At 45.3% G+C, this 56546-nt stretch carries 61 protein-coding genes, 11 tRNA genes and 2 pseudogenes (2 of these 74 cut by a window edge); 14 read left to right on the plus strand and 60 right to left on the minus strand.

Features of this window, described 5'->3' with window-relative positions; translation table 11 throughout:
• The 5 genes from ACH19P_RS06555 to ACH19P_RS06575 form a co-directional block, all read right to left on the minus strand.
• Nucleotides 1-1597, minus strand: partial view of a DEAD/DEAH box helicase gene (locus tag ACH19P_RS06555; protein ID WP_462157731.1) — the 5' portion only. It extends 230 nt beyond the left edge of the window; the window shows 1597 of its 1827 coding nt (coding positions 1-1597); its start codon is at nt 1595-1597; its stop codon lies beyond the left edge, outside the window.
• 233 nt (nt 1598-1830) lie between these two features.
• The gene (locus tag ACH19P_RS06560; protein WP_347391015.1) at nt 1831-2097 is read right to left on the minus strand and encodes a GrxA family glutaredoxin; all 267 of its coding nucleotides are present in this window, start codon (nt 2095-2097) and stop codon (nt 1831-1833) included.
• A 101-nt stretch (nt 2098-2198) separates the two neighbouring features.
• Nucleotides 2199-2477, minus strand: coding sequence for a peptidylprolyl isomerase (locus ACH19P_RS06565; RefSeq protein WP_347391014.1), 279 nt, complete (start codon nt 2475-2477; stop codon nt 2199-2201).
• A gap of 10 nt (nt 2478-2487) precedes the next feature.
• Entirely contained in the window at nt 2488-3546 is a 1059-nt protein-coding gene (locus ACH19P_RS06570; protein ID WP_462157732.1) for a Kelch repeat-containing protein, read from the minus strand.
• Nucleotides 3527-4048, minus strand: a complete 522-nt coding sequence (locus ACH19P_RS06575) for a TlpA family protein disulfide reductase (protein WP_462157733.1) — start codon at nt 4046-4048, stop codon at nt 3527-3529. The genes ACH19P_RS06570 and ACH19P_RS06575 overlap by 20 nt, the downstream gene beginning before the upstream one ends.
• Before the next feature lie 201 nt (nt 4049-4249).
• On the opposite strand from ACH19P_RS06575, the gene ACH19P_RS06580 reads away from it, so the two are divergent.
• The 3 genes from ACH19P_RS06580 to ACH19P_RS06590 all read left to right on the plus strand — a co-directional run bounded on the left by ACH19P_RS06580 (nt 4250) and on the right by ACH19P_RS06590 (nt 5738).
• Entirely contained in the window at nt 4250-4696 is a 447-nt protein-coding gene (locus ACH19P_RS06580; RefSeq protein ID WP_462157734.1) for an Hsp20 family protein, read from the plus strand.
• Between the two features lie 88 nt (nt 4697-4784).
• Complete coding sequence (locus ACH19P_RS06585) at nt 4785-5126, plus strand: Fis family transcriptional regulator (protein WP_462157735.1); 342 nt, start codon at nt 4785-4787, stop codon at nt 5124-5126.
• 123 nt (nt 5127-5249) lie between these two features.
• On the plus strand, nt 5250-5738 hold the full coding sequence (locus ACH19P_RS06590; RefSeq protein WP_462157736.1) for a LabA-like NYN domain-containing protein: 489 nt from the start codon (nt 5250-5252) through the stop codon (nt 5736-5738).
• Between the two features lie 79 nt (nt 5739-5817).
• On the opposite strand, the gene ACH19P_RS06595 is transcribed toward ACH19P_RS06590, so the two are convergent.
• The 10 genes from ACH19P_RS06595 to ACH19P_RS06640 form a co-directional block, all read right to left on the minus strand.
• Complete coding sequence (locus tag ACH19P_RS06595; protein ID WP_462157738.1) at nt 5818-6219, minus strand: hypothetical protein; 402 nt, start codon at nt 6217-6219, stop codon at nt 5818-5820.
• A 61-nt stretch (nt 6220-6280) separates the two neighbouring features.
• Nucleotides 6281-6571, minus strand: a complete 291-nt coding sequence (locus ACH19P_RS06600; RefSeq protein WP_462157739.1) for a hypothetical protein — start codon at nt 6569-6571, stop codon at nt 6281-6283.
• Nucleotides 6572-6659: 88 nt separating this feature from the next.
• Nucleotides 6660-6977 carry a hypothetical protein gene (locus tag ACH19P_RS06605; RefSeq protein ID WP_462157740.1) on the minus strand — a complete coding sequence of 106 codons (318 nt, stop codon included), beginning with the start codon at nt 6975-6977 and terminating at the stop codon, nt 6660-6662.
• A gap of 132 nt (nt 6978-7109) precedes the next feature.
• The gene (locus tag ACH19P_RS06610; RefSeq protein ID WP_347392892.1) at nt 7110-7448 is read right to left on the minus strand and encodes a hypothetical protein; all 339 of its coding nucleotides are present in this window, start codon (nt 7446-7448) and stop codon (nt 7110-7112) included.
• 59 nt (nt 7449-7507) lie between these two features.
• Nucleotides 7508-7867 carry a hypothetical protein gene (locus ACH19P_RS06615; protein ID WP_462157741.1) on the minus strand — a complete coding sequence of 120 codons (360 nt, stop codon included), beginning with the start codon at nt 7865-7867 and terminating at the stop codon, nt 7508-7510.
• 105 nt (nt 7868-7972) lie between these two features.
• A complete protein-coding gene (locus tag ACH19P_RS06620) occupies nt 7973-8428 on the minus strand; it encodes a hypothetical protein (protein ID WP_462157742.1) in 456 nt (151 codons plus the stop codon).
• A gap of 117 nt (nt 8429-8545) precedes the next feature.
• Complete coding sequence (locus ACH19P_RS06625) at nt 8546-9019, minus strand: hypothetical protein (RefSeq protein WP_462157743.1); 474 nt, start codon at nt 9017-9019, stop codon at nt 8546-8548.
• Nucleotides 9016-9252, minus strand: a complete 237-nt coding sequence (locus ACH19P_RS06630; protein WP_462157744.1) for an ECs_2282 family putative zinc-binding protein — start codon at nt 9250-9252, stop codon at nt 9016-9018. The genes ACH19P_RS06625 and ACH19P_RS06630 overlap by 4 nt, the downstream gene beginning before the upstream one ends.
• Nucleotides 9253-9363: 111 nt before the next feature.
• Nucleotides 9364-9636, minus strand: coding sequence for a hypothetical protein (locus ACH19P_RS06635; protein WP_462157745.1), 273 nt, complete (start codon nt 9634-9636; stop codon nt 9364-9366).
• Nucleotides 9637-9762: 126 nt separating this feature from the next.
• Nucleotides 9763-10095 (minus strand): hypothetical protein, encoded by a 333-nt coding sequence (locus tag ACH19P_RS06640; RefSeq protein ID WP_462157746.1) that lies wholly within the window; start codon nt 10093-10095, stop codon nt 9763-9765.
• 496 nt (nt 10096-10591) lie between these two features.
• On the opposite strand from ACH19P_RS06640, the gene ACH19P_RS06645 reads away from it, so the two are divergent.
• On the plus strand, nt 10592-10969 hold the full coding sequence (locus ACH19P_RS06645) for a hypothetical protein (RefSeq protein ID WP_462157747.1): 378 nt from the start codon (nt 10592-10594) through the stop codon (nt 10967-10969).
• A gap of 61 nt (nt 10970-11030) precedes the next feature.
• Here ACH19P_RS06645 and ACH19P_RS06650 read toward each other — a convergent pair whose 3' ends face one another.
• From ACH19P_RS06650 to ACH19P_RS06670, 5 genes and pseudogenes are all read right to left on the minus strand, one after another.
• Entirely contained in the window at nt 11031-11573 is a 543-nt protein-coding gene (locus tag ACH19P_RS06650; protein ID WP_462157749.1) for a hypothetical protein, read from the minus strand.
• The gene (locus tag ACH19P_RS06655; protein ID WP_462157751.1) at nt 11570-12784 is read right to left on the minus strand and encodes a peptidyl-prolyl cis-trans isomerase; all 1215 of its coding nucleotides are present in this window, start codon (nt 12782-12784) and stop codon (nt 11570-11572) included. Before ACH19P_RS06655 ends, ACH19P_RS06650 begins: the two co-directional genes overlap by 4 nt.
• Nucleotides 12784-13798 (minus strand): annotated as a pseudogene (locus ACH19P_RS06660) (phospholipase C/P1 nuclease family protein). Before ACH19P_RS06660 ends, ACH19P_RS06655 begins: the two are co-directional and overlap by 1 nt.
• Before the next feature lie 98 nt (nt 13799-13896).
• A complete protein-coding gene (locus ACH19P_RS06665; RefSeq protein WP_462157752.1) occupies nt 13897-15453 on the minus strand; it encodes a cryptochrome/photolyase family protein in 1557 nt (518 codons plus the stop codon).
• Complete coding sequence (locus ACH19P_RS06670) at nt 15450-16760, minus strand: DASH family cryptochrome (RefSeq protein ID WP_462157753.1); 1311 nt, start codon at nt 16758-16760, stop codon at nt 15450-15452. The genes ACH19P_RS06665 and ACH19P_RS06670 overlap by 4 nt, the downstream gene beginning before the upstream one ends.
• A gap of 152 nt (nt 16761-16912) precedes the next feature.
• On the opposite strand from ACH19P_RS06670, the gene ACH19P_RS06675 reads away from it, so the two are divergent.
• Nucleotides 16913-17641: a DUF4124 domain-containing protein gene (locus tag ACH19P_RS06675; RefSeq protein WP_462157754.1), complete on the plus strand. Its 729-nt coding sequence runs from the start codon at nt 16913-16915 to the stop codon at nt 17639-17641.
• Nucleotides 17642-17689: 48 nt separating this feature from the next.
• Here ACH19P_RS06675 and ACH19P_RS06680 read toward each other — a convergent pair whose 3' ends face one another.
• From ACH19P_RS06680 to leuS, 18 genes are all read right to left on the minus strand, one after another.
• Nucleotides 17690-18871 carry a type III PLP-dependent enzyme gene (locus ACH19P_RS06680; protein ID WP_462157755.1) on the minus strand — a complete coding sequence of 394 codons (1182 nt, stop codon included), beginning with the start codon at nt 18869-18871 and terminating at the stop codon, nt 17690-17692.
• Nucleotides 18872-19025: 154 nt separating this feature from the next.
• Nucleotides 19026-19226 carry a hypothetical protein gene (locus ACH19P_RS06685; protein ID WP_462157756.1) on the minus strand — a complete coding sequence of 67 codons (201 nt, stop codon included), beginning with the start codon at nt 19224-19226 and terminating at the stop codon, nt 19026-19028.
• Between the two features lie 2 nt (nt 19227-19228).
• Nucleotides 19229-19438: a hypothetical protein gene (locus ACH19P_RS06690; RefSeq protein WP_462157758.1), complete on the minus strand. Its 210-nt coding sequence runs from the start codon at nt 19436-19438 to the stop codon at nt 19229-19231.
• A 23-nt stretch (nt 19439-19461) separates the two neighbouring features.
• Nucleotides 19462-20019 carry a DUF4382 domain-containing protein gene (locus ACH19P_RS06695; RefSeq protein ID WP_462157760.1) on the minus strand — a complete coding sequence of 186 codons (558 nt, stop codon included), beginning with the start codon at nt 20017-20019 and terminating at the stop codon, nt 19462-19464.
• 58 nt (nt 20020-20077) lie between these two features.
• The gene (locus tag ACH19P_RS06700) at nt 20078-20671 is read right to left on the minus strand and encodes a hypothetical protein (protein ID WP_462157762.1); all 594 of its coding nucleotides are present in this window, start codon (nt 20669-20671) and stop codon (nt 20078-20080) included.
• Nucleotides 20672-20887: 216 nt separating this feature from the next.
• The gene (lipA, locus tag ACH19P_RS06705) at nt 20888-21856 is read right to left on the minus strand and encodes a lipoyl synthase (RefSeq protein ID WP_462157763.1); all 969 of its coding nucleotides are present in this window, start codon (nt 21854-21856) and stop codon (nt 20888-20890) included.
• Nucleotides 21856-22458, minus strand: coding sequence for a lipoyl(octanoyl) transferase LipB (lipB, locus tag ACH19P_RS06710; RefSeq protein WP_462159323.1), 603 nt, complete (start codon nt 22456-22458; stop codon nt 21856-21858). The genes lipA and lipB overlap by 1 nt, the downstream gene beginning before the upstream one ends.
• A 65-nt stretch (nt 22459-22523) precedes the next feature.
• Nucleotides 22524-22802, minus strand: coding sequence for a DUF493 family protein YbeD (gene ybeD / locus ACH19P_RS06715; protein WP_462157764.1), 279 nt, complete (start codon nt 22800-22802; stop codon nt 22524-22526).
• Between the two features lie 177 nt (nt 22803-22979).
• On the minus strand, nt 22980-24143 hold the full coding sequence (locus ACH19P_RS06720; protein ID WP_462157765.1) for a serine hydrolase: 1164 nt from the start codon (nt 24141-24143) through the stop codon (nt 22980-22982).
• A gap of 50 nt (nt 24144-24193) precedes the next feature.
• On the minus strand, nt 24194-24979 hold the full coding sequence (locus ACH19P_RS06725; protein ID WP_462157766.1) for a septal ring lytic transglycosylase RlpA family protein: 786 nt from the start codon (nt 24977-24979) through the stop codon (nt 24194-24196).
• A complete protein-coding gene (rodA, locus tag ACH19P_RS06730; RefSeq protein WP_462157767.1) occupies nt 24979-26082 on the minus strand; it encodes a rod shape-determining protein RodA in 1104 nt (367 codons plus the stop codon). Before rodA ends, ACH19P_RS06725 begins: the two co-directional genes overlap by 1 nt.
• Nucleotides 26079-27962 carry a penicillin-binding protein 2 gene (gene mrdA, locus ACH19P_RS06735; RefSeq protein WP_462157768.1) on the minus strand — a complete coding sequence of 628 codons (1884 nt, stop codon included), beginning with the start codon at nt 27960-27962 and terminating at the stop codon, nt 26079-26081. Before mrdA ends, rodA begins: the two co-directional genes overlap by 4 nt.
• A gap of 9 nt (nt 27963-27971) precedes the next feature.
• A complete protein-coding gene (rlmH, locus tag ACH19P_RS06740; RefSeq protein WP_105190439.1) occupies nt 27972-28442 on the minus strand; it encodes a 23S rRNA (pseudouridine(1915)-N(3))-methyltransferase RlmH in 471 nt (156 codons plus the stop codon).
• Between the two features lie 3 nt (nt 28443-28445).
• Entirely contained in the window at nt 28446-28763 is a 318-nt protein-coding gene (gene rsfS, locus ACH19P_RS06745) for a ribosome silencing factor (protein ID WP_462157769.1), read from the minus strand.
• A 44-nt stretch (nt 28764-28807) separates the two neighbouring features.
• Nucleotides 28808-29458: a nicotinate-nucleotide adenylyltransferase gene (gene nadD, locus ACH19P_RS06750; protein ID WP_462157770.1), complete on the minus strand. Its 651-nt coding sequence runs from the start codon at nt 29456-29458 to the stop codon at nt 28808-28810.
• A gap of 2 nt (nt 29459-29460) precedes the next feature.
• The gene (gene holA / locus ACH19P_RS06755) at nt 29461-30495 is read right to left on the minus strand and encodes a DNA polymerase III subunit delta (protein ID WP_462157771.1); all 1035 of its coding nucleotides are present in this window, start codon (nt 30493-30495) and stop codon (nt 29461-29463) included.
• Complete coding sequence (locus ACH19P_RS06760) at nt 30495-30989, minus strand: LPS-assembly lipoprotein LptE (protein WP_462157772.1); 495 nt, start codon at nt 30987-30989, stop codon at nt 30495-30497. Before ACH19P_RS06760 ends, holA begins: the two co-directional genes overlap by 1 nt.
• Nucleotide 30990: 1 nt before the next feature.
• Nucleotides 30991-33573, minus strand: a complete 2583-nt coding sequence (leuS, locus tag ACH19P_RS06765; RefSeq protein WP_462157773.1) for a leucine--tRNA ligase — start codon at nt 33571-33573, stop codon at nt 30991-30993.
• A 211-nt stretch (nt 33574-33784) separates the two neighbouring features.
• Here leuS and ACH19P_RS06770 point away from each other — a divergent pair, with 211 nt between their 5' ends.
• The 4 genes from ACH19P_RS06770 to ACH19P_RS06785 all read left to right on the plus strand — a co-directional run bounded on the left by ACH19P_RS06770 (nt 33785) and on the right by ACH19P_RS06785 (nt 38628).
• Nucleotides 33785-34243 (plus strand): zinc ribbon-containing protein, encoded by a 459-nt coding sequence (locus tag ACH19P_RS06770; RefSeq protein WP_462157774.1) that lies wholly within the window; start codon nt 33785-33787, stop codon nt 34241-34243.
• Nucleotides 34244-34303: 60 nt separating this feature from the next.
• Nucleotides 34304-36712, plus strand: coding sequence for a Lon protease family protein (locus ACH19P_RS06775; protein WP_462157775.1), 2409 nt, complete (start codon nt 34304-34306; stop codon nt 36710-36712).
• Nucleotides 36705-37181 carry an FKBP-type peptidyl-prolyl cis-trans isomerase gene (locus tag ACH19P_RS06780; RefSeq protein WP_462157776.1) on the plus strand — a complete coding sequence of 159 codons (477 nt, stop codon included), beginning with the start codon at nt 36705-36707 and terminating at the stop codon, nt 37179-37181. The genes ACH19P_RS06775 and ACH19P_RS06780 overlap by 8 nt, the downstream gene beginning before the upstream one ends.
• Nucleotides 37182-37326: 145 nt before the next feature.
• Nucleotides 37327-38628 carry an amidohydrolase gene (locus ACH19P_RS06785; RefSeq protein WP_462157777.1) on the plus strand — a complete coding sequence of 434 codons (1302 nt, stop codon included), beginning with the start codon at nt 37327-37329 and terminating at the stop codon, nt 38626-38628.
• 29 nt (nt 38629-38657) lie between these two features.
• Here the strand turns inward: ACH19P_RS06785 and lnt are convergent, their stop codons facing one another.
• The 5 genes from lnt to miaB all read right to left on the minus strand — a co-directional run bounded on the left by lnt (nt 38658) and on the right by miaB (nt 44111).
• Entirely contained in the window at nt 38658-40205 is a 1548-nt protein-coding gene (gene lnt, locus ACH19P_RS06790) for an apolipoprotein N-acyltransferase (protein WP_462157778.1), read from the minus strand.
• A complete protein-coding gene (gene corC, locus ACH19P_RS06795) occupies nt 40180-41061 on the minus strand; it encodes a CNNM family magnesium/cobalt transport protein CorC (protein WP_462157779.1) in 882 nt (293 codons plus the stop codon). The genes lnt and corC overlap by 26 nt, the downstream gene beginning before the upstream one ends.
• Nucleotides 41062-41121: 60 nt before the next feature.
• Nucleotides 41122-41583 carry an rRNA maturation RNase YbeY gene (gene ybeY, locus ACH19P_RS06800; protein ID WP_462157780.1) on the minus strand — a complete coding sequence of 154 codons (462 nt, stop codon included), beginning with the start codon at nt 41581-41583 and terminating at the stop codon, nt 41122-41124.
• Nucleotides 41580-42611 carry a PhoH family protein gene (locus ACH19P_RS06805; protein WP_462157781.1) on the minus strand — a complete coding sequence of 344 codons (1032 nt, stop codon included), beginning with the start codon at nt 42609-42611 and terminating at the stop codon, nt 41580-41582. Before ACH19P_RS06805 ends, ybeY begins: the two co-directional genes overlap by 4 nt.
• Nucleotides 42612-42674: 63 nt before the next feature.
• Nucleotides 42675-44111, minus strand: a complete 1437-nt coding sequence (miaB, locus tag ACH19P_RS06810; RefSeq protein ID WP_462157782.1) for a tRNA (N6-isopentenyl adenosine(37)-C2)-methylthiotransferase MiaB — start codon at nt 44109-44111, stop codon at nt 42675-42677.
• A gap of 222 nt (nt 44112-44333) precedes the next feature.
• Between miaB and ACH19P_RS06815 the strand changes: the two genes are divergently transcribed.
• On the plus strand, nt 44334-45527 hold the full coding sequence (locus ACH19P_RS06815) for an FAD-dependent oxidoreductase (RefSeq protein ID WP_462157783.1): 1194 nt from the start codon (nt 44334-44336) through the stop codon (nt 45525-45527).
• Nucleotides 45528-45670: 143 nt separating this feature from the next.
• Here ACH19P_RS06815 and ACH19P_RS06820 read toward each other — a convergent pair.
• The 17 genes from ACH19P_RS06820 to lolB form a co-directional block, all read right to left on the minus strand.
• Nucleotides 45671-45755 (minus strand) — tRNA-Leu (locus ACH19P_RS06820).
• A 124-nt stretch (nt 45756-45879) separates the two neighbouring features.
• Nucleotides 45880-45954, minus strand: a tRNA-Gln gene (locus tag ACH19P_RS06825).
• Nucleotides 45955-45999: 45 nt separating this feature from the next.
• Nucleotides 46000-46084, minus strand: a tRNA-Leu gene (locus ACH19P_RS06830).
• A gap of 5 nt (nt 46085-46089) precedes the next feature.
• Nucleotides 46090-46164: transfer RNA gene (locus ACH19P_RS06835), tRNA-Gln, on the minus strand.
• Between the two features lie 140 nt (nt 46165-46304).
• A tRNA-Leu gene (locus ACH19P_RS06840) sits at nt 46305-46389 on the minus strand.
• 111 nt (nt 46390-46500) lie between these two features.
• Nucleotides 46501-46577 (minus strand) — tRNA-Met (locus tag ACH19P_RS06845).
• Between the two features lies 1 nt (nt 46578).
• A tRNA-Gln gene (locus ACH19P_RS06850) sits at nt 46579-46653 on the minus strand.
• A gap of 37 nt (nt 46654-46690) precedes the next feature.
• Nucleotides 46691-46775: transfer RNA gene (locus ACH19P_RS06855), tRNA-Leu, on the minus strand.
• Nucleotides 46776-46780: 5 nt separating this feature from the next.
• Nucleotides 46781-46855, minus strand: a tRNA-Gln gene (locus tag ACH19P_RS06860).
• Nucleotides 46856-46892: 37 nt separating this feature from the next.
• Nucleotides 46893-46977: transfer RNA gene (locus ACH19P_RS06865), tRNA-Leu, on the minus strand.
• 37 nt (nt 46978-47014) lie between these two features.
• Nucleotides 47015-47091 (minus strand) — tRNA-Met (locus ACH19P_RS06870).
• Nucleotides 47092-47291: 200 nt separating this feature from the next.
• Nucleotides 47292-48383 (minus strand): redox-regulated ATPase YchF, encoded by a 1092-nt coding sequence (gene ychF / locus ACH19P_RS06875; RefSeq protein ID WP_347390980.1) that lies wholly within the window; start codon nt 48381-48383, stop codon nt 47292-47294.
• Nucleotides 48384-48411: 28 nt separating this feature from the next.
• Nucleotides 48412-48996: an aminoacyl-tRNA hydrolase gene (gene pth / locus ACH19P_RS06880; RefSeq protein WP_462157785.1), complete on the minus strand. Its 585-nt coding sequence runs from the start codon at nt 48994-48996 to the stop codon at nt 48412-48414.
• 19 nt (nt 48997-49015) lie between these two features.
• Complete coding sequence (locus ACH19P_RS06885; protein WP_462157787.1) at nt 49016-49639, minus strand: 50S ribosomal protein L25/general stress protein Ctc; 624 nt, start codon at nt 49637-49639, stop codon at nt 49016-49018.
• 221 nt (nt 49640-49860) lie between these two features.
• The gene (locus ACH19P_RS06890; RefSeq protein WP_462157788.1) at nt 49861-50808 is read right to left on the minus strand and encodes a ribose-phosphate pyrophosphokinase; all 948 of its coding nucleotides are present in this window, start codon (nt 50806-50808) and stop codon (nt 49861-49863) included.
• 133 nt (nt 50809-50941) lie between these two features.
• Nucleotides 50942-51796, minus strand: coding sequence for a 4-(cytidine 5'-diphospho)-2-C-methyl-D-erythritol kinase (gene ispE / locus ACH19P_RS06895; protein WP_462157789.1), 855 nt, complete (start codon nt 51794-51796; stop codon nt 50942-50944).
• Entirely contained in the window at nt 51793-52377 is a 585-nt protein-coding gene (gene lolB / locus ACH19P_RS06900; RefSeq protein ID WP_462157790.1) for a lipoprotein insertase outer membrane protein LolB, read from the minus strand. The genes ispE and lolB overlap by 4 nt, the downstream gene beginning before the upstream one ends.
• Nucleotides 52378-52595: 218 nt before the next feature.
• On the opposite strand from lolB, the pseudogene hemA reads away from it, so the two are divergent.
• The 4 genes and pseudogenes from hemA to ACH19P_RS06920 all read left to right on the plus strand — a co-directional run.
• A pseudogene (gene hemA, locus ACH19P_RS06905) lies at nt 52596-53853 on the plus strand (glutamyl-tRNA reductase).
• Between the two features lie 7 nt (nt 53854-53860).
• The gene (gene prfA / locus ACH19P_RS06910; protein ID WP_462157791.1) at nt 53861-54946 is read left to right on the plus strand and encodes a peptide chain release factor 1; all 1086 of its coding nucleotides are present in this window, start codon (nt 53861-53863) and stop codon (nt 54944-54946) included.
• Nucleotides 54947-54956: 10 nt separating this feature from the next.
• Entirely contained in the window at nt 54957-55796 is an 840-nt protein-coding gene (prmC, locus tag ACH19P_RS06915; protein WP_462159324.1) for a peptide chain release factor N(5)-glutamine methyltransferase, read from the plus strand.
• Nucleotides 55797-55846: 50 nt separating this feature from the next.
• On the plus strand, nt 55847-56546 hold the start of the coding sequence (locus ACH19P_RS06920; RefSeq protein ID WP_462157793.1) for a DUF3369 domain-containing protein. It continues 851 nt past the right edge of the window; the window shows 700 of its 1551 coding nt (coding positions 1-700); it begins with the start codon at nt 55847-55849; its stop codon lies off the right edge, out of view.

Below are 56546 nucleotides of genomic sequence, written 5' to 3' on the forward strand. Positions count from 1 at the left end.
GAGGTAGCTCAACAGTGCTGTGAGCATCAAACAAACGGATGTCGCCGATGAACTTGCTTGAGATGTCAGCTTCATTGGCAATCGCACCAACGATGTTTTTAACTTGCACACCGTGTTCACGACCCACATCGATACGGTACGTATCCATTGGCATGTTTGACTCACGGCGTTCGCGACGAGGTTTGTCGCCGTCACGACGGCTGCGATCACCACGTTCGCCACGCTCAGAACGCTCACCACGACGGTCATTACGCTCGCCGCGCTCAGAACGCTCACGCGCTTGAATTTCTTCAACTTTAAGCGGAGTTTGTTGCTGTGCTAGGCAAAGTAGCGCAGCAGCTAGCTCGCTTTGGCTTAGCTGTAGCTTGTTACCGATAGAGCTTGCAACTTGGGCAAAGAACTCGCTGTCTTTGTGCTCAAGTGCCGCTGCAATCTTAAGTTCAAGTGCATCGATACGCTTTTGCTCAACCATTTTCGCGCTTGGAAGTTGTACTTCAGCAATGTCGCTCTTAGTGTGACGCACAATGTTTTTAAGCAAGTAACGCTCGTTACCTTTAACGAACAAAATCGCTTTACCTTGACGACCAGCACGACCTGTACGGCCGATACGGTGAACGTATGCTTCGCTGTCTTGAGGGATATCGTAGTTAACAACGAGGCTAATGCGTTCTACGTCAAGACCACGAGCAGCAACGTCTGTTGCGATAACGATGTCTAATAAACCATTTTTCAAGCGATCAACAGTGCGTTCACGTGCTTGCTGGTTCATATCACCATTAAGTGGTGCAGCTGAGAAGCCTTCACGCTCAAGTAGCTCAGCTAGTTGAACGGTATCGTTACGAGTACGCACGAATACGATAGCAGCGTCAAAGTTTTCCGCTTCTAGGAAGCGTACAATTGCTTTGTTCTTGTGAACGCGTGCTTGCCAGTATACTTGCTCGATAGTTGATACAGTGCTGTTACGCGGAGTAATGCGTACTTGCTCAGCATTTTGCAAATAGGTGTTACAGATAGACTGGATCTGTTTTGGCATCGTTGCAGAGAACAAACACGTTTGTTTGGTTTCTGGCGTTTGTGCCATGATGCTTTCAACGTCATCGATGAAGCCCATGCGTAGCATTTCGTCAGCTTCGTCAAGCACAAGCGCGCTCAAACGTGATAAGTCGATTGACTTACGGCTGATGTGGTCAAGCAAACGACCAGGTGTTGCTACGATGATTTGTGCGCCACGACGAAGTGCACTTAGCTGGATACCGTAGCTTTGGCCACCGTATAGTGCGAGTACTTCAACGCCCTTAGTGAACTGCGCGTACTGTTCGAATGCTTCAGCTACCTGAATAGCAAGCTCACGAGTAGGAGTAAGTACAAGGATCTGTGGATACTTGGCATCAGCATCGATGTTGTTTAATAAAGGCAATGCAAAGGCAGCAGTTTTACCTGTACCTGTTTGCGCCATACCCAAGACATCCTTTTTGTCGAGTAAAAGGGGAATACACTGGGTCTGGATCTCTGATGGAGTCTCATAACCCAACTTATCCACTGCTTTCAAGATTGCAGGTGAAAGGTTCAACGACTCAAAGGTGACTTGTTCTGACATTAAAACGCCTTAAGGAATTCAAAGAGGCGCGCATTGTACAGGAATGAACCAGTAATTGCTTGTATAAATTGAAACTATTTCCTATGTACTTGGTTTTGTATGAAATTTAACCAACCCGAAAATGCGTTATTAACTCTTTGTTGACAAAAGTGTGTGTTTTTAGCGACTTGGGGGGGCTGACAAAGGTGTGAAAAAAATAGAAAAAGCCGAGTTATTAGCTCGGCTTTTCAAATTTACTCTTGGTACAAGCCAAGGTTTGCTTTGGCGTATGCTTCGAACTCTGTGAAGCCACCAATGTGCGTTTGGTCGATAAAAATTTGCGGCACGGTTTCACACGGTTTGCCAGCAGATTTTTCTAGGTCAGCTTTGCTGATCCCTTCTTTAATAATATCGACGTAGCGGAATTTAAAATCATCGCGTTGCTCAGTTAGTTTTTCAGCAACTTCCTTTGCACGAACGCAGAAAGGACACCCATCACGACCAAAAATTACAGTTAGCATATTCTCTCCAGTGCTTTACTTTAATGTATGCCTAGCAGTGTAACGAGGTTCCAGTACGAGGTAAAATAATGAAAACCGATTCGCGTGTTCGTAAAAAGCGATTAACTGCGATAAACGGTTTTGATTAAGTGATAACCAAACTGGGTTTTAACTGGCCCATGCACTTCGAACAGGGGCTTTTTGAACACTACGTCTTCAAAGGCTTTGACCATAGTACCGCGTTGGAACTCGCCTAAATCGCCGCCGCGCTTTTTAGAAGGGCACGTGGAATACTGTTTAGCTAGCTTATTAAAATCGCCACCCTTATCTAATTTAGCTTTAATTGCTAAACACTCTTCTTTGCTTTTAACCAGAATATGGTAGGCGCATGCTTTGGCCATTTGTTAACTCCTAAAATGTATATCGATAGGGGGTTACAACATCGAGAACCTGTTGTTTCTCACCCATGCCGCCGATGCGATAGGCCACACCCTCATATTCAAGCAAGCCACGGTGGTCCATGGTGGCTTTAAGCGCGTGTTCTTGGCGTTGCCATTTGTTGCTGTTTATATCAAAGCGCCATACTTGGCTCGACGGTGAACTTGGCTTGCCATTATACCCGATACCATCGTAGTTGTATGGATTGGGTGAGCCACCGATAAACACGATGTGACCGTTGATTGTGCCTGCTGCCATACGGTAATGCGCTTTACCTGTTGGGTGCGCAAGGCTGTGCCACGACACCTTAGTTGGGTTTTGCGGGTCAATAATGCCTTTTAGGCATTGGGCTTTGGCGTCAAAACCTCGGCGTTTATCAGCAAAGGCGATGGTTTTAACACCATCACACACCACCATGGTATTACCGGTGATGGCACCGGCTTGGCCAAATACGGCATCGCCTAGAAAAGGTGACGCTTGTGACCAGCTGTTGTTGGCAATGTCGTACACTTGCACCAAATTCACATTGCCATCATTGTGCCAGCCACTAATCAGATAGATGTATTGGTTGTTGTAATTGAGCGCGACGCTGTCATCAACAGGCACTGGCATGCTGGCTAGTTTAAGGTATTCATCTTTTTGTACATCGAAACGATACACATCAGGCACTGAGATTTCAGTGTGATCTTGTGCCACTGTGTAACCACCAAAAATATAGGCATATTCACCTACACCCACAGCGGTAGCGGCAAGGCGGCCTTTTAGTTGCGTTGATGCGGGCACGGCTTTCATTGCTTTCCAATTGCCTTTGCCAACGTTCAGTGCCCACACTTTGTTGTGCGCATCTGCGTGTGTTTTGCCGCTTGCCAACCCCATAAAACTCAAAAAAAAGTGACCGTCAGGGGTATCCACCTGTGCAACTGCGTTATTACTCACAGGCTCTGGCAGTGCAGGAAGCTCGAGTGCGAGTACGGGATACGACGCTGCGACGAGAACATTGACACACAGCCCTTTAATCAATCTTTTTAGCATTTATCTTGCCTCTAAATTTAATGCCGAGTTCGCTTGAATAGCCCATTGAACGGGCAGTGATTGATAGCGATTCATCTATTACATAATAGGTGGGAAACGCGGATATTTTATATTGCTTCGCGGTATTTGTGCTACCTAAAAGTATAGGCATGTTGAGCTGCATTTGAGACACAAAATCAGCGACTTGCTCTTTTGATTCATAATCCAGCGCGATGGCAATCGCGTTGATGTCTCCGTCATCCATCGCAGCTTGCAAATTGGGCATGGATAATTTGCAAATTGAACACCAGGGCGCGAAGAAATACACCACCGTCGTTTGCCCTTGCAGGGATTTAATCGTAAATCGTTGCTCGCCATTGAGCTGCTCAAGTGAAAAATACGGGGCAGGGGAGTCGTCAACAGGCAACATATTGCGCTGTTGGAATGCACTCACACCGTAAAATACAATCAGGATGATAAAAATTTGAAAAAAAGTTTTCTTCATTAATTTCTTTATATTCATGTGGTTATTTTAAATAGACCGAATTTCTTTAAAAATAATTTGGCAATTTCTCTTGAAAAGAATTTGCCCGTCCATACATATGATTATGAGGACGCCGTAAAGGGTCCCAACCAAACTAAAGTTATTGATATTTATACATAAAAGTTGTTTGTTCAAGAGAAAAACAACGACCAATATTGCTTAAAATTTGAGGATATTATTATGCGTACAGTAGACCTTTCTCCACTATATCGTTCATTCATCGGTTTTGACCACCTTGCATCATTAATGGATGCGGCGGCACGCACCGACAAACAACCTAGCTACCCTCCATATAACATCGAGGCGTTAGGTAAAGACCAATACAGAATTACCATGGCAGTAGCGGGCTTTAGCGGCGAAGAGTTGACCATTGAGTCAGAGAACAACACGCTGAAAGTCACCGGTACTAAAGCCGATAAAGACGCCAAAGAAGAGCGCAATTTTATTCACCAAGGTATTGCCGAGCGCAACTTTGAGCGCAAGTTCCAACTTGGTGACCACGTTAAAGTGCTCGGCGCAGACCTAGCCAACGGCCTGCTTGTTATCGACCTAGAGCGTGAAATTCCAGAAGCCTTGAAGCCACGTAAAATTGAAATTGGCAAAGGCAACTTACTAGAAAGTAAGTAATCAGTTAAGATATCTCCCTGTGATGCGCCGCCCTTTTTGGGCGGCTTTTTCGTGTTTAAGTTTTAGCTCAGTATTTAAGGTGCCTACATTGACGAAAACAGATAAAAAACGCGATAAACAACTGCGCGAGTTATTAACTGAGTTATGTGAACATCACTGTAAAGCTGTTGCTGGTTTTAGTTGGTTAACGCACCACATTGACTGGAAAAATCCGCAAGCAAGTCTCACGCTCACCCTCATTTTCGAGCAAGATGCACAACTAGATGCGTTTATGGGCGCTCGCGAGCGCAGTCAGCTTGAGGGTGAGATTCAAAGTACTTTAAAGTCAGTTGGGCTCATCCTGAAAAACACCACCAAACAGCTTAAATACGACACCGAAGAGCAGTGCCAGTTGCATCATCAAGGTAATTGGGCAAAACGCCTGCGCTGAAAACGCACTATTACCGGCAATGAGTCTTTTGGTACAAGCTTCTCAACACTGTGTGTTACAGTGATGCCTGTTATCAGTTAACCGCACCCGAGCAACCCACTTATACGAACAAGGACAGTGATCATGACCTCGTCAAAACCAACAGCTGCTATTTTTGTGGACGTGCAAAACATCTATTACACCTGCCGTGAAAGCCACAGACGTAATTTTGATTACAATGCGTTTTGGCGTGAAGTGAGCAACCAATACGACATTCAACATGCGTTTGCCTACGCCATTGACCGAGGGGACGCCAAGCAGCGGGAATTCCAAAATATCCTGCGTGCGATTGGTTTTGAGGTAAAGCTCAAACCGTTTATTCAACGTGCCGACGGCTCAGCCAAAGGTGACTGGGATGTAGGTATTACCCTCGATGCCATTGAATATGGCAGCCAAACCGACACCGCTATTTTACTCTCAGGGGATGGCGACTTTGACTTACTCGCAAAAAAGCTGCGTGACGAAAAAGGCAAAAGAGTAGAAGTGTACAGCTGCGAAAAGCTCACCGCAGCGTCATTAATTAACGCTGCAAGTTACTTTCGTGCGATTGACGAGACATTATTGCTTGGTTGAATAATTTGGAACGCATAACGCTGTGGTAACCTCCATGACTATGTGCTCGCGTGAACCACCACATATTATGTACCATGTTTTACACTTCCGTGGTGACTTTCTTATCCTTGGCGAATATAGCAAAGTACATAAAGTATGACCCCAACCCTGTATAGAGCAAAACAAGGGTGTAATACATAAATGAATCTTCTTCCCTTGTATACTTTTGGCTTTTTCCAGCAATTACACCGTCCAGATAACCCGTCACACCTAAGTAGAAAATAATAGCCGCTATTGCAAAAACGAATATCCGCCCGCCAGTGCCCAACTTTTTTTGCTCACGTGATTTACTTTGCTGTTCACTGGGCTTTGGGTTTTGGCTTGACCGTTTTTGTATTTCATTCTGAATCGTCACTAAGCGCTCAGGATGGGCATCCTTATCTATCGTTGCTAACGCTTCATGAAGCTCTTCGAGTGAGTAACTCGGGTAATTTGGTTCCATTTAATACTTCTCCTTGTGGGTGAACGCGTGTTTTCTGCGTGGCGTTATCGAGCTGAGTTACTTAGTGGTGTGTTGATGGCGCATTTATTAATTTCTTCCCTTTGCAGTAGCAGCCTATAAAGGTCAAAGCACAGGCTGTTTTAAGCACTAAGAGTTCAAACGGTTTCCACCACGCGCCAGTCTCAGCTTCGATAATGTCAGATATTCCGAATAGAATAAACGCGACGCTCGCAATGAGAAGAACTTTTAACCACTGACTCTCCGTGCGTTTATTAAACGCCGTAATGAGCATTCCCAGACCAATGATGAACCACAAGCCAGCTTCAATATAGTTGAATGTTTCTATTGTCATAGTTAACGCTGCGCTCAGTTGCTAGATATACTTGGTAGATTGATCACGAGCCTTTCAAAAACAAAGTCAAAAATATGAAGCTCCGCTGTTACGTTTTATCAGTTACTTCTTTAATCATGTTTATCAACGTTTCTGCTTCTTGTTTTGAGAGTCTTATGGGTGTCATACTTGCTGCTAGCTTAGCATTATCAGAAAGCTCTATACCAACTTGCTTAGTGCCACTCTTTGTCTCGATTAAATGTACGCGAATTGCGGTCTTTTTTATTCCTTGAGTTTGAGTGATTTCGTCATTTGCTGTATGCACAATTTTTCCACCAAGCATTAGCCCTTTGTCAGTTTTGGAGAACATTGACCAAAGAACAAACCCCATAAATCCAAAGAATATCAATAATAAAATAGTATCCATCTAAATTTCTCGAGTTCTCAAAACGCCTCGTTAAGAGCCAGTAAATTAACGAGTTATACTTTAGCGAAGAAGCGGTTATAGATTAACTATTTTTATCTTTATCGCTTCATCGGCTTGTTTAGTGACGACTATTTATTTACTTTGCAAATCTTGAAGCCTTTCCCACAACGACCTTGCTTGTTTTAAGTCCTCTTCACAAGGCAATGATATCGGATGCTCAGGGTCTTCATATTTTTTCTTCAAATGTCTAAACGTTTCTAATCCTAAATAAGACGGATGAAGATTATGGAAGTTTCTACCGATGAGTTCCTGTAATTCGAAGTTACTTGAAATTAGCTCCTTCAACATTGAAGTGTATAGTTTTCTGTCTTCAACCTTAACCAATCCACTAAGAATTCGAGAAAGGTTTTCAATAGCGACTAAATTTCTCGCAATCTGTTCAAGTATTTTTTTTGCATCTCTATTATCCAATGTAACTCCAACACCCTGTTGAGCTTGCTAAAATGTCTTCCGAAGGCTCGAGCAAGCGATTACGAGATCTTCTTATACTTCTTGTTAGGTTTACTTTTATAAACAAAAATAAAGACAAGAACAAAGTGAATAAGTAATAACCACAACAAAATAAAATCAAATGCGCTGTAGAATTCAATCGTCGCATCTAAAACTTCGGTATTCTTATATTGTTCCGACTTGATATCCTCAAGCATTATTTTGGTTAAGCTTCTCAGTGTATCAGTGTCTGCTGTGTCTAAGTTGGCTTCAACATCAGCCAATATGGAATGGTCAACTGATATCGTTGTCGCATCTTCAACTATCATTGGTAAGTACAATGAAAAAAGAGAATATCCAATCAGAGATAAACTAGAGATTATGACCAACCATTTATGCACAATACTTCCTGTAAAGCTAACGCCCAGTTTATGGGCAGATTAATGTTTGGCTAAACTGTGTAGCGTAGCGGAACCAACAGTTACGAGTCCCATTTCAGTGGCTTGTTAGAAGCCGTCTCTTCGTTGTTCTTTTGAGGGATCATGTGGCTTTACATTACCACCTTGAGTAGCTTTATTTACGTAACCTAAGTCAGTTTCAATTTCTACGTGAACCAAGTAAGGTGTGCCTAATGCAGAGCGCCAGTAGTGATATTTTTCCTGATATTCTTGATTAAAGCTAAACTTAGCTGAAACTGCCTCAACCCATTCATTTGGGAGTTTATGTGCGTTAAGCATTCGATTCATTTCGGACTTCATCGACTGGCACATATCTACCAGTAAAGGTGAACTGATGTCGCCCTTACAATTTATTAAGTCTAGCGAGATTGCATCAACTCCATGCTCTTGCGCTAGAGTAAATAACTGACCTACAGCCCAATAGCCTTGATAATCATTATTTCGACCACTCAGCAATTCTGCGAGATTTCTCACAATCCCTTTAAATTCTCTACGACGAGGCATAAGTTCTCATTAGCTTCAAACGCCCGCATAATATGCGGATTAAGCTTGGCTAAAATTAGCGAAGAATGAGCGCCAGCCAAGCTTTAGACGTCATTTTTTATGCGCTTGTTACACGTGCTATATAGTAGGCCAAAAAATTTCTTCATATTTCTCACCACTCTCATTTTCCCAGGTTAACTTAACTTGGTACTTTCTAGGGCTTCCCATATGTATTGCTGCTAAAAGTTTAACTCTTGAGTTTGGCTTTAACTCTTGATGAGGGAACTTATCTTTGAGGTCGTGAGATGACAAAGGGCTATCTTCGCAGTCAATTAACTCAAAATTGACATTGTAGGCACTACCTTGACCAGTATTGGAAATATAGAAACTATAAGACTTACCTAGCTTAGTGAGATTTACATTAAATTTTGGCTTGGTTTTATTCGATTTCTCTTCCGCAATACTTTCAATTTGAAGCCTAGATAGCTCTGCAGTAACTTTTTCAAGTTCCAACTGCTCTTTTGCTAATTTCCTTGTGCGCGTAAGAGATACTGTTGAAATTATCACAGCCAAAGAAGAAACAAGTAAACTTAAAACTTCAAAATTACTCATTTAAAGCGTCCCTTAAATGCTTTTTTGAGCATTTTTTCAATTTCTGCCTTCGCTTCAGGAATGACGACTTCTTTAGCTTGCTCAATACCTACTTCTTTAAGGTCTGCCAACATGATTTCAAAATGACAGCTATTACATTTCACAAAGTCGTCATCCTTTGGATTCTCTGGCTTCTCAAACTCAATATCTCCACACTGAGGGCACTGGATTGATATGTGGTCAGTTTTAATCACGATGTCACCTTGCACGTGTAACGCCCGCATAATGGGCGGATTAAGCTTGGCTAAAATTAGCGAGGAATGAGCGTCAGCCAAGCTTTAGACGACCATTCATTAATGCGTTTGTTATGCATGCCTTACTGCCAATATGAGCATAAATAAAGGTATTGTAATTGCCGCACCGAACAGGTGAAACCTTGCACTCTTGTATCCCTCTGGATTTTTATCCGGTTTTGTTAAGTCCAAAATTGCAGAAGCAATCCTTGTAGCATTTTCAAATTTTGGAGCCATTTTAAGCCCCAAGATCAGCATTAAACTGGTGAAACCGAAATACATCCAAGCAATAAGACAAATTAGCAATAACACTAAATCAATAGTTCCGATGATATTAACGCTCACCTAGACACCTCAGGATGCATAACGCCCCAATAAGGGGCTGATAATGCTTGGCTAAACTTGTGTAGCGAAGCGGAACTGAGCCAAGCTTTAGCAGTCCCGCGCTTAATTGGCTTGTTATAAAGCATTTTACACAACAGTAAATGAATAGGTTAATTTACAGTCAATGTACTTTAGCATGTGATTAACTACGGCAGGTACATCAACTATATTTGAATCAAATTCAGAAACTATAGAAACGAAAATATCGCACTCTGATATATCTACCATTTGTCGCACATAAAAATCGTTAATCTCGTGAATAGTGTCTTCGGTTAAGGGAATGCAACCAACGTAGTAATTCTTATTTCGAGGCATTTTATAGGTTGCCCCTGAAACTTCTTTAGCCAAAGTATATGCTTGTAACTTATTTAAGTTTAAGAATCTAAAGCTTATATCTACATCAGTAGTTAAATCTTCCACGAAAATCTCGATGCTTTATAACAGCTTATTAGTGCGAATTTCGGATAAAGGAAGTTATCCACAAACTCAAAACTCTGCGCTAAAAAGTTTTTTATTTAATAATACCAATAAGTTATCAGGGGTTTTATCAGTGAGCAAGCCAATATGCGCAGCGCAAAAACGAGCCATTACTTATTAGCGCCTTACTGGGCGCGCTATGTAATTTATTTTATTGTTGGATATCAGATTGTTAGGATTAAAATCTACATAATCGAGCCATTTTTATTCGTTACATAGCGTGCCAAAACTGCGGCACTGTGCAGATTTTTACTTATACGTACTTTCAAAGTAAAAATAGAAAGTCCTTCTTTGGGCCTCGTGTTCAATTCTTTACCTTATTTTTTGCTGTCTCATAGCAGCACTATGTCATTAGGTACCACAAGTAGCAGTGTTCAGCTATGCTCGTTCGTAAGGTCTTTGAAATTTCCTATTGGTGTGCAAAAGAAAGGAGGCACTAATGAAAAATGGACTTGTTATTCTCGCACTTGTGCTTGCGTTGCCGAGCGTCGCTGGAACACTGACGTTTCCTGAAGCAAAGGCCAAAGCAGACTCGATGGAAAGCAACCTATCTTCGCGCAGTACCCACAGGCTGATAAATGCTCAGCAGCAATTAGCATCAAATGCTTTCTCTACGTGTGTTCAAAGCACAAATTTGCAAATCACTGACTTTACTGTGGTTGCTCAGGTGAATATGCAAGGGGCAGTTGTAAACACTTGGCGAAAAGGTGAATCTGAATTTGCTCAATGTTTTCAAGAGGCGATGGTTACGTCATTTTCATATAAACCAGAGGCAGCACCATTTTTTACGTCTTTTGAGTATATTGCAGAACATTAACGTGAGTTAGCTGACTTAATATTTAAGACAGCCGTTAACATCACAGCTAAGTCTCCATTGCTTACATCGCTATTGTTTGTGCCTCGATTTGCGTTTGTAACTGTTCACTCATTTTCTCGATAGCTGCTATTTTATCGCGTGCGAATTGAAGCTGCTCGTGACTAATGCCCTCGCGCTCGCCACGCGCGAGCAGGTCTTTAAGCTCGGATACTTTGACTTTCGCGGCTGCAATATAGGCCTGTTTTACATCCGCTTGCTGTTGATGTTGGAATTGTAAATAGGCCTGATGGTCATCCAAGTCACCTTGATACTGATACCCGCTCGCTGTTGCCTCCCTTTTAGTGATGGGAGGTAGGTAATCAGGTTCGCGAATTGGCAGAGGCTCTTGAATTTGTGGGGGCTCTAATACCGCCGCTGGCTCGGTAAGTTTGTTACGTTGAGCGAGCCTATATTGCTCTGCCTCAGACTGCACGTTCATTTGAACTGGGGCGAGCGCAACGGTTTGCAGCTCTTTCTCTGAGCTGCTTGGCTCTTCTTTTTTTAGGTAGTAGAGCAGCCCTAACGCAATGCCGAAGAGTGCTAATGCGACCATGCGTTTATTCATTGTTGATTCTCCAGCTGTGCTAACCACGTCATGAACCCTTGTTGGTATTGGCGCTTCGCTTGCTCACGAGCAAGGTCATTCTTTGCTTGATAGCGCACTGTTTGTGAGCCGGCGGGGTAGGTTGCGTAGCGTTTGTCTGCTGTATACACCACAAGCCACTGACCTGTTGGTGTGCGTACTGTACGAGATAGGGTGTGCGCTGGGTTGGTAAAAGCCAGTTGCTGGGCAAAGCCTCTGTGTTTGTCTTGACGGGTTAACACGCCACCTTGATCCGCAAAAATGTTTTGCTGCTGAGCAAAAGCGTGATTGGCACCAAGCTTGGTCGCTTCAGCGTAGAAGGTATCTGCCTGTGATTTCTCACGGAACAGCGCACCTTGAGCCATGACTGATTCTATGTAGGTAAATCGGCTTTTATGTTGCTGATAATATTGGTCAATTTGCGCATCGGTGATATTAGCCTTAAGCGTATCTAACATTGGACTTTGGCCGTGCATCATCTCCTGCACACCAAGTTGGTTTAGCAATGTTGGCCTTAATATATCGCCCAGGGCAAGGTACTCTAGTCGTGACAACGTTAGCTGCTGTTTGGCTAGCTTTGGCGAAATTTTGTTTGTGGCTTGGCGATACTGATACCAACGATTGAGTTCAGCACCGTAAGCTGCGATATCACCTTGATGCAGGCGAAACTTCACTTGCATCGACATCGCTGAATAGAAATCAGCGAATGTGAGTGCGGCAAAGCCGTTTGACGCAGGCAGTACGTCGATGTGTTCAAGCACGGCTAATTGCGCATCTGTCATCTGCGCAGAGCTTGGGTAGTGGCCAAGCGTGTGCATTAACCAGGTCGCATTTTGGCTCGATGGTGGGGCAAATGTGCCTAGCGTTTGTGGATCAAACCAGCCTTGAGCTAACCAAGCATCGAGCAAATAGCGGCGGATATGATAATGGTTGTCAAACCCCACATTGGCTTGGCGCTCAAGAAGTGCAGGGTAGTGACTTTGAGCTTGTTCCAGCAGATAGGTGTTTTCTAACAATCGCGCTCGTGTATGCACAACCAGTTCACTATTGTGCTGCTTGTAAACCTCTTGCATAAAGCGCACTTCTTGTTCACTGGGGATATGCTTACGAGGTAAATGTTCGCTCGCACGCGCTGCTTGAGTCGTAAAAGATAGGCCCAAAAGGCCTATCAAGATAGCAAAAAAGCAACGCATTAGCGCTGCTCCATCGCATGGTTAAGCAGATGAACCACCAATGCGATTGCGTGGGGGATGACCATACGGCCAATCTGTACGCGATCATAATGATCTTTCAGAGTTAAGCACTATACCACCTTGGGCATAACTGAATGCGCCTCCCTCAGTAAGCAAAGGGCGAATGTCTTGGCTTTGTGGGTCAAGTGCGCTGAATGAGTCCATCGCATCGCTCACTAGGGTAAAGTCGTTAAGCTGCTCTTGGTCATAATAGTCATTCACCCAACCTTCCCAGCTTGAGTGATTTAATGCTGACGTTGTCCAAGTGTGGTGAGGTTGCAGTAAGTCTGTAGTGTGGAACACAAAACCCAGTACCTGAGGGTTGCCACTGTTGAGGTAACTTTGATACCAATATTGGCCAAGGTTATCGATAGGTTGGAACGGCATTTCTTCGAAATCGTCATACATTCCGTAATGTGAGTAGCTGTCGATGCGGTAGTGTGCTTCTGTTAAGCCGTAGGTATTGTATTTGCTGCTATCACCAAACCAGCCTTTTGCACCGCCGTAGCCGTCATCTAGGTAATCACCTTGCAACCACGTTGCTGCCATGTTGTCGATGTCACCCCATACAGTCAACTTTTCATAGTTATAACCACCGAAATCATTGCCGTGTGCGTCGGCGCCCTGAGTGTGGTTTTGAAAGTGCCAGTAGCTGGTGTATTTAACAATACTTTGCGCAGTGCCCCATACGGGTGCTTGCACACATGAGCCGGTCATTGCGCCACAGAAAAAGGTGTCTTCAAAGTCATCCACATCATACGCCGCTTGGCCAAGCAGCTCAGCCAGAGCTTCAATCGTCATGTTGTTCTGTTGTGCGTACTGTTGCAGTTTGGCATAGGCAGTCGAGTTCTGATTTTGTTGCATATAGGCAATAGCATCTAAAACAATGCGCTTGTGTGTTTGTTGGCTAAACGCTTGCGCGTTCGAACTCAAGCCAGCGACCAACAGGGCCGCTGCAAGGTATGAGTATTTCATGTTGCTTCCATTATTGTTTAAAAGAAGCGTGTATTAGAATGGGAACGGTTTACAGCTTAGTTACTAAATTGTTAATTTTATGATCTATTTTTATGTCTTTATAAAGACTCTACGTTGTCGATGCACCATTGAGCGCGATCCAAAACCGCTTGGCGCGCTTCGTCGCTTTGCTTATCCCAGTTGCGGTAGATCATACCAATACGATGATTATTGCCAAATTTATCTCTGTGTCTGTCCATAAAGTGCCAATACAAGCTATTCATAGGGCAAGATGAAGATGAGGTTTTTTCGGTTACTTTATAGTGACAGTTTTTGCAGTAATCGCTCATTTTATTGACGTAGTTGCCGCCGCCACAATAGGGTTTGGTGGCAATAATACCGCCATCTGCAAATTGGCTCATGCCGCGTGTGTTCGGCATTTCTACCCACTCAATGGCGTCCACGTAGATCCCTAAATACCAGGCATCGACCTCGTCGGGGTGTACGCCTAATAACAAGCAAAAGTTGCCAGTGATCATCAAACGCTGAATGTGGTGGGCATAACCATAATCGAGGCTTTGGCCGATTGCTTGCTCAAGGCATTTCATCTTTGTTTTTGCGTTCCAAAAGAATGCGGGAAGTGGGCGCTGCGCATCTAAAGAATTGCGTGAGGCGTAGTGGGGCATATTTGCCCAATAAATACCTCTGACGTATTCACGCCAACCAAGAATCTGCCTTACAAAGCCTTCGACTTGCGCCAAGGTAATGCCGCCATCTGATTCATGGTAAGCCTCAATCGCCGCGTTAATGACTTGCATCGGGTGCAAAATCTTGGCATTGAGCGCGAACGACAAACGGCTGTGATACAAAGACCATTTGCTATCTGTTTGGCAGGTCATTGCATCTTGAAAGGTGCCGAACAGCGCCAGCAAATGATCGCAAAAGTGCTCCAACAACTGTAACGCTTGTTTACGGGTGACCGGCCAAAGTAGGGTGTTGCTCGCATCACCTATGGTGGCAACTTTGTGGCGCGCGATACGGTCGTTTATAGCACTCACATCATTTTCAAAACAAAGTGGTGGCGGCACCAATTCAATGTCTTGAGGTTTGAGTTTATTGCGATTGTCTTTATCAAAATTCCATTGCTCGCCCAGCGGCTTGCCGTTATCCATAAGCACGTTAAAGCGCTTGCGCATCTTGCGGTAAAACTGCTCCATGGTGTGATGGGTGTCAGCTTGAAAATAATCGCTTAATTCCTCAAAGCCCAACATAAAGTGTTCACTGTCGTAGCCTGAAATGGCGACATCACCTAAATCCAGTGAGCTCATTTGTTCACGCAATCTAAATTCATCAGCGAGCTGATAACTAAAGCGCTGCGCGTTGAAATGCTGGACATAGTGCTTGATGAGATCATCAAGAGAATCAAAATCTTGGGTGTCATCAAGGGTCAGGTGCAGCACTTGGTGCCCAGCTTGGCTCAAGGCTGAAGCGAAACGCTCCATCGCCGCAAAGAAGCACTGTATCTTTTGAATATGGTGCTGGGTGTAATGCATTTCTTGATGCAGCTCGGCGATAATGTAGAGCACATCTTCTTGCTTGGTTTTGAACCATGAATGATTGGCATTGAGCTGGTCGCCCAGAATGAGGCGTATTTCCGTGTAGCGTGTTTGCGTCATATATACATTCTATTTTGTGGCCAACTAACATAGTCTGGCTCAGATATCGCTAAGCTTTCACCGCCGTAATGCTCTATAAACTTGCCGTCTGGATCGAACATCTCGGTTTGCTTGGTTAAATTAAAATGCCGACCACCGCGCGGATCGGCACCTACGCCGGCAATGTACTGCCAATTGCCATAGTTGCTGGCAACGTCGTAATCAATTAGCTGATGTTCGAAATATGCCGCGCCGTAGCGCCAATCGAGCAGGAGTTCATTGACAAAACAGCTAGCGACAATCTGCCGACCACGATTGGACATCCAACCGGTACTGTTGAGTTGTTTCATCAATGCATTGACTAAAGGGTAGGGGGTATTGCCATGGCACCAAGCTTGGTATCTCTGCGGGTAAAAACTGGTTTGTGGCGGTGTGTCACTCATCCCTTTAAAAGTGAATAACGACGCGCCTTGTTTCAGTGTTAGCCACTGAAAATATTCGCGCCACAGTAACTCAAAGTAAATCCAATAGGTGGATTCATTGGCGCCACATTTGTGTTCGTATTTTATGAGTGCTGAATACATTTGCCGCGCGCTGAGCGAACCGTTAGCAAGCCAAGGTGATAATGCGGTAGAGAACTTCTCTCCCCATAGGGCATTGCGTGTTTGTTTATAACTACTCGGTGCAGCGCTTTTGAAATAACCTGCAAGTGCAGCAGAGGGCGTTTGCGAAAACCAAGAATTCAAGGTTTGCTGTTCTTTAAACACCGCGTTGCACAGCGGCAAATCACACTGCACTGGCGCAGGAAAGTGCAGTGGCGTCCCCAAAGTAGGATGAATTCCTACGCTCGATTCCACTTGTTTTCTAAAGCGGCTGAACGTGGCAGGAATCTCCTCAATATGAAAGGGTAACTGATCTTTTTCAAATAAGGTGTGATTGGATTTATGCCAAAAGTTCACACCATGCAGATACTGTTTTAATTCGCCTATTGCCGAAAGCTCATTCCACCCATACTGGTCGGCAATGGCAATATCCTCTACCTCATGTTCCTTAACGATACGAATGACTTCGTCGTGCGTGCGAGCAAAATACAGATTATGCCCGTGGTTATTTAAGTCCTGTGCAAGCTGATTTAGCGTTTGCCCGGTAAACGCGCGAACACATAGTGAAGTTAGCTGTTTTTGGTAGCCAGTGTGGCGCTTTTCTAGCAATGAGTTAAGCGGTGTGTAAACAAAAATGATCCGTTCGCAGTGCTGAAACAGGCGTTGTAGCAGGGCATTGTCTGAAATTCTAAGGTCGTTGCTGAAAAGGTAGAGGCCTGTAGACATAGCGAAACGCAATAAATGAGATGTGCTGAGTAATACGCATTTGGAACAAAGTTGGATCGTTTTGCCGCTGTCACTTCGTATAATCCGCTACAATAAAAGTGATTGAAGGATGCAAATGGAGGTGTGAAATGGTTATAAGGACGTGCGCGATAATGCTATTACTATCGAGTAATCAGGTGGTTGCTCAGACCACCGTGTATAAATGTATGGTCAATGGTGTGGTGAGCTACTCACAATCGCCTTGCGGTGATGACGCGCAAAAAATTGACATTAAAGCCATGGTCGATAAACAGCAGGTAATGGCGTCAACACCTGTGGATGACAGTATTGATAGTTACATCGACAATCGCGACATTACGCGTGAATTAACGCAGAGCCAAGATAAAATAGAGACCTATTCGATTCAGATGCGCCAAGAGCTATCTAAACTCGAAGCGCATGCCACGAGCCAACATAGAAATCTAGCAGGTGCCGAGCGTGACAAGGCACTTGCGAAGCAAATGCAGTCTACGATTGAACAATATCAATCACTTATCAATCGAGAGCAGCTCAACATTGACCGTTTGCTTCGCAAACAACACATGACCGTGACTTCTGAAAAAGACAATGTTGATCAATACATCAGGGTTAAGCAAATAGAGCGGGAAATGCGAGAACATGAGGATAAAATCGAAACTTATCATCGACAACTCGAAGTAGATCTCAATGCGCTCAAGGTGCAAACGAATGGTGAGACTTCTTCTTTAGTGGCAGCAAAATTCGATAGCGCTAACGCCCAGAGAATGTCGGCAACCACCGCGAAATATGCGACGCTGATTGATATTGAGCAAAAGGCACTGCAACGCTTAACAAACGAGTATGCGAGCCTAAAAGGTAAGTAACATTAACGGATACAAAAACGGTGCCTCTTGAGCACCGTTTTTACGTTTTTAACCCACTTCAGCAATAAGCATGGTTGAGTTGAGGCTAATAAGCTGTGCTTTAGCAAAGAAGTTAAAGTCTGTGCTGGTGGTCCAACTGTACGCGCCCATGTTTTGGGTAAATACCAAATCACCGTCATGCAGCGCTGGCAACAATACATTGTCACCAATAACATCAATGCTGTCGCAGGTTGGTCCGGCTAAAACGCTTGGTTCGCCTGCTGCAAACTCCGTGCTGTATTGCGTGTAAAAACGTTGCTCTGGCTCACCGTATACGCGGCCACTAAACGCACCATACACACCATCATCCATGTAGTACCAACGTAAGTTGCCACGCTGGCTCTGACCCATTACGCTCATCACGTGCGTCATCGCAGAAGCAACGATAAAACGTCCCGGCTCTGCAATGAAATGCGTCGTTTCTGGCCAGGTTGCCAATGCTGCGCGAATGGGTGCACAGAACTCGTTGATATCGATGGGGTTACCGGTGTAACTAACAGGGAAACCACCCCCAATATCCAATGTATTCATTGTGCCCACGCCTTGCGCTAACGCCATTTCGAATACAGTTTTGCATTGCTCAATCGCATGCACGTACTTTTGTGGGTCCATTGTTTGTGAGCCCACATGAAATGATAAGCCGCGAACACGAATACCCAATTCTTTTGCCTTCTTAAGTAAAGGCAATGCATCCGTAACCGTCACACCAAACTTCTTCGACAAGTCAGCTGCTGCGTCTTTGTTAGGGAAGCTCAGGCGTAACAGTAATTCTACTTTGTCACTGTACTTTTCAAACTTATACAGTTCATTCTCGCTGTCAAAAACAAATGTTGAACAGCCGTAAGTCACTGCGTGCTCGATGTCGCTAATACGCTTAATCGGGTGCGTGTGAATCACTTGAGAAGGCATTACATTCGCTTGTGCAACTAGGTCAACTTCACCGTTAGTCGCTAAGTCAAAGCATCCACCTAGCTCATTCAGAGCGTTAACAACGTCGATGTGAGGCAATGGCTTAAGTGCGTAATGCAGAGCTACATTTGGCAGCGCGTTGGCAAGTGCTAAATAGTTTTCACGAACTTGGTTAACATCAAGAACCAATAATGGTGTGCCATGCTGCTTTGCAAGCGCAGTGCATAAAGAAAAGTGTTCGTTGTTTGTAGCAACAGGCTGAACAAAAGTAGAAACAGACATCATAACTCCAAAAGTTAATTTGGATAGTTACTCTTTCGCCTTGGCAAGGAATGCTGTACTAGGATTGGCTATCTAATAAAAGTGGCGCAATAATATTCAAATTATTGCGCCACGCAAGTAAAATTTTTAAAAATTTTTACTTTTTTATTGGTGCTTATTCAGCGACTGCGATATCGAAGGTTACAACTGAATCTTCACCTGCTACAACCGATACGGGTTCGATGCTTTCAAGTGTGAATGCTTCATCCAATACCTCTGGATCGTCAATGTGTGCAGCACAGGTATAACCTAGTGTGTACTCACCTGCAGCAACAAAACCAATCTCAAACTCGTAGTCACCACTGTCTTCGTTCATTACTACGTTCGCTGTCGCAATTGGTGCATCTGCTGGAACAGTTTCACCGTCGACGTAAAGATCTTTTGACCTTCAGCAACTGAATACAAGTATACCGCGTGACCGAAAGCACCGGTCTCAGGCACGATGTCCATGTTATCAGTTTCACAAGCCATAAATAATTCCGCTGAAACAGTACCTTCGATGTCTTGTACTTCAGCTAGGTTTTCCAAGCGGATACCAGTAGGTTTAAGGTTTACTTCGTCGCTGTTAGACGGATTGACCAAAGACTTTTAAGGTCGAATTCAAGTACAAACTGGTTTTCACCCACAGCGAGCGTTAAATCACTAATTTGGATTTCGCCAATGCCGTCGTTGTTTTTACGCTTAACAACTACCGGTACCACGGTATCGTCGTTGTATACGAGGTGAGAAGTCATTTCGATGTTTGCCACATCGCCGTTAACAACGTTTGCACGCATCCACTGATATGAACCAGCAGGCACTGTTTCATCATCGATCAGTGAATAGATGTCGCTACCAGTGTAATCTAATAAATTAATCATCACTGGTTGATCTGGATTTTCAGTTGAACGAGTCACGAAAGACAGCTCTTCAGAGTTGTTTTTCAATGCGATGCTATCAAACGCAATCCACACTTCTTTTACATTACTGACAGGCGCATCAGAAATGCCAAGGGAAAAAGTAGCAGAAGTAGGTTCTGGGGTAACGGTTACTTTATCATCACTACCTGAACCACCACAACCGGCCAATAATGCCAAAGATACTGCGCTTGTTAGAATTAACTTGTTCATTGCATTGCTCCTATAGATTGCACTTTGGTTAGCTTAGCAAACACGCCTGAACAAGGATTTAACAAGCGTTAGTTAAAGATTGATATACGTGACTAAAGTTGGTTTTGTGTTGTTCAAACAAGTATTGCCTTAACTGACTTTTGTTGTTATTTGATACGAAGGTAACGGCTACAAGGTTTTCTTGCTGACGCATCTTCTTAACTTTCAGTGGCAGAGGATCATACTTAGGCAGGATCAAGTTTGCTATCGCACTTTGAGGTGGATCTGATATTTCTTTGACATCGACAACGGCGCCGGTCGATGACAACGAAAGAACAGGTAATTCTAAACCGGACTCTGTGCGTATAAAGATTCTTTGGGGACTATCAAATCGCCAGCTTCGATGTGAGCCTTGGGCTTCAAAGATCTCAGGTGCTCCAAGTTGCGGTTGTAGGTCATGGTTTTCATTGAGGCTGAGTGTGAGAGGGAACCAAAGTTCAAAATTTCCCACTTCTGCAAGCATAAATAGGCCAGGGTTGTCGAATAGCGGGGCGACGTAATCAGGAAGGTGGGAGCGTAAAGACAACCCTGCACCAGCTACATTTTCACTGCCTAGCGGTTGTTCACTAAAAAGCTGCTTAAAGAAAGCTAACTCCTGCTCAGAAAACTCCATCTCTTTTCCCCAGATACTTCAAATCGCGCTAATTTTGTACACTTCTAAAATGCTGGCGCAATCTATCATATTATTAATAATGTTTAAATATTAAACAGATACAACGTTTCTAATTTAGGTATCAGTCTAGAGGAAGGTGAATAAAGTAGCAACTGATGTTGTGAAGATATTGCCGTGTTCAGTAGATATGAACACGGCTAGCAGGTTAGTTAGGAGTTACTTAACCTCTTTTCCAGCTGCTTGTTGGTCAGCATGGTAGCTTGAGCGCACAAAGGGGCCGCACGCTGCATGTGAGAAGCCAATTTCGTCAGCATATTCTTTCAATGCATCGAATTCTTCAGGTGGCACATAGCGCTTAACCGGTAAGTGGTGCTTTGAAGGTTGTAGGTATTGGCCCACTGTAAGCATGTCGACATTGTGTTCACGTAAATCACGTAAAACCTCTTCGATCTCACTCATTTCCTCGCCTAAACCAACCATTAGGCCCGATTTAGTGCGCACTTCTGGGTGTGCTTCTTTAAAGCGACGAAGTAACTCAAGTGACCACTTATAATCAGCACCAGGACGCGCAAGTTTGTACAAGCGAGGAGCCGTTTCCAAATTGTGGTTAAACACATCAGGTGGTGTCTCACTTAGAATCTCAAGTGCTCTTTCCATACGGCCACGGAAGTCCGGTACCAAGATTTCAATCGTGATACCTGGATTATGTTTACGAATTTCGCGAATACAATCGGCAAAGTGTTGTGCACCGCCATCACGCAAGTCATCACGGTCTACTGAAGTGATTACTACGTAGCTCAGCTTCATGTCCTTGATAGTTAACGCCAGCTTCTCAGGCTCTTGAGCGTCAGGCTTTAATGGACGGCCATGGGCAACATCACAGAATGGGCAACGGCGAGTACAAATTGCACCCAAAATCATAAAGGTTGCGGTGCCATGATTAAAGCACTCAGATAGGTTAGGGCAGCTCGCTTCTTCACAAACCGAGTGCAAACCATGTTTGCGCATCGCTTGTTTGATGCCGTCGATACGCTCATTCGATTTTGGTAGGCGAATTTTAAGCCACTGTGGCTTACGCAGCATTTCATTTTTCTCGGTAGGGAGTACCTTTACCGGGATTAATGCCATTTTTTCAGCGTCGCGAAGCTTTACGCCTGGCTCCATACGTACAGATGATTTTGTCATTATTCCGCCAAACTTTGTTGGTACTCAACCTGCTCTGGATTGAGTCGTTTAATTAATTGCTGAACCAGACCTTGTCCCGCAGCTTCAACGCTTTGTGGGCCATTAAGGTCTTTACATTGCACCATTTCCATACCGGCATACCCACATGGGTTGATGCGCAAAAATGGGCTTAGGTCCATGTCTACGTTTAACGCCAAGCCATGAAACGAGCAACCACGACGGACTCGTAGGCCCAACGACGCTATTTTTGCGTCATTGACGTACACCCCAGGTGCATCTGCCTTGGCATAGGCGTCGATGTCATACTCTTTTAAGCAGTCAATAATGCTTTGCTCAAGCCAAGTGACGAGCTCTCGCACACCGATTTTTAATCGACGCAGATTGAATAACACATACAGCATCTGCTGGCCTGGGCCGTGATAAGTTACCTGACCGCCGCGATCTACTTTAACCACGGGAATATCACCAGGCATCAGCACATGCTCTTCTTTACCCGCTTGGCCCTGAGTAAAAACAGGTTCGTGTTCAACCAACCAGATTTCATCGGCGCTGTGTTCATCCCTCGTGTCGGTGAACTCTTGCATCGCATGCCAAATTGGCATGTACTCTTGGCGACCTAGTTGGCGAACAATTAAATTACTCACTATGTGCTTCCTCTGCTGTGCAATTAAAGCACATGACGTACATCATCTAGGCCGCCTAGCTCAGTGTAGATAATCTCGATATGCTCTTTAGAAGTTACAGTTGCCACAATTGTGACGGACTCGTAGTTGCCCTTGCTGCTTGCCTTTGTCTTTGGTGCATAATCGCCAGGTGCATGCTGTTGCATGACCGTCAGTACTTGCTCAGTTAACTCGACGTTCGCAAGGCCCATCACCTTAAAGGTGAACGGACAAGGAAACTCTAGAAATTCATCAAACCTGGTATCTTTAACCTGCTTGACCATAACAATTGACCCTCTTTTACAGCATAGGACGCAGACAAACTAATGGGTTCATTAGTCCACTTTGGTGCGCATTCTATCATTTTTTAGCACAAAAAAAACGCCCCTGAATAGGAGCGTTTGTTCTAGGTAATTCCACCTCGGATAGCCGTATTTATCTACACTTAATCACGCAGTCGCTTACTCGATGATTTGTAGACGTAAATAATCGTAAATCTTGCTGAAGAAGCCACCTTCTTGCACACTCTCAAGTGTTACTAGCGGATAACTAGCGATGTCTTCACCTGCTAAACGTAGGTATAAAGTACCTACTTTTGTGCCTTTCTCTATCGGTGCTTCAAGTGTTGTATCCAACTCGAAGTTTGCTTCTAAATTCTTTTGTTGGCCGCGAGGAATCGTGATAGGCGTATCTTGTAAAATACCCAAAGACACATTTTCTTTGTCGCCCATCCAAATGCGTTGGTCAGCAAACTTATCGCCCGCCTTGTATGGTGTCACTGTTTCAAAGAAGCGGAAGCCATAGTTAAGTAGTTTTTTACTTTCTACTTTACGCGCGCGCTCTGAAGTGGTGCCCATCACGACTGCAATCAAACGCATGTCACCTTTCGTTGCTGATGAAACAAGGCTGTAACCAGCTTCACTGGTGTGGCCTGTTTTAATACCATCCACTTCAAGACCTTGATCCCAAAGTAGGCTATTGCGGTTAAATTGTTTGATGCCGTTGTAAGTGAAATCTTTTTCTTTATACAACGCGTACTCATCAGGTACATCACGGATAAGTGCGGCGCCAAGCGTTGCCATGTCACGTGGAGTTGTATAGTGCTCGTTTGTATCAAGGCCGTGACTGTTTATGAAGTGACTATTAGCCATGCCTAGCTTCTCAGCATGAGCATTCATCAAATCGGCAAATGCTGATTCGCTGCCAGCAATGTGTTCTGCCATCGCAACACATGCGTCGTTACCTGATTGGATAATAATACCGCGGTTTAGGTCTTCAACACTGACTTGTTTACCCACTTCGATAAACATTTTCGATGACTCTGGGAAGTTCTTTGCCCAAGCGTTTTCGCTAACGGTGACCATATCTGTAGGTGAGATATTGCCAGCAGCTATTTCAGTACCAATGACATAACTGGTCATCATCTTGGTCAAACTTGCCGGCGCAAGCTTGGTGTCGGCTTCACCTTCGGTGATCACTTTGCCAGTTGTAAAGTCGACCAAGAAATATCCTTTGGCATTGATTTCCGGCGGTGTAGGAATAATTTGGGCGTTTGCTGCAAAAACGGCGCTAGCGCATAGCAAACCACTTAGGCCTTTTAGAAGAGAATGTTTAATTGATTTCATTATGCTATATAAATCTGTTTTTTGAGTGAAAATGCGGTTCTACCGATATCTTAAAGGGCTTGGTCATCATAAAGCAAGAAAGCTTGTGCGAACTGTCTACTTTTTAACTGTTCTAATAACGACTTAGCCTGATGCTCGTCAGCTATTGGACCCAATCGCAAGCGAAAAATTCCATCATTTTGCGATTTTATATCGGTTGGGACGTGAAAATCCTGTTCAAGTTGGCGGGCTAGGGCTTGGATGTTTTCCAGTTTAGAGCCTGCTGCAACTTGGATGTACTTTGTACGAGGCTTTGAATCTGCAAGGGTAACCGCTTCAAGCTTAACCCTTGCTGTACCTTTTAGGTGATAACCTAATTTGTAAGCTGCCGCGTAAGACAAATCGATAATACGGTCATTGTGAAATGGCCCTCGGTCGTTAACACGTACGATAACACTTTGGCCATTGTCAACATTGGTAACCCTAACAAAGCTTGGCAGAGGCAGTGTTTTATGGGCGGCAGTCATCGCAAACATGTCATAGGTTTCGCCGTTTGAGGTTTGGTAACCGTGGAATTTTCTACCGTACCATGAAGCGATACCTTCTTCAGTGTAACCACTCTCGTCGAACATAGGCACGTATTGCTTTCCTCTGACGACATAAGGGCGATTCGCCGCAGCACTTTTCGGTTCATCGGTGACTACTGCATCAGCGAGCTCGAGACCATTCGGGTGGCGCAAGGGAGCAGCATCGTGATCCATAGAATATCGATCGCTGTGTGAAGTGGGTGCTCGTGAAGTACTACAAGCGGCTATTGCAAGACACATCAGACAGAGAATTATTTTGCGAATTAACATTACTTGTTCAACATCCTTTTCTCAGTGGCAATACTCATGATGATGCCGAAACCAGCCAACAGTGTCACCATCGAGGTGCCACCGTAACTGATCAAAGGCAAAGGAACGCCCACAACGGGAAGCAAGCCAGATACCATGCCAATATTTACGAAAACATAAACAAAAAAGGTAAGGGTGAGGGCGCCAGCTAACAACTTGCCAAATGCTTCTTGAGCATTGACTGCAATAAACAAACCTCGCGCGATGATAAATAAATACACTCCGAGAAGTAGCAGTACGCCTATCAAGCCAAATTCTTCACTCAATACCGAAAAAATAAAGTCAGTGTGACGTTCTGGTAGAAACTCTAGCTGAGATTGGGTCCCTTGCAACCATCCTTTACCTTCAACGCCGCCTGAGCCAATGGCTATTTTTGACTGAATAATATGGTAGCCAGAGCCGAGCGGGTCGCTTTCGGGGTTCAAAAATGTAAGCACGCGTTGTTTTTGATAAGCGTGCATCCCATAGTGCCAAAATAGCGGTGCGCCAGCGCCAACTAATATGCCCAGCCCGCCGATAAGTCGCCAACTTACGCCCGCTAAAAACAGCACAAAAATACCTGAGCTGGCGATAAGAATAGAGGTTCCTAAATCGGGTTGCTCCTTAATCAGTAAGGTTGGCACCATAACAATGGCTAAACCGATACCAAGGTGTAAAAGGGTAGGCGGCAAATGATTGCGCCCTATATACCAAGCGACACACATCGGAACTGCAAGCTTCATGATTTCTGAGGGTTGAAAACGAATGCCGATATCAAGCCAGCGCTGCGCACCTTTTGAGCTTACACCAACAAACAGCACGGCAATCAGCATCAAGGTGCCGACTACATAGGCAGGGATAACGACCCGCTTTAGTGTTGTAGGTGAAACTTGTGCGCAGATAAGCATGGCTAAAATCGCACCACCCATACGGGTACTGTGGCGCATCATCATGCCAGTGTCTTGACCACTGGCACTGTAGACGATGGCTAAGCTGCCAACCATCATTGCCATAATTGCGAGGAACAAGGGGAGGTCTATATGGACGCGCTGCCAAATCGATTGTTTTGCAGTAACAGGGATCATGATTTAGGCGCCTCTTTTTCACCTTCAAGCGGATTAGCAATGAAGTAATAATCCATCACTTTACGCGCAACTGGGGCTGCTATGGAACTGCCAGCACCGGCGTTTTCGACAATGACAGTTACGACTATTTGCGGATCGTCGAATGGCGCAAAACCAACATAAATAGCGTTATCGCGATGACGTTCCTTCAACTTCTCTGCATCATAGCGCTCTCCTTGAGCGATACTGACAACCTGAGCCGTTCCTGTTTTGCCCGCCGAGTCATAGTTCGTATCTTTAAACGCTTTGTGTGCTGTCCCAGTGGTCTTTTTTACCGTGTTATGCATGGCATCTAAAGCGATTTGCCAATGACGAGGGTCTTTCAGCTCTACAGGCGGCTTTTCATCATTATTGATGTCTTCAAAGACACCATTTTGGCTAAGCTGTTGCACCAAATGAGGCGGATTGTTTTTGCCTTTGTTGACCATAATGTTTATCGCATTAGCGATTTGTATTGGGGTCACGGTCCAATATCCTTGGCCGATACCCACAGAGATCGTATCCCCAGGGTACCAAGACTCCCTGAAGCGGCCGCGTTTCCAATCAGCTGTAGGCAAAATCGCGGTGGTTTCTTCTTTGATATCGATACCCGACAGGTCGCCAAATCCAAACTGTGCCATGAAATTACTGATTTTAGTGATGCCTGCACGGTAGGCGATATCGTAAAAATAGGTATCACAGGACTCTTCGATGGCTCTGTACACATCCACATGGCCGTGACCCCAGCGTTTCCAATCACGCCATTTGTGGTCAACATTCGGGATTTGAAAAAAGCCTGGATCCCACATTTGTGTGGTTTCGGTTACTAAGCCCTCTTCAAGACCAAAAATTGCCATATGCGGTTTGATGGTAGACGCAGGGGCGTAGCGACCTTGCGTTGCACGGTTAATAAGTGGTCTATCAGGGTTTAATAACTCTTTATAATTCTTAGAGCTAATGCCGTGAACGAATAAATTAGGGTCATAACTTGGGTTTGAGTAAAGTGCCAGTACGCCACCCGTTTTCGCATCGAGAGCAATGACAGCTCCACGCATGTCTTGTAACGCCAATTGCGCGATTTGCTGCAAGCCAATGTCGAGCGTTAAGGTTAAATCTTTACCCGGTACGGGGGCCGTTTCATCCAAGGTCCTCAGGACACGACCGCGGTTATTGATTTCTACAGATTGTGAGCCCACTTCTCCGTGCAGTTCAGTTTCATAGAACTTTTCTAAGCCCAATTTACCGAAATCACGTGTGGCACGGTAGTTGGTTGCTTGGTCTTCCGCTTCGAGTATAGCCAGCTCTTTCTTGTTGAGCTTAGCAACATAACCTAAAGCATGGGTCAAGGTGTCACCATAGGGGTAATAGCGTGCTAATCGCGCTTCAATATTGAAACCAGGAAACTTGTGCTGATTGACCGAAAACAACGCGACTTCTTTGTCGTCTAAGCGACTTTTTAATACTTGGCTGTTAAATCGGCGGTTGTTACGAATATCGTCTAGAAATTCTTGGCGTTCTTGCTCAGTGATATCTATTAATCGACTGATTCTATCTAACGAGTCATTAAGGTCGTCAACTTCCTCAGGAATGACCTCAAGGTTGTAAATCGGCTTGTTTTCGGCGAGTAAGTTGCCATTACGGTCGTAGATTAATCCACGATTGGGTGCGATTGGAATAACTTTGATACGGTTGTCATTCGAACGCGTCTGATAAGTCTGATGAGCAACTATTTGTAAGTTATAGAGATTTGATACAAGTATCGCAACGAGAATAAGCACAAATATGAAAGCGGTGAATGCGCGACGCGCAAACAAGTTGGCTTCGGCGGAATGGTCGCGAATGGGAGTGCGTTTGCGCAGCATGTTTCGTTATTATTCTCGATGATAAGGGTGGTTGTTATTTAAACTCCAGCCTCGATAAAGGCTCTCCGCTACAATAATGCGCACTAGCGGGTGAGGCAAGGTCAAATTTGATAAAGACCATTTTTGTTCTGAGCGAGCAATACACTCAGGCGCTAAGCCCTCTGGACCACCAATCAGCAAGCTAACATCTCGGCCATCGAGCTGCCATTTTTCCATCGCTTTGGCGAGTTGATGGGTGTCCATTGCTTTGCCGGTGACTTCTAAGGTCACAATGCGATTGCCTTTGGGAATGGCAGCGAGGGTGCGCTCACCTTCTTGTTGCAAAATTCGCTTTATATCCGCGTTTTTGCCACGTTTTCCGGCAGGAATTTCGATGAGCTCCAACGCCATATCCTTTGGAAAGCGGCGTTGATACTCACTGAAGCCTGCTTCAACCCAAGCAGGCATCTTGGTGCCGACAGCAACCAATTGAATCTTCAAAGTTTAACCCCAAAGTTTTTCTAATTGGTAAAAGTCGCGGGTTTCGTCTTGCATTACATGCACAACCACGTCGCCTAAATCAACAAGCACCCATTCACCTACGTCTTGGCCTTCTTGACCAATTACGTGTAAGTCATGTTCTTTTGCTTCCTTAGCTAAGTGTGAAGCAATAGATTGTACTTGGCGCTTTGAGTTACCCGAGCACACCACCATGTAATCTGTAATACTTGAAGTCTCGCGTACGTCTAATGTGATCACGTCGCGTGCTTTCATGTCATCAATTTTGTCTAATGCAAAGTCAAGAAGTTCGTTGGTTTGCAAAATTAACTCTCTGTATAAATAATTGTCTTAAGCGGCGAATATTATCACTTTTGTGAGCCCATATACAGGCGCTTCTCGAGGATATATCTGTTCACCGCTCCCGGCAGTAGGTCAGAGCAATCTAACCCACTAATAAGTCTTTCGCGCACATGCGTTGATGATTCGTCGCGCTGTGGACCTTCTAAAAAATAGACTAAACCTGATCTATTAGACTGCAACTGAAGGGCTTCGTTGCACTGATGCGTGTGTAAATATGCGCGCAACTCTTGTGATGGAGCCAAATTTTCGTGTGGACGTTGGTAAACCACAAGATGACACAAGCTCAGAATCTCCTGCCAGTGATACCACGTATCGAAGCTGTTAAATGAATCCATACCCATCAAAAATAAAATGGCTTCTTGCCGCTTATCAGTGCTGTCGAGTTCAGTGCGTATCTCTTGTAAGCTGAGCAGAGAATACGACGGACCTTGGCGGTGTAATTCGCGCTCATCAATAACAAACGCGTCATTGTTCGCTGTTGCCAGTTTGAGCATGGCTAATTTGTCTTCATTACGAATACCGCTGGCTTGCTTGTGTGCTGGCACGCGGTTGGGCATAAAGTGCAGCGTTGTTTCATGGAAGTGTGCGAGGCACTGCTGCGCCATATTGATATGTGCATTGTGCACAGGATCAAATGTGCCACCAAATAACAGCATGTTTACTCCTCAAAACAAGGGGCAGGGAATGGCAAACTACGGCAAAAACTAATGCTAATGTGCGCGAGCATTGGAAAAGGTGAGGTTAAACGGCCGCGCTTATAGGCACCGTCGAAATCGGCCAATAAATCCAAGATATGCGTTATGTGTTGAGCATTGATACGGTGCAACGCTTGGCTGTATAGACCTTGCTGGTTCTTCCAGATCCCCATTTGTTTACAAGCGCTGGCGAAGTCAGTTCCGCTGTTTTGCAAGGTAATGAGCTTTTGTAACTGCTGTGCTTCTTTAGTCAACGCCCACGCGATGGCTGTTGGTTCTGTGTTGTCATTTTGCAGACGCTGTAACACCTGCATGGTTTTATCACTGTCGCCAGAGAGTACCGCATTGGCCAAGTCAAAAATGTCAAAGCGGTTCTGGTTCAATAGGATGCGCATCAAGGTACGGCCATCAATGGCCTTTTGAGAGAATAACAGAGAAAGCTTTTCTAACTCTTGATGACAGGCGAGTAAATTGCCCTCGGTGGTGTCGAGCAGTACTTGTTTTGCATCGTTATCGAGGTTGAGGTTTAAGCGGCGGCAATGACCATCGAGCCAACGTCTAAGATGTGGGCCTGTGAGCGGATAACAAGGGATAAACATGCCTTGTTGGTCGAGCGCTTTAAACCACGCACTGCGTTGAATCTCTTGAGACGCTTTTGCACCGTGCAAAATGATGACACAATCTGGGTTCGGTGCGTCAACGTATCGTTTAAGGTGCTCTGAGCCTGTTTTTCCAGGCTTTTGCCCATTGAGGTCAATATCGATAAGCGTGCGGGCACTGAACAGCGACATGCTTTGGTAATGGGCATCGACTTCTTGCCAGTCAAATTGCGCACCTGCGGTCAACTTGATGATTTCATCGAAACCTTGCTGTTTTGCGCTTTGCTTTATTTGCGCTACGCACTCATTTACCTGAAATGGCTCTTCACCAAACACCATATAAAATGGCGCAAGGCCTTTTTGCAGTTGCTGAGGTAATTGGTTAGCGTAGATGCGCATTAGAGTTGAGCCAACTCCCGAACGATACGGCGGCTTGCTTGTTTGCGCAATTCTTGTAGCAAGATGTTCATTTCATTGGCTTTGGCTAACGCGTTATCGGGGTCGTCTTGATAATTGCGATATAACTCGAAGTACTGCTCGACAGGCTTATCGCCTGCACGCTCTAACGTGTAAGACACTGAGTAGATAAGTTCGTACTCGGCTACCTGACCGTTTTTAAACAAGGAAAGTGCGCGTCTATCGAGGGCGTCTGACACCAATGTCAGTGTGGGTGAATTGGCGCGAAGATTCTCATTCACTTGCACATTGCTGATTTCGAGTTCGTTAACCAGTTGCGCATACAATGCAGAGTTGAGATCGGTCGCATTGACTTCCATGACCATGAGGTCAGTAGGTAAGTCAGAAGCGCGTTTAAGGTGAAAGCCACAGCTGCTTAGTACTAAGACTAAGCAGCTAAGCATCACTGTTTTCAACAGGCGTGATGCGGCGAACATCTTAGTTCGCCACCACGTTAAGGACTTTGCCCTTGATGTAAATTACTTTACGCACTGTGAGACCTTCCGTGAATTTCTGTACGTTAACATCGTCAAACGCTGCTTTTTCAACGGCTTCTTGGTCAGCGTCTGCAGCTAATGTTAGCTTAGCACGTACTTTACCATTTACTTGAACTACAACGAGTTTTTCGCTTTCAACCATCGCTGATTCATCAGCAACAGGCCACTTAGCATCAAGTACATCGCCTTCCTTACCTAGGTCTTGCCATAACTGGTGAGACAGGTGCGGAGTAATTGGTGCGAGCATAATTAACATCGCTTCTAGCGCTTCGTTGGCAACCGCTTTGTCACCATCGTTCTCTAGCGGTGCTTTAATCAGCTTGTTCGACAACTCCATTACCGCGGCAATTGCAGTGTTGAATGTTTGGCGACGTTCTAGGTCATCGGTGATCTTCGCAATCGCTTTGTGTAGTTCACGACGAAGCTCTTTTTGCTCTTTCGACAAGCTTGCAACATCCAGTGCTACAAAGCCTGCGTTATTTACATCAACAGCATATTTGTATACGCGCTTGATGAAGCGGTGTGCACCTTCAACGCCTGAGTCAGACCACTCAAGAGTTTGCTCTGGCGGCGCAGTGAACATCATAAATAAGCGCACTGTGTCAGCGCCGTATTGGTCGATTACCTGTTGCGGGTCGATACCATTGTTTTTCGACTTTGACATCTTGCTCATTCCAGCGCTTTGTACTGGCTGACCATCGTCTTTGTGCCACGCTTTAATAATGCGGCCTTTGTCGTCTTTTTCTGTTTCAACGTCCGTAGGTGCAATCCAGATGTCGCCGCCTTTTTCGTCTTTACGGAAATACGTTTCAGCAAGCACCATACCTTGACACAGTAAGCGCTCAAATGGCTCATCAGAGTTCACTAGACCAAAATCTCGCAGTAACTTGTGGAAGAAACGCGCGTACAACAAGTGCAAAATTGCGTGTTCGATACCGCCGATGTACTGGTTTACAGGCAGCCAGTAGTTAGCTGCACCTGGCTCAAGCATGCCTTCATCGTAACGTGGGCTACAGTAACGTGCGTAGTACCAAGATGATTCCATGAAGGTGTCGAAAGTATCCGTTTCGTGGAACACTGTTTCACCGTTAATCGTCGCCTTCGCCCACTCAGGGTCTGACTTGATAGGTGAAGTTACACCGTCCATTACTACGTCTTCTGGAAGACGCACTGGCAGCATATCTGCTGGTGCTGCAAGCTCTGAACCGTCTTCTTTGTTCAGCATTGGGATTGGTGAACCCCAATAACGTTGACGGCTTACACCCCAGTCGCGTAGACGGAAGTTTACTTTACGCTCGCCCACACCAAGCTCAGTTAGCTTGTCGGCGATGGCATTGAATGCAGCTTCGAAGTCAAGACCATCAAACTCACCAGAGTTGACGAGCTTGCCTTTTTCTGTGTATGCCGCTTTTGATAAATCGCACTCATCGCCTTCGTTAGCAGCGATAACTTGTTTGATCTCAAGACCGTATGCTGTAGCGAATTCAAAGTCACGTTGGTCATGTGCAGGCACAGCCATAACCGCACCTGAACCATAATCCATCAATACGAAATTAGCGATCCAGATTGGTACTTCTTGGCCAGTTAGAGGGTGTACAGCAGTTAGGCCAGTCGCGATACCTTTTTTCTCCATGGTAGCGACGTCAGCTTCGGCAACCTTTGTGTTTTTACACTCTTCAACAAATGCCGCCACGTCTGCGTTAGCAGCCGCTGCTTCTTGTGCGATTGGGTGAGCCGCTGCAACGGCAACATAGGTCACACCCATGAAGGTGTCAGGGCGCGTGGTGTAAACGCTGAATTCACCTTTGCCATCAGCACGTTTGAAGGTGATATCAACACCTTCCGAGCGGCCAATCCAGTTGCGCTGCATGGTGCGAACTTGCTCTGGCCAATGCTCCAGCTTGTCTAAGTCGTCAAGTAGCTCTTGCGCATAATCAGTGATTTTGATGAACCACTGTGGAATTTCTTTTTGTTCCACAACGGCACCAGAGCGCCAACCTTTGCCGTCAATTACTTGCTCATTAGCAAGTACTGTTTGGTCAACTGGGTCCCAGTTAACGGTCGACATTTTTTTGTACACTAAGCCTTTTTCATACAACTTAGTGAAGAACCATTGTTCCCACTTGTAGTATTCAGGGTGGCAGGTCGCAATTTCACGATCCCAGTCATAACCAAAACCTAATAGTTTTAATTGGTTACGCATGTAATCGATGTTTTCGTATGTCCAGCTTGCGGGTGCGGTGTTGTTTTTAATCGCCGCGTTTTCTGCTGGTAGGCCAAACGCATCCCAACCCATAGGTTGCATTACGTTCTTACCTTGCAAGCGCTGGAAGCGAGACACTACATCACCGATGGTGTAGTTACGTACGTGACCCATGTGCAGTCGGCCACTTGGGTAAGGGAACATTGAGAGACAGTAAAACTTCTCTTTTGAGTCGTCTTCTGTGACTTTAAATACCTTGTTTTCGTCCCAGTACGACTGGGCCTTCGCTTCGATTTCCTGCGGGTTATATTGCTCTTGCATCTACTCTTCCAGACTTCTTGCAAAATGATGACAAATTTGCCCGATAGCATACCCCAAATCAATGCTTAATCACAGCAAGCAACGGGCTTTTTTCTAATTAGGAGTTGTTGAACACATTTCGACCTCGAAAGATAAATAGACCCTATTATTGAATTGTCCGCAAGCAGGCTATAGTTAAGATATAAGGTCTTAATTTTCACAAGGATTTCAAATGGCAGATTATCGTCAGTGGTTATCGCAATTGAGTGATTGGCTCAAAGATGTGAACGAACATGAAGTAAAAGAAATGGTGACGACATTTCTCGAGTCTAAAAAAGCGCTGAAGGATTTGAGTAAAGATAAATACGAGGAATACAAGCGCTACTTGCAACGTGATATTGATCATTTCATTGAGCATGAAAGTTACTATAACTCACTCGCATGGCAAGAATTTAAAGAATCGCTGTGGTATGAGCTTGCTCATATCGAAGATAAGTCGCAATTAGAGTGGCAGGCACTGAGCCAAGATTTCAAGCACAAAGGTGTGTACCACAGCGGAGAATGGATAGCTATGGGCACCTTAGTATGCCAGAATTGTCATCACCAAGAAGACGTTTATCACGCCAGTGAAATTAAGCCCTGTTCTGAATGCGGTGGCATTCACTTTAATCGTCAAGCGTTACAACCCTAAGGGCTGTGTAACGGGTAAAATAACAAGGGCTCACGAAGAGCCCAACATAAGACGTGCTGTATGAATAAAAAAACATCGGGTGGTGTAGTCACCCTCAACGCAAGTGCGCTTGCACCGCAAATTTCCGACAATCACATTCGCACTTGTCTGGAGCATCCTTACCCAGAAGAATTAGAATTTATCGGTCAGCAACGTGCAGACAGTGCGCTGGATTTTGCACTGGGTATGAACTTGCCTGGGTACAACGCGTACGTGATGGGTGAACCCGCATTAGGTCGTTTTACCCTAGTGCAGCACAAGTTACAGCAGCACGCTAAAGACAGGGAAACACCCAGAGAATGGTTGTATGTAAATAATTACCAAGATCACCGTGAGCCTATCGCGTTGCTCATGAATCCGGGCGAAGGCCAAGTGCTCGTGGATGACATTGATGCGGTGCTCGAAGAAATTCTAGATACCTTTCCTGCCGCGTTCGACAACCCAGGTTATCAGCGTAAGAAAAAATCCATCGATCGTGAATTTGAAGATAAATACGAAGATGCATTGACCGCGGTTGAAGAGCTTGCAAGTCAGCACAGCGTAGAACTCATAGAAGACGATAACAATGTTGGTTTTGTGCCAATCGTTGACAATCAACGCCTCAGTGACGAGCAATTTTCTGCGTTGGATGAGCAAACTCAAGAGCGCTTCATCGAAGCGATTGGCGAGCTCGAAGACGCGTTGATTGATTCACTCATTGAGTTACCAAAGTGGAAGCGTGAGTCGAGTGAGGCACTGCGCAAACTTAAAAAGGCGACGGCAGAAGCGGCGATTAAGCCTCTGCTGCGTGAGCTTGAACACAAGTATGCTACCCATATTGGGGTGCTGCGTTACCTTAAAGACTTGCGCTCTGAGCTGGTCGATACCGTGCTTGAGTGGTTAGATGAAGAGCAAAGTAACGATAAAAGTGAAGAAGAATACGATCGTAAAGAAATGCTCACGGAGTTCTTTGCCCCAAATCTGTTGGTGCCATACAAGGAAAATGATGCCGCACCGGTTATTTATGAGCCAAACCCTACGTTTGGCAACTTGTTCGGTAAAATTGAGTATTCGACTTCTCAAGGTTCATTAGTCACAAGTTATCGCAGTATCCAGCCAGGGGCGCTGCACCGTGCAAATGGCGGGTACTTGATCATGGATGCTGAAAAAGTAATGGCCAGCGCACAAGTGTGGGATGGCTTGAAACTATCGCTTAAAACACATCAAATTAAAAATGATTTGCCGTTCCAAGACAGCTCAGTGGGAAGCAGTTTTACCTTGCGTCCGCAGCTTATTCCTTTGGATGTAAAGATTATCCTGCTTGGCTCTCGCGATTTGTATTACACCCTCAATGAATATGACGAAGAGTTTGCAGAGCATTTCCGGGTGTTGGCGGATTTTGATTACTACTTGCCGGGCAGCGATAAATATCAATATCAGTTTATTACTAAGGTGCAAGAATATTGCCGAGAGACGCTGAAGACTAACCTTAATTGCGATGCCATGACACTCCTATTGCGTTTTAGTCATCGCCAGGCTGAGCATCAACAGAAGTTGTCGGCACGCTTCGCCGATGTTCTTGAGTTGGTTGCTGAAGCAAGTTTTTATGCGCGCCAAGATAAGAACGAAGAAATTCACGCCAGCCATGTACAAGAGGCACTGGCGGGTAAAGAGTACCGTACCGGACAGATGAGCGAAAACATGCTCAGCGATATCCGTGAAGGGCACATTCTTATTGCCACTCAAGGACACGCAGTAGGCATGGTCAACGGCTTAACCGTGTTGCATGTCGGCGATACTTCATTCGGTACACCTGCGCGTATCAGTGCTTCGGTGTACGCGGGCAGCGATGGTGTTATCGATATTGAACGTGAAGCTGAGTTAGGTAAGGCCATTCACTCGAAAGGGGTGATGTTACTTACCGGTTATCTTGGCAGCAAATACGCCCAAGATTTCAGTTTAACGCTCAGCGCCAATATCGCTATAGAGCAGAGCTATGGCTACATTGATGGTGACAGTGCGTCATTGGCAGAGTTGTGTGCTTTGGTGTCGGGTATTACTCAGGTCCCAATTGATCAAGGCATTGCCATGACGGGCTCAATTAACCAACGCGGTGAAGTACAAGCCATTGGCGGCGTTAATGAGAAAATCGAAGGTTTCTTCAAATTGTGTCAAATGCGTGGATTAACTGGCCAGCAAGGTGTGATTATCCCCCGTTCTAACTGCGTTAACCTGGTTTTAAATCAGGACGTTATTGATGCAGTAGACAGTGGTCGCTTTAATATTTATCCGGTATCGAGTGTGGATGAAGCCTTGAGTTTATTGACTGGTAAAGAATGTGGTGAGCTCAAAGATGGCGCCTATCCAAAAGGCAGTATCCATGACTTAGCGATGGAGCGTTTACGTGCCATCGCAGCAATCGTTGGTGGTGAGGAGAGTGACGATGCTTAATACCATTTTGCTCGTTATTATCGCTGTACTCGTGGTGCTGACTATTCGTGGCCATCTAAAAAATCGCCAAGTTGCAGCAGCAAATAAGCAAAAAGAAGCAGCGTTCTTCGCTGAGAATCATGAAAAAGAAGGCGTTGTAAAGCTTGAAAGTGGCGTGCATATGCTTTGGCATATTCGCAATGAAGAGGCAGAGAAACCTTCTGCGACGTCAAAAGTGTGTGTTCACTACCGCGGTACCTTATTGGACGGGCGTGAATTCGACAGCTCATATAAGCGAGATAAACCACTTGAGTTTAAACTGAATCAAGTGATTGCAGGCTGGCAACAAGGCCTACAACAAATGCATGTTGGCGATAAAGCTACTTTGTATATTCCAGCGCGTTTAGCCTATGGTGATAGGCGAGTAGGTATTATCGAACCCGCAAGTCCGTTGATATTTGAGGTCGAATTACTCAGTATCGAGCGATAATGAAACATCAAGAGCCACCGAAACCTCGGTGGTTTTTTTATGCCTTTCGTCGCATTGTGCTTTTTAACCAATACAGGATACCTTAGTTTGAAATAAGTCTTGCGGAACAATGGTGTTCTCAGTGGCAATTCAACAGGGGATAATAATGAGGAAAATGAAAAGCGCATGCAGCCTAGCCGTGTTAGGGGTGCTCTCAAGTCTTACCTTTAATGCGCAGGCAGCTTCTGCGACGCAAATTGAAAAAGCTAATCAACAGGTGCAAGAAAAACTCATTGAGTGGCGACGTCACTTGCATGAACATCCTGAATTAAGTAATCGAGAATTTGAGACAGCGAAATACGTCGCCAAGCACCTCAAATCACTTGGTTTAGACGTGCAAACTGGGGTTGCCCATACAGGGGTCGTTGCCAAACTAAAGGGCGATAAACCAGGCCCGCTAATTGCGTTGCGTGCAGATATGGATGCTTTACCTGTCACTGAGCAAGTTGATATTCCGTTTGCGTCAAAACAAAAGGCGACATTCCGCGGCCAAGATGTGGGGGTGATGCATGCCTGTGGTCATGATGCTCACGTTGCAATATTGATGGCCGTTGCCGAGTCGTTGGTTAAGCTCAAATCTGAATTGGCTGGTGAAGTCTTATTTATCTTCCAGCCAGCGGAAGAGGGGGCACCGACGGGCGAAGAAGGGGGGGCTGAATTAATGCTTAAAGAAGGCCTGTTTGCGCAAAAACCCGAAGCAGTATTTGGTCTTCATGTGACATCCTCATTGAATGTCGGCAAAGTCGGCCTGCGCTCTGGTCCGCTTATGGCCAGCGCAGATAAGTTCACCATTAAAGTAAAAGGCCGACAAACGCATGGTTCGCGTCCTTGGAACGGTGTCGACCCGATTGTTGCCTCTAGCCAAATTATCATGGCCACACAAACGATTGCGTCGCGCCAGGTGGACGTTACCAAAGCGCCTTCAGTGATTTCATTTGGGGCTATCAAAGGGGGAATTCGCAATAACATCATTCCTGACGAAGTAGAAATGGTAGGCACTATCCGCACCTTTGACCAAGACATGCGTGCCGACATTAAAGAACGGATTAAGCATACCGCTGAACTAACTGCTCAAGCTGCAGGCGCGCAAGCTGATGTGCATATTGACCACGGATACCCAGTGACAGTTAATAATCCAGAGCTAACTGCGGCTATGATGCCAACGTTGGAAGCCGTGGCGGGTAAAGATAATGTAGTCATTACTGACCTAATAACGGGTGCCGAAGATTTTTCATACTATGCGTTGGAGACACCGGGACTGTTTTTCTTCTTGGGTATTACACCACAAGACCAGGATGCTAAATCGGCTCCGAGTAACCACTCTCCGCATTTCTATATCGATGAACAAGGGTTGCCTCTTGGCGTTTCAGCACTTACGCAATTGGTGTTCGATTACTTAGATAAGTAATGGCAATTATGCTTAAAACAAAAGGCGCGTTAAGCGCCTTTTTTACGATAGTTCCAAGTCACACTGACAAGAGTGAATAACACAATTGCGACCCACCAAGGCCATGTACCATGGCGAGCATAAAAGCTATCGCCGGCAATAAGGTGTACGTCAGTCACTAACACATCATCAACGAATTGATCGAGACTTACCTGTTTTTCGGATAAGGGGTCATACACTGCAGTCACACCGGTGTTGGTGACACGTACGAGCGGCCGCATTAGTTCCAGTGCACGCATTCGCGAAATTTGCATATGCTGGTGTGGACCATGAGAGTCGCCAAACCATGCATCATTGCTCACGGTAAAGAGAATATCCGAGTCATTTCGATAATTCGCACGTACTAAATCAGGGAACGCGATTTCATAACAGATTGCAGGCAAGACATGGTAGCCGTTTGCAACCAAGTTATTTTGCACGCGATCTCCGCGGGTAAAGCTCGACATAGGTAAATCAAACAAGGGCGCTAATGGGCGCAACACATCTTCAAACGGAACGAACTCGCCGATTGGCAACAGCTGGTGCTTACGGTAACGGTTGCGGTGCAAATATTGATATTGTCCTTCGCTGCTGTCAGCTTGTTCTTTACCTACAACCACCAACGTGTTGTAGATAGTGCGGGTATCGTATTGGTAGTCAACAATACCTGTGATTAACGCGGTGTTATTAAAGACTGCGGCAGAATCTAACGATTGAAGAAATTGATTTGCATGCACTTCTAATTCAGGAATCGCCGCTTCAGGCCAAACGACTAAGTCCACGTTCCAATGCTTTCGCGTTAAATCTTGGTATTTGAGCATTGTTGGCCAGAAGTTCTCAGGCTCCCAGCGCATACTCTGTTTGATATTGCCTTGTACTAAGGCAACACTCAAATGTTTGCCGTTGTGGGTATTTGGATGCCACAACTGCACGAACAGCGCTAACAACGCGAATACTAAACTTATGCCAAGCATGGGTGCCCAGCGACGCTGGGTAACAAGGGTGCTCAGACCATAACCCAAGGCGATGACGATGAGTGTGAGTCCAAACTCACCGGTCAACGGTGCAAAAACATTCAAAGGCGAGTCTGTTTGCGTATAGCCAAAGGATAACCATGGAAACCCTGTGAGGAGTTTACCCCTCAACCACTCTGCGCAGGCAAAGCTCAGCAATAATGGCGCAAACCAGCTGCCAGTACGCTTGTACACCCAGCCTGTTAAGGCAAGCGCCAGTGCAGGATATAGCGCTAAATAACACACTAACAACGCCATCAAGGCGACTGATGCGACAATCGGTAAGCCACCAAATTGAGAGATGGAAACATGCACCCAGCTAATGCCCGAGCCGAACCAACCTAAGCCAAAAACAAAGCTATACCAAGCAGCAGTTTTAGTGGGTTTTTTATAAGTTAGTGCGCACAGGGTTGCGACACTGACAAACGCAATCAGCCACAAGCCGAAAGGAGCGTATGCAAATGTCAAAACAAGGCCAGCGACAAGCGCTAGCCAAGTTTTAATATCTTTGAGGGAGTGTTTAAGCCGCGTCAGAATCTTCGCCATCGTTCAATTTCGGCAAAGTTACTTGCAGCTGTAAGATACGACGGTTGTCCGAGTTGGTCACCTTAAACTGCAAAGGTTCGATTTCGATAATTTCACCACGCCCTGGCATATGACCAAATGCATGAAGCACTATTCCGCCTATTGTGTCGGCTTCATTGGTGCTGAAATCTGTGTTGAACTTGTCGTTGAACTCCTCAATTGGCGTAAGCGCTTGCACCGAATAAACATGTTTTGAGATTTGCTTGATTTGCAAGCAGTCTTCTTCGTCATCATGTTCATCTTCGATTTCACCAACGATAATTTCGAGGATGTCTTCGATGGTAACAAGGCCAGATACACCGCCATATTCGTCGATGACGATGGCCATGTGATAGCGCTGCTGGCGGAATTCATTGAGTAAGGTATCAACACGCTTACTTTCCGGCACGACCACTACGGGACGCAACAATTCGCGTAATTCGGGAAGATCCGCTTCTTTGTCCATTAACAGAGGGATGAGGTCTTTAGCCAGTAATATCCCTTCAATATGGTCTTTATCTTCACACACTACCGGAAATCGTGAGTGCGAAGACTCAATCATTACAGGTAGTTGATCAGCCAAAGGTTGGTCTACATCGAGTGTGATGATTTGCGAGCGAGGGATCATGATGTCACGCACTTTGAGTTCAGAGACTCCGAGTACACCTTCAATCATTTCCTTGGTCTCAGGATCGATCAGGTCGCGGGACTGCGCGTCTGAGATCACTTCGGCCAGCTCTTCCTTATTTTGGGGTTCTCCCTGAAACATCTGGGCTATACGATCTAACCAAGACTTTCCTGAAGAACCCTCTCTACTATGCGAGTTTTCGTCGCTCATTAGCTTTACGCGCTCCAAGTTGAATTAATTCCGATAGTGAGACGTTGCTCACTATTGGGATTAACACTCATCATCCCTGTATGGGTCGCTAATATTAATACTGGCTAGAAATTTCTTTTCCAGTGCTTCCATAATCTGCGCATCATGCTCATTGATATGGTCATAGCCGAGCAAATGCAAGCAGCCGTGAACAACCATATGAGCGAAGTGATCATGGAACGTTTTTTCTTGCTCCAGCGCTTCACCATATACTACTTGAGGGCAAATAATCAAATCCCCAACAAGTGGTAATTCCACTCCGGGTGGGGCATCGAATTCAAACGACAACACATTGGTTGGTTTGTCTTTACCACGATAGCTGTGATTCAGAGTTTGGCTCTCATGCTCGTCAGCGATACGAATGGTCAGCTCAGAGTCTGGCTTTAATTCATCCAGTACCAAAGCGGCCCACTGTTGGAATTGTGCTTCACTAGGTAGGTTATCAAATTCGCAGGCTAGTTGTAGATCGACGAAGGTACTCATGAGTTCGATTCTCTTTTCTCTTGCTCTTTTTGCGCGCGCTTAACGCGTTCCACTTCTTCGTGATGTTCGTAAGCTTCTACGATGCGCGCAACAACAGGGTGGCGCACCACGTCGTGTGATTGGAAGAAGTTCATACTTATTTCGTCTACTTCACCCAATACTTCGATTGCATGGCGTAATCCAGAACGAGCACCACGTGGTAAGTCTACCTGCGTAATATCACCGGTGATCACGGCTTTTGAATTGAAACCAATACGGGTTAAGAACATCTTCATTTGCTCAACCGTCGTATTTTGGCTTTCGTCCAATATGATAAAGGCATCATTGAGTGTACGACCACGCATGTAGGCAAGAGGCGCCACTTCAATCACATTCTTTTCAATAAGACGCTCAACCTTTTCAAAGCCCAGCATTTCAAAGAGTGCGTCGTAAAGAGGACGTAGATATGGGTCGATTTTTTGGGTTAAATCACCGGGTAAGAATCCGAGCTTTTCACCTGCTTCTACTGCAGGGCGAGTAAGCAAAATACGGCGAATTTCTTGACGCTCTAAGGCATCCACAGCTGCGGCAACGGCAAGGTAAGTTTTACCCGTACCGGCGGGGCCAATACCAAAACAAATATCATGGTTTAGGATGTTGGCAACATACTGGCTTTGATTTGGGTTGCGAGGTTTGATTACGCCGCGACGAGTTTTAATAAAAACTTCTTTGCCCCACACGCTCGGTGCTTCTTGCTCAAGTACGTCAGCTTCGATGATGGCAAGATGCACATGCTCCGGCTCAATTTCTTTTTCTTTGCCTTTAACCGGTGCAGTTTCTAGATACAGGTTTTTGAGGATTTCGCCTGCCGCTTTTGCAGTATGTGGCTTACCCGTGATTTTGAAGAGGTTTTCACGGTGTGCAATTTCAACTCCCAGACGACGTTCGATGTGTTTAATGTTCTCGTCAAAAGGGCCGCATAAGGAGGAGAGGCGGGCGTTGTCAGAGGGTTCTAAATAAATATCGATGTTTTTCAGCTGGTTACTCAAAGTTGCTTCCTGTTGTTTTGCGCCAAAGCTCTTCACTTAGAGACTTTGGCGCTTTTTATTTTTTTAGTTAGGGGTAAAGGTACCCACCCCAATTTCATTCGTTTGTTCTTCGACTGGCGCTTTAGCAAGAATTTCGCTTGGAGCAGTATCACGGCGAAGGTTCATCTCGCTTTCAGTACGAATGAGCTCACCACGTAATGAGTTTGGTAGTGCTTCGGTGATACGCACATCAACGAATTGACCGATCACTGAATGTGGGCCTTCGAAGTTTACAACGCGGTTGTTCTCTGTACGACCACGCAGCTCCATTGGGTTCTTTTTAGAAGGACCTTCTACAAGAATACGTTGCTCAGTACCAAACATATCACGGCTAATCTTCTGTGCCATCTGGTTTATGCGATCTTGCAGGATATAAAGACGCTGCTTTTTCTCTTCTTCGCTTACATCATCTGGCAAATCGGCCGCAGGCGTACCAGGGCGCGCGCTGTAGATAAAGCTGAAGCTCATGTCGAAGCCGATGTCATTAATTAACTTCATGGTTGCTTCGAAGTCTTCCGTTGTTTCGCCAGGGAAGCCGATAATAAAATCAGAGCTCATGCTGATGTTTGGACGTATTTTACGCAATGCACGGATAGTCGATTTGTATTCCATCGCCATGTGACCGCGCTTCATCAGATTAAGAATACGGTCTGAACCGCTTTGCACTGGCAAGTGTAAGTGGTCAACTAGCTCTGGTACATCTGCGTAGGCATCTACGATGTCTTGGGTGAATTCAACCGGGTGAGATGTGGTGTAACGAATACGGTCAATACCATCAATGGCAGCAACGTAGCGCAGTAAATCTGAGAAATAACAAATTTCGCCGTCGTGTGTAGCACCACGGTAGGCGTTTACGTTTTGGCCAAGAAGGTTTACTTCACGTACACCTTGCTCAGCAAGCTGGGCAACTTCCAAGATAACATCATCTAACGGACGGCTTACTTCTTCACCACGAGTATATGGTACCACGCAGAAAGTACAGTATTTAGAACAGCCTTCCATGATTGAAACGAAGGCGCTTGGACCTTCAGCTTTTGGCTCTGGTAAGCGGTCGAACTTTTCAATCTCAGGGAAGGTGATATCAACAACAGAACCTTCTTTGTTCTGTACTTGCTGGATCATTTCTGGCAAACGGTGCAAGGTTTGCGGGCCAAAAACGATGTCAACAAACGGCGCACGCTGGCGGATAGTGTCACCTTCTTGAGATGCAACACAGCCACCCACACCAATCACAAGATCTGGGTTTTTCTCTTTTAGAGGCTTCCAGCGACCCAGTTGGTGGAATACTTTTTCCTGTGCTTTTTCACGGATAGAACAGGTGTTAAGCAAAATAACATCCGCATCTTCGGCCTCTTCGGTAAGTTGATAACCGTTTGTATCATCTAGAAGATCAGCCATTTTCTGAGAGTCATATTCATTCATCTGACAACCCCAGGTTTTAATATGCAGCTTTTTGCTCATTGAAATATTGCCTCGTTTTCAATCCGGTTCTGACTTTGCACGACTAGGCCAAGTTAAAGCCATGGGCCCGAGCTTCGCCTAAAGGACGCGTATTTTATATGCTATCGGCCTATGAGCCAAGTATAGTTTTGATATTTGCCTATGCTCAGTGCTGCAAATCAAACAATGGTGATAAGTTATTTGCATGCACTGCCAATTAAACAATGAACTAGGTTACAATCATTGCAGCACGAAAATAATAAGAGACAAGGCCCGATGAGTATAAATAAGGTCGTTATTGTAGGTGGTGGCATGGTGGGAGCAGCATGTGCGCTCAAGCTCGCCAAACAAGGAAAGTCGGTGACTGTCATCGAGCAGTACGTAATCGACCCTGAGCGCGTATTTGACAACGAACAGGTAGATATTCGTGTCTCCGCAATAAATCGCTTTTCCGAGCAACTACTCGATGAGTTGGGGGCGATGCCATTGTTGCGTCAATCGCGATTGGCTCAATATACTCAGTTGGAAGCGTACGAAGATGCACCGCAGCAGTTACTCTTTGATAGTGCCGAGCTTGGCAGTAGTCACTTGGGGCATTTGGTCGAGAATAAACTTATACAAGCGGCACTGTGGAAGCAGTTCGAACATCATAGTATCGAAGTTCATTCGCCTGCAGGGCAAGCGAAACAACTAATTGAAACTGACTCAGGTGCGACCTTAGTGTATGACGATGCACAATTTGAAGCAGATCTTGTGATAGCTGCAGACGGTGGCCGCTCTCATATCCGTCAGCTTGCAGGTATAGGCGTAACAGGTTGGCAGTATCATCAACATTGTATGGGTATATTGATTAAACTCGATGCGCCGCAACAGAGTAAAACTTGGCAGCAATTCAAGCCAAGTGGCCCGATTGCATTCCTACCTATGCAATATCCCTATGCCAATCTGATTTGGTATGACGAGGGGACTAAACTTAAAGAATTGAAAATGCTGGATAATGAGGCATTAAAAGCTCAGATTCTTGAGCATTTCTTTACCTTGCCGGGTGAATTCGAAGTTGTTGAGTCGGCAGTATTTCCTCTAGCTCGTCAACATGCCAATACCTATATCGGTAAGTGTTTGGCGTTAGTCGGAGACGCAGCCCACACAATTAACCCGTTAGCAGGACAGGGCGTGAATTTGGGCTTTAAAGATGTCGTGGCACTGGCGCAAGCACTCGAAGAGTCTGAAGTTCTGGAAACTGCATTGAAGCGCTATCAGCGTATTAGACGCGGCGACAACTTATTGATGATGAGTATGATGGATGCTTGCTACTTTGGCTTCTCCAATAACCTCTCACCTTTGAAGAAACTGCGTAATCTGATGTTATCTGCTGCAAATAAAGCGGGGCCGCTAAAACAGCAAGTATTAAAGCACGCCATGGGTGGCATCACCTAGGTGCTAAAATTAAACAAAGCTGCTCAAACGAGTGGCTTTTTTTTCGCGTGCATACAAAAGGGAATATTTGATAATAGCGTTCTTAAAAGACTGAACAGAAATAGATGAGATAAATTTAGAAGAATTCTTAGAAAGAGAATACATGGTGCGGAAGGTGAGACTTGAACTCACACATCCGAAGATACTGGAACCTAAATCCAGCGCGTCTACCAATTCCGCCACTCCCGCAATGTATTACTTACACTTTGATATGGAACCTAAATCCAGCGTCCAATTCAAGACACCTGCCAATTCCGTACTATCGCAATGTATTTTTCGGCATATTCACATTTTCTAGATTGGTTCTAGAAAATGGCTGGAGTACCAGGATTTGAACCTGGGAATGGCGGGATCAAAACCCGCTGCCTTACCGCTTGGCGATACTCCAACGATACACCAAAAGTGCTGATTATTTTAGTTCTTATCGAGAACATGGTGCGGAAGGTGAGACTTGAACTCACACATCCGAAGATACTGGAACCTAAATCCAGCGCGTCTACCAATTCCGCCACTCCCGCAGTGTTGGCTGGAGTACCAGGATTTGAACCTGGGAATGGCGGGATCAAAACCCGCTGCCTTACCGCTTGGCGATACTCCAACTAAATCTCAAATCTTATGTTGGTCCAGGATTTGAATCTGGGGGTGGACGAGTGAGGGATCAAAACCTCTCTCTTCTGCCCTTACCGCTTGGCGATACTCCAACTAAAGGGTTGATAGTTTTAGTTCTTATCAAGAACATGGTGCGGAAGGTGAGACTTGAACTCACACATCCGAAGATACTGGAACCTAAATCCAGCGCGTCTACCAATTCCGCCACTCCCGCATGTTTGCTTAAGTATTTTCTGGAACCTAAATCCAGCGTCTAATTCAAGACATCTGCCAATTCCAACACTTTCGCATTTTGTTTTCACATTCTCTCTTGGTAGAAAGAGAATGGTGGCTACGCCCTGATTTGAACAGGGGACCCCATCATTATGAGTGATGTGCTCTAACCAGCTGAGCTACGTAGCCATGGCTGGAGTACCAGGATTTGAACCTGGGAATGGCGGGATCAAAACCCGCTGCCTTACCGCTTGGCGATACTCCAACTAAAGGGTCGATAATTTTAGTTCCTATCAAGAACATGGTGCGGAAGGTGAGACTTGAACTCACACATCCGAAGATACTGGAACCTAAATCCAGCGCGTCTACCAATTCCGCCACTCCCGCAGTGTTGGCTGGAGTACCAGGATTTGAACCTGGGAATGGCGGGATCAAAACCCGCTGCCTTACCGCTTGGCGATACTCCAACTAAAGGGTTGATAGTTTTAGTTCTTATCAAGAACATGGTGCGGAAGGTGAGACTTGAACTCACACATCCGAAGATACTGGAACCTAAATCCAGCGCGTCTACCAATTCCGCCACTCCCGCATACAAACTAGCTTCCATTCTCCTTGGTAGTGGAAAATGGTGGCTACGCCCTGATTTGAACAGGGGACCCCATCATTATGAGTGATGTGCTCTAACCAACTGAGCTACGTAGCCAACTTTTGTTTGTCATCATCGCTGATGCGGGGCGTATTATGCTGATATGCCGAAACCGCGTCAACACCTTTTTGCGAAAAACATATTCAGGATGAATCGTTTGCCTGAAAAACAAGCTAAGAGCTTAAAAAACAGCTCGCATTGTTGTTTTATTCAACAAAAAAGCCCGCATCTAGCGGGCTTTTAAAGATAGTAATTTTTTACACGTTGAACAAGAAGTTCATCACATCGCCATCTTTAACGATGTATTCTTTACCTTCTTGGCGCATTTTACCGGCTTCTTTCGCGCCGTTTTCGCCTTTAAACGCGATGTAATCATCAAACGCAATTGTTTGTGCACGAATGAAGCCACGTTCAAAGTCAGTGTGGATTTTACCAGCTGCTTGCGGTGCAGTTGCACCTACCGGAATCGTCCACGCACGCACTTCTTTTACACCAGCAGTAAAGTAAGTTTGCAGTTTAAGAAGCTCATAACCACCGCGGATCACACGGTTTAGACCCGGCTCTTCAAGGCCCAAATCAGCCATGAATTCATCACGGTCTTCATCATCAAGTTCAGAGAGCTCAGCTTCAATCGCCGCACAAACAGGGATTACTACCGCATCTTCTGCTGCTGCAATTTCACGTACTTTGTCAAGATGAGGGTTGTTCTCGAAACCATCTTCATTGACGTTGGCAATGTACATTGTTGGCTTGATTGTAAGGAAGTTTAAGTAGCTAATTGCTGCTTTTTCTTCTTTTTCTAAGCTTAAAGAGCGAAGTGTCAAACCTTCATCAAGGTGCGCTTTCACTTTTTCTAAAACTTGAATTTCAAATTTAGCGTCTTTTTCGCCACCTTTTGCTTTTTTAGCTTGGCGGTGGATAGCGCGGTCAGCAGTATCCATATCAGCTAGAACAAGTTCAGTGTTGATAACATCGATGTCATCTGCAGGGTCAATAGTGCCTGCTACGTGAACGATATTTTCATTTTCAAAACAGCGAACTACATGGCCAATTGCGTCAGTTTCACGAATATTTGCTAAGAATTGGTTACCTAGACCTTCGCCTTTTGATGCACCTTTTACAAGACCAGCAATGTCCACAAACTCCATCGTTGTAGGTAGGATGCGTTGTGGGTTTACAATTTCCGCCAGTTGGTTAAGGCGAGCATCTGGAACAGGCACTACACCTGTGTTTGGTTCAATCGTACAAAACGGGAAGTTTTGTGCTTCAATACCTGCTTTGGTAAGTGCATTAAATAGCGTTGATTTACCAACGTTTGGTAAGCCAACGATGCCACATTTAAAACCCATAATATCTATACCTATTTAATATTTAAGCCTAAGGCTTAAATGAATGGAGTCTGTTTTGTGCCTTAAGCACACCATCTTTCGCCAAAATTTCCATACAACGTACTGCTTCATCCACGGCTGCATCGATTTTTTCTTGATCTACTGCTGGCGCTTTACCTAGCACCCAACCTGTCACTTTATCTTTGTGCCCAGGGTGGCCAATGCCTATGCGCAGACGCATGAACTCTTTATTGTTCGCCATTTTGGCAATAATGTCTTTAAGACCGTTATGTCCGCCATGGCCACCACCTTTCTTCAATTTAGCAATTCCCGGGTCGAGATCCATTTCATCATGGGCGACCAAGATATCTTCTACTGGGATTTTGTAAAAATTCGCTAAACTTGCCACAGCTTTGCCGCTGAGGTTCATGTAAGTCGTAGGAATAAGGAGTTTGAATTCTGTACCACCAATGACGACCTTGCCGGTTAATCCATGGTGTTTGCTATCTAGCTTGAGTGTGCAGTTGTATCGTGCGGCCAGTTCTTCGATGAACCAAGCCCCTGCATTATGGCGTGTGTTTTTATATTCGGGGCCTGGATTAGCCAGGCCCACAAGCATTTGAATAGTATTCAAGGTGCTAACACCTTAAATCTTATTCTGCGTCGCTTTCAGCAGCTTCTTCTGAATCGTCAGCAGCAGCGCCTTTAGGAGCAGTAACAGTTACAACCGCTTGGTCGTGGTCTGCGCCTTTAGCTAGCTCAACTGAAGTTACGCCAGAAGGAAGTTTAACGTCAGATAGGTGAAGAGTGTCGCCTACAGATAGAGCAGCAACGTCAACTTCTACGAACTCAGGAAGAGCTTTAGGAAGACACGTGATTTCAATCTCAGTTAGTTGGTGAATAACTGTTGCACCTTTCTTCGCTACTGCTTCTTCGTTGATGAAGTGTACAGGAACGTTAGTGTGAATCTTAGAGTTAGCGTCTACACGTTGGAAGTCTAAGTGAGTGATCTTAGGCTTGTACGGGTGACGTTGAACGTCTTTAAGGATAGCTTCAACTGACTCACCAGCGATGTTAAGAGTAAGGATATGCGTGTAGAAACCTTCGTGCTCTTGCGCTTGGATGATCTTGTTGTGATCAAGAGTTAGTGATACAGCTTCTTTGTCTGCGCCGTAAAGGATTGCAGGAACTTTGTCTGCACGACGTAGGCGGCGGCTCGCACCAGTACCTAGCTCAGCACGTAATTCTGCATCAAATGTGTAAGTAATGTTAGACATGAATGTCTCCAATTAAATTAGTTTAAGTTTTAAGACCTTCGCGACCAAAAGTCTTAGCCGATTGACCGACGATTAACCGTCCATCAATCAAAAAAGGCGCGCTATAGTACCACCGCCCCTAGGCAAAAGAAACATAAGAAACAAAAAAACACCACAAAAGTGGTGTTTTTGGTGGCGGGAAAGTATGGCTTATCCCGTCGTTTATTCTCGCAATTTTGTGCTTAGTGCTCGAACATCGCAGAGATTGACTCTTCATTGCTAATGCGGCGAATTGTTTCCGCCATCATATCAGCGAGGGTCAACACTTTAATGTTGTCTAGCGCTTTAAGCTCATCCGACAGAGGGATTGAGTCAGTTACAATCACTTCATCGATGACTGAGTTGCGTAGGTTGTCTGCCGCTGAACCAGAAAGTACAGGGTGAGTTGCATACGCAAATACGCGTTTTGCACCGTGTTCTTTAAGCGCTTCTGCAGCTTTACATAACGTACCGCCAGTATCAATCATGTCATCTACGATGATACAGTCACGACCTTTAACGTCACCAATGATGTGCATGACTTGCGATACGTTTGCTTGCGGACGACGCTTGTCGATAATCGCAAGGTCTTTATCATCAAGTAGCTTAGCAATAGCACGAGCACGCACTACACCACCGATATCAGGTGATACAACAACCACATCTTCAAAGTTACGTTGCTTCATGTCTTCGATAAGTACTGGGCTACCAAATACGTTATCTACTGGCACATCAAAGAAACCTTGGATTTGCTCTGCGTGCAGATCAACGGTCAATACGCGGTCAACACCTACGCTTGAAAGGAAGTCTGCAACTACTTTCGCTGTGATTGGAACACGAGCAGAACGCACACGACGGTCTTGGCGCGCATAGCCGAAGTATGGGATTACGGCTGTAATACGACCAGCTGATGCACGGCGAAGTGCGTCAACCATTACGATCAATTCCATCAAGTTGTCGTTAGTCGGTGCACAGGTAGACTGGATAATAAAAACGTCCGATCCACGGACGTTCTCATTAATAGATACACTGATTTCACCGTCGCTAAAACGACCAACCACGGCATCGCCTAGTTCGATATATAAACGTTTTGCAACTTTTTGAGCAAGTTCAGGCGTTGCATTACCAGCGAAGAGCTTCATGTCTGGCACGGTAGGGGTCCTCGGGCACTGAAATTTTGGACTAACATGTAAGTGAAGCACAGAAGCTATAACAATGCACAATAAGTGTACCACTACAGCATGTCTGCGTTACTACAGGCTAACTTAAACACTTTACTTCTAATTAGGCTAAACCAAGCGCTGTATGAGCGGGCGACTTGTTTAAGCTCTTGGCAACAAAGCCTTGCCATTGATTCGGCAGCTTTTCTAGAACATCTTGTGCGGCTTGTTCGCTTTCGAACGCAGCAAAACAACATGCCCCAGTGCCAGTCATTCTCGACGGGGCGTATTTTAGCAACCAGTCCAGTGTTTTTTCAACCTCGCTGTAGAGCTTTTTAACGAGTGGCTCACAGTCATTGCGATGTGGCGCGTCTTGCCAATGCTCTGGAAGCTTCGCGCTATCGCGCGTCAGGTCTGGATGTGTGAACACGGCAGCAGTACTAATGTGCACTTGTGGATGGACCACTAAGTACCAGCATTGTGGAACGTTTACGGCCTGTAATTGCTCGCCAATACCTCGGGCTAGGGCACTTTGACCATAAATAAACACGGGAACGTCTGCCCCAAGTTGGATACCGAGCTCGGCCAACTCCTCAAAAGAGAGGTGTTCGCCCCACATTTTGTTAAGAGCCAATAAGGTTGTTGCGGCGTCTGAGGAGCCCCCACCCACACCGCCCCCCATGGGTAACTGTTTGTCGATATTAATGTCGACGCCACTAGTGGGTAAACCATGAGTAAGATAGTGTTGCTGTAATGACACCGCAGCGCGGTATATAAGATTGTCCTCATTGGCTACACCCGGCATGGGAGCTACAACAATTTGCTCATCCGTTCGAGGGGTGAAGTGTAAGGTGTCACCAAAGTCTAAAAAGGTAAACAGGGTTTCGAGCTCATGATAGCCGTCTGCTCGGCGACCAGTAATGTGCAGAAAAAGATTTAATTTAGCCGGGGCTATGATGCTCAAAGAGTCAGCGTTCATTTAATTTGCCATTGATTAATCATGAGTTTCACTTTGAGTGAATCGTGTTCCAAGGTAATGCGTGTAGGTAACCAAATACCATATTCAGCGCGATATTCATCATAACGGATACGCCATTGGCGATTGTCCGGGCTGACCCAGGTGTTTGAAACGACGCGATTGAGTTTGTCCACCTGCGAACCAGCTTCGCGTTTTCCGAGCAACCAGGCTTGGGGTTGCGACAAGGGCAACAGCCAGCCTGTAAGTTGATAAACTAAGTGTTGTGCATCATCGCCTTGATAATGTTCGCCATAAACCTCGAGTTCTACACCCGCTCCAGTGTTGTTTAAGCGCAGCACATTCGTGCCGATAAAAGTGTTTAAGTCCAGAGAATAGTCACTACCTTGCTGGTCCCACACAAAGTTTGCCGATTGGCGCTTTTGTGTAGAAATAAACGCCATTTTTCCCTCGGCGTTGAATTTTTCAACCGCTTGGAGTTGGCCTCGCCAATTGTCATTGGGTGGAGTGGATTTTTGGATTTGTTGAGCACAGCCGGTGATAAACAAAAAAAACACCAGCAAAATCAATCGAAAGTTAATCAAATGTCTTTCCTGTCTTTTCTTATTCGCTTGATTTTCGTAAAATTATTCGCTTGTAGCAGGTTTAGACCATTATTAATTGCAAGCGATTTGCATTTAGCGTCGAATTATTCGCACGCAGTCATCGGAAAATTCCATTTGGCAGCGAATTGTGATGTGTGCGCTAATGCACACAATAGTAAGTATTTAATAAATTGGGTTGTTAAGCAATAGTTGTCACCATGACCATAGTCGCACTGGGTATTAATCACAAAACGGCCTCCGTTGATTTACGAGAGAAAGTCGCTTTTTCGGCGGAGCAGTTAGAATCGTGCACTGCAGCAACTCACCATGCAGGACGAGTTTGCTGAGTCCGTGATTGTTTCAACCTGCAACCGCACAGAAATTTACTGTTCACTCGAAAGTGGTACGCCTGAACAAGTGCTGCAATGGCTTGCTGAATTTCACTGTTTAGATATTGATGAACTTAGCAGTAATGTGTACAGCTATGCTCACAATGAGGCAATTCATCATTTGATGAAAGTGGCGTGTGGCCTAGATTCATTAGTGTTGGGTGAGCCACAAATATTGGGACAAATCAAACAGGCTTACGCCAGCGCGAAGAAAAATGGCGGTGTTGGGGTGTTGTTTGAACGCTTGTTTCAACGCACTTTTTCAGTGGCAAAACAAGTCAGAACGGAAACCAATATTGGCGCAAGTGCTGTCTCTGTTGCTTATGCCGCAGTGAATTTAGCAAGGCACATTTACGGTCAGTTAAATAACACCAGTGTGCTGTTAATTGGTGCAGGTGAAACCATTGAACTGGTTGCGCGTCATATTCATCAGCACTCGCCAAAGACCATGACCGTGGCTAACCGTACACTCGATAGAGCACGCAATCTGGCAGATGAGTTTGCTGCTGGTGTGATTTCACTTGCGCAACTGCCAGAACAGTTAGCTAAGGCCGATATCGTTATCAGTTCTACCGCTAGTACATTGCCCATTATTGGTAAAGGTGTGGTGGAACAAGCACTGCGAACGCGTAAAAACAAGCCTATGCTGTTTATTGACATCGCGGTACCAAGGGATATTGAAAGCCAAGTTGCTGAACTCGACAACGCGTATCTTTATTCAGTGGACGATTTGCAAGCTATCGTTAATGAAAACATGGCGACGCGTGAGCTGGCAGCAGAAGAAGCTCAAGGCATAATTAGCCAAAAAGTAGATGAATTTTCAAACTGGCTCAAGTCACTTGATTCAGTCGATATTATACGCGACTACCGAAATGACGTAGCGCAAACCAAAGAACAACTTCTTGAAAGAGCATTGAGCCAGTTAGCAAGTGGCAAGGAACCAGAAAAAGTGATGGTTGAACTTGCCAATAAGTTAACAAACCGTTTGATGCATGCACCGACCAAGGCAATCAAAGATGCCGCTGAAAAAGGTGAAATTGGCCAACTTGCGCAAATGAAGAAGATGTTAGGAATTAATCAGGAATAACAAATAGATGAAAGAGTCTGTATACCGTAAGTTAGAGTCCTTAGTAGAGCGTTATGAAGAAGTTCAGGCGCTGCTTAGCTCCCCAGAAGTGATTGGTAATCAGGACCGATTCCGCGCGCTGTCAAAAGAGTATTCGGAACTTGAGCAAGTAGCAAAGACATTCACTGCGTTTCAACAAGCGCAAGAGGATGTCGCAACTGCTGAAGAGATGTTAAAAGACTCAAATCCAGACATGCGCGAGATGGCGCAAGAAGAGTATAAAGAGGCCAAAGCACAAATCGAAACGCTTGAAGACGACTTACAGGTACTCATGCTCCCTAAAGATCCAAAAGACAATAACAACGTCTTTTTGGAAGTGCGTGCAGGTACAGGTGGTGATGAAGCGGCTATTTTCGCAGGTGATTTATTCCGTATGTATAGCCGTTATGCAGAAACGCAAAAGTGGCAAGTTGAAGTCGTCAGCGCCAACGAAGGTGAACACGGTGGCTACAAAGAAGTGATTGCCAATATCAAAGGTGACGGTGTTTACGGTAAACTTAAATTCGAGTCAGGCGCGCACCGAGTTCAGCGTGTACCAGAGACTGAATCGCAAGGTCGCGTGCACACATCTGCATGTACCGTGGCGGTCATGCCGGAGATTCCTGAAGCAGAAGCGATTGAGATTAACCCAGCAGATATTAAAGTCGATACGTTCCGTGCATCGGGTGCCGGTGGTCAGCACGTTAACAAAACTGACTCTGCGATTCGTATTACGCACTTGCCGACAGGTGTGGTGGTTGAGTGTCAGGATGAGCGTTCACAGCATAAAAACCGTGCGAAAGCGATGTCAGTACTTGCCGCTCGTCTAGAGCAAGCTGAGGCTGAAAAGCGTCAAGCTGCAGAAGCAACACAGCGTCGTAACCTTGTTGGTAGCGGTGACCGTTCTGAGCGTATCCGTACTTACAACTACCCGCAAGGTCGTATCACTGACCACCGTATCAACTTAACCCTATATCGCCTAAACGAAATCGTGGCGGGTGAGTTAGGCGCGGTGATTGACCCATTATTGCTTGAGCACCAAGCGGACCTACTTGCGGCTATGGGAGACGAGTAACTTGTCGGCAATGCCATCCATTGATGCCGCATTGAGAGCAGCAACAATACAGCTTGAGGCTTACAGTGAATCACCTAAACTGGATGCTGAAGTATTGTTGTTGCATGTTCTTCATAAACCCCGCAGTTACCTTTTTGCTTGGGGAGACGCGTTCCTTAATGAAGCGCAATATGAACAATTCCAGCAATTAATAACGAAACGCCTTGAGGGGCATCCAGTTGCCCACCTCACTGGGGTACGCGAGTTTTGGTCGTTACCACTTTTCGTCAACAACAGCACATTGATCCCTCGTCCTGATACTGAAACACTCGTGGAGCAAGCCTTGGCACTGCCATTGTCTGCAAATGCGCGCGTGTTGGACTTGGGAACTGGAACGGGCGCCATTGCCCTTGCTTTAGCATCCGAGCACCCACTATGGAACGTGCATGCAGTTGATGCCAGCGCTGACGCTGTCGAGCTTGCTCGGAAAAATCAACAGAATCTGTCGCTTAGTAATGTAGAAATCATTCAAAGCGACTGGTTTAATGCCCTTAATGATGTTAAATATGAGTTAATAGTCAGTAATCCTCCGTATATTGATGAGCATGATCCTCATCTGCAACAAGGTGACGTTCGTTTCGAACCGTTGAGTGCTCTCGTTGCTGGTGATAATGGACTGGCTGACATCGAACACATTATTTGCAATGCCAAAGCGTATCTCGTTGAAGGTGGTGTGCTTATGTTCGAGCATGGCTTTGAACAGGGTGAGGCAGTACGTAACCTGTTTATCAAGCATGGGTATAGAAATCCACGCACCGAGCGAGATTTAGGCCAAAATGACCGAATTACTTTGGCCGAACTAGCATCTTAAGCCTATGCTTAGTGAGTGACTTTGGTTGTTGATTTTTAAAAGGAACTAACATGTCCGAAGACTTTTTATTCAGTAATGAAGAGGCTGAAGAAGTCGAGCGAGAGCCTTCTGGCAGCTGGAAAATTCTCATCGTTGATGATGAACCAGAAGTACATGCTGTGACTAAGTTGGCGTTAAGTGACTTTGAGTTCCAAGACAAAAAGCTCGAGTTTATAAGTGCTTATTCTGGCGAGGAAGCCAAACGTCTTATCGAACTCCACAGTGACGCTGCAATAGTTTTGCTTGACGTGGTGATGGAAACCGATGATGCCGGTTTACGTGTAGCTGAATTCATACGCACCCAAGCGAATAACCAACACGTGCGCATCATTCTGCGAACAGGGCAACCGGGCCAAGCACCTGAGCGCCAAGTTATCATCAACTATGATATCAACGACTATAAGTCTAAAACTGAGCTTACTGCGCAAAAGCTGTTCACCGTCGTGATGGCAAGTTTGCGTTCATATCGCGACATTCTTGCGATTGAACAATCAAGGCAGGGCCTAGAAAAAATCATTACCGCGTCTCGCGACCTCTTCTCTGTTCACTCGTTGGAAAATTTTATACAAGGCGTGATGCAGCAACTGACCTCCTTGCTCGGCTCTGTTGAAGAGGCTATGTATGCCACGACCTTAGTCGCCAGCACACCGCAGAACAATGGTAAACAAGCGCATGAGTTAGTCGTGTTTGCAGGTCGAGGCGAATTTGAAC

It is taken from the genome of Pseudoalteromonas sp. GB56, from assembly GCF_054923835.1.

What these genes read in the sequence shown, in the direction of transcription:
- lnt (WP_462157778.1), bottom strand. Translation starts at nt 40,205, where the DNA reads ATGGCGAAGATTCTGACGCGGCTTAAACACTCCCTCAAAGATATTAAA.
- ACH19P_RS06650 (WP_462157749.1), bottom strand. Translation starts at nt 11,573, where the DNA reads ATGAATAAACGCATGGTCGCATTAGCACTCTTCGGCATTGCGTTAGGG.
- ACH19P_RS06605 (WP_462157740.1), bottom strand. Translation starts at nt 6,977, where the DNA reads ATGGATACTATTTTATTATTGATATTCTTTGGATTTATGGGGTTTGTT.
- ACH19P_RS06695 (WP_462157760.1), bottom strand. Translation starts at nt 20,019, where the DNA reads ATGAACAAGTTAATTCTAACAAGCGCAGTATCTTTGGCATTATTGGCC.
- lipB (WP_462159323.1), bottom strand. Translation starts at nt 22,458, where the DNA reads ATGCCAATTTGGCATGCGATGCAAGAGTTCACCGACACGAGGGATGAA.
- ACH19P_RS06580 (WP_462157734.1), top strand. Translation starts at nt 4,250, where the DNA reads ATGCGTACAGTAGACCTTTCTCCACTATATCGTTCATTCATCGGTTTT.
- ACH19P_RS06885 (WP_462157787.1), bottom strand. Translation starts at nt 49,639, where the DNA reads ATGTCTAACATTACTTACACATTTGATGCAGAATTACGTGCTGAGCTA.
- ispE (WP_462157789.1), bottom strand. Translation starts at nt 51,796, where the DNA reads ATGAACGCTGACTCTTTGAGCATCATAGCCCCGGCTAAATTAAATCTT.
- nadD (WP_462157770.1), bottom strand. Translation starts at nt 29,458, where the DNA reads ATGCTGTTATTTGGTGGCACATTTGATCCTGTGCACAATGCACATATC.
- ACH19P_RS06700 (WP_462157762.1), bottom strand. Translation starts at nt 20,671, where the DNA reads ATGGAGTTTTCTGAGCAGGAGTTAGCTTTCTTTAAGCAGCTTTTTAGT.
- prmC (WP_462159324.1), top strand. Translation starts at nt 54,957, where the DNA reads ATGCCATCCATTGATGCCGCATTGAGAGCAGCAACAATACAGCTTGAG.
- miaB (WP_462157782.1), bottom strand. Translation starts at nt 44,111, where the DNA reads ATGAGCAAAAAGCTGCATATTAAAACCTGGGGTTGTCAGATGAATGAA.
- ACH19P_RS06775 (WP_462157775.1), top strand. Translation starts at nt 34,304, where the DNA reads ATGAATAAAAAAACATCGGGTGGTGTAGTCACCCTCAACGCAAGTGCG.
- ACH19P_RS06560 (WP_347391015.1), bottom strand. Translation starts at nt 2,097, where the DNA reads ATGCTAACTGTAATTTTTGGTCGTGATGGGTGTCCTTTCTGCGTTCGT.
- ychF (WP_347390980.1), bottom strand. Translation starts at nt 48,383, where the DNA reads ATGGGTTTTAAATGTGGCATCGTTGGCTTACCAAACGTTGGTAAATCA.
- mrdA (WP_462157768.1), bottom strand. Translation starts at nt 27,962, where the DNA reads ATGCTGCGCAAACGCACTCCCATTCGCGACCATTCCGCCGAAGCCAAC.
- ACH19P_RS06785 (WP_462157777.1), top strand. Translation starts at nt 37,327, where the DNA reads ATGAGGAAAATGAAAAGCGCATGCAGCCTAGCCGTGTTAGGGGTGCTC.
- ACH19P_RS06780 (WP_462157776.1), top strand. Translation starts at nt 36,705, where the DNA reads ATGCTTAATACCATTTTGCTCGTTATTATCGCTGTACTCGTGGTGCTG.
- ACH19P_RS06675 (WP_462157754.1), top strand. Translation starts at nt 16,913, where the DNA reads ATGCTATTACTATCGAGTAATCAGGTGGTTGCTCAGACCACCGTGTAT.
- ACH19P_RS06565 (WP_347391014.1), bottom strand. Translation starts at nt 2,477, where the DNA reads ATGGCCAAAGCATGCGCCTACCATATTCTGGTTAAAAGCAAAGAAGAG.
- ACH19P_RS06720 (WP_462157765.1), bottom strand. Translation starts at nt 24,143, where the DNA reads ATGAAATCAATTAAACATTCTCTTCTAAAAGGCCTAAGTGGTTTGCTA.
- ACH19P_RS06680 (WP_462157755.1), bottom strand. Translation starts at nt 18,871, where the DNA reads ATGTCTGTTTCTACTTTTGTTCAGCCTGTTGCTACAAACAACGAACAC.
- ACH19P_RS06600 (WP_462157739.1), bottom strand. Translation starts at nt 6,571, where the DNA reads ATGACAATAGAAACATTCAACTATATTGAAGCTGGCTTGTGGTTCATC.
- ACH19P_RS06570 (WP_462157732.1), bottom strand. Translation starts at nt 3,546, where the DNA reads ATGCTAAAAAGATTGATTAAAGGGCTGTGTGTCAATGTTCTCGTCGCA.
- corC (WP_462157779.1), bottom strand. Translation starts at nt 41,061, where the DNA reads ATGAGCGACGAAAACTCGCATAGTAGAGAGGGTTCTTCAGGAAAGTCT.
- ACH19P_RS06595 (WP_462157738.1), bottom strand. Translation starts at nt 6,219, where the DNA reads ATGGAACCAAATTACCCGAGTTACTCACTCGAAGAGCTTCATGAAGCG.
- ACH19P_RS06670 (WP_462157753.1), bottom strand. Translation starts at nt 16,760, where the DNA reads ATGTCTACAGGCCTCTACCTTTTCAGCAACGACCTTAGAATTTCAGAC.
- ACH19P_RS06665 (WP_462157752.1), bottom strand. Translation starts at nt 15,453, where the DNA reads ATGACGCAAACACGCTACACGGAAATACGCCTCATTCTGGGCGACCAG.
- ACH19P_RS06645 (WP_462157747.1), top strand. Translation starts at nt 10,592, where the DNA reads ATGAAAAATGGACTTGTTATTCTCGCACTTGTGCTTGCGTTGCCGAGC.
- prfA (WP_462157791.1), top strand. Translation starts at nt 53,861, where the DNA reads ATGAAAGAGTCTGTATACCGTAAGTTAGAGTCCTTAGTAGAGCGTTAT.
- leuS (WP_462157773.1), bottom strand. Translation starts at nt 33,573, where the DNA reads ATGCAAGAGCAATATAACCCGCAGGAAATCGAAGCGAAGGCCCAGTCG.
- ybeD (WP_462157764.1), bottom strand. Translation starts at nt 22,802, where the DNA reads ATGGTCAAGCAGGTTAAAGATACCAGGTTTGATGAATTTCTAGAGTTT.
- rodA (WP_462157767.1), bottom strand. Translation starts at nt 26,082, where the DNA reads ATGATCCCTGTTACTGCAAAACAATCGATTTGGCAGCGCGTCCATATA.
- ACH19P_RS06770 (WP_462157774.1), top strand. Translation starts at nt 33,785, where the DNA reads ATGGCAGATTATCGTCAGTGGTTATCGCAATTGAGTGATTGGCTCAAA.
- ACH19P_RS06575 (WP_462157733.1), bottom strand. Translation starts at nt 4,048, where the DNA reads ATGAATATAAAGAAATTAATGAAGAAAACTTTTTTTCAAATTTTTATC.
- ACH19P_RS06760 (WP_462157772.1), bottom strand. Translation starts at nt 30,989, where the DNA reads ATGTTCGCCGCATCACGCCTGTTGAAAACAGTGATGCTTAGCTGCTTA.
- ACH19P_RS06625 (WP_462157743.1), bottom strand. Translation starts at nt 9,019, where the DNA reads ATGAGTAATTTTGAAGTTTTAAGTTTACTTGTTTCTTCTTTGGCTGTG.
- ACH19P_RS06685 (WP_462157756.1), bottom strand. Translation starts at nt 19,226, where the DNA reads ATGAACGAAGACAGTGGTGACTACGAGTTTGAGATTGGTTTTGTTGCT.
- ACH19P_RS06590 (WP_462157736.1), top strand. Translation starts at nt 5,250, where the DNA reads ATGACCTCGTCAAAACCAACAGCTGCTATTTTTGTGGACGTGCAAAAC.
- lipA (WP_462157763.1), bottom strand. Translation starts at nt 21,856, where the DNA reads ATGACAAAATCATCTGTACGTATGGAGCCAGGCGTAAAGCTTCGCGAC.
- ACH19P_RS06725 (WP_462157766.1), bottom strand. Translation starts at nt 24,979, where the DNA reads ATGTTAATTCGCAAAATAATTCTCTGTCTGATGTGTCTTGCAATAGCC.
- holA (WP_462157771.1), bottom strand. Translation starts at nt 30,495, where the DNA reads ATGCGCATCTACGCTAACCAATTACCTCAGCAACTGCAAAAAGGCCTT.
- ACH19P_RS06620 (WP_462157742.1), bottom strand. Translation starts at nt 8,428, where the DNA reads ATGCCTCGTCGTAGAGAATTTAAAGGGATTGTGAGAAATCTCGCAGAA.
- ybeY (WP_462157780.1), bottom strand. Translation starts at nt 41,583, where the DNA reads ATGAGTACCTTCGTCGATCTACAACTAGCCTGCGAATTTGATAACCTA.
- ACH19P_RS06655 (WP_462157751.1), bottom strand. Translation starts at nt 12,784, where the DNA reads ATGCGTTGCTTTTTTGCTATCTTGATAGGCCTTTTGGGCCTATCTTTT.